The sequence below is a fragment of the Herbivorax alkaliphila genome (genome assembly GCF_030848475.1).
Taxonomy (GTDB): domain Bacteria; phylum Bacillota; class Clostridia; order Acetivibrionales; family Acetivibrionaceae; genus Herbivorax.
On sequence record NZ_JAVDDS010000015.1, the window covers coordinates 1 to 57,671 of the forward strand.

48 protein-coding genes and 1 pseudogene (1 of these 49 running past the window's edge) are annotated in these 57,671 nt (G+C 31.5%); 19 read left to right on the top strand and 30 right to left on the bottom strand.

All coding sequences use genetic code 11. The features are described 5' to 3' along the window. Positions 1-338 precede the first annotated feature (338 nt). From RBH29_RS07175 to RBH29_RS07185, 3 genes are all read right to left on the bottom strand, one after another. Complete coding sequence (locus RBH29_RS07175; protein ID WP_306696093.1) at positions 339-1,520, bottom strand: oxygen-binding di-iron domain-containing protein; 1,182 nt, start codon at positions 1,518-1,520, stop codon at positions 339-341. A gap of 95 nt (positions 1,521-1,615) precedes the next feature. After that, entirely contained in the window at positions 1,616-3,709 is a 2,094-nt protein-coding gene (locus RBH29_RS07180; protein WP_306696094.1) for an ATP-dependent helicase, read from the bottom strand. Positions 3,710-3,884: 175 nt separating this feature from the next. Continuing rightward, positions 3,885-4,652: a YdcF family protein gene (locus RBH29_RS07185; protein WP_459076764.1), complete on the bottom strand. Its 768-nt coding sequence runs from the start codon at positions 4,650-4,652 to the stop codon at positions 3,885-3,887. Positions 4,653-4,794: 142 nt separating this feature from the next. Here RBH29_RS07185 and RBH29_RS07190 point away from each other — a divergent pair, with 142 nt between their 5' ends. Continuing rightward, a complete protein-coding gene (locus RBH29_RS07190) occupies positions 4,795-5,793 on the top strand; it encodes an SDR family oxidoreductase (RefSeq protein WP_306696096.1) in 999 nt (332 codons plus the stop codon). Positions 5,794-5,855: 62 nt separating this feature from the next. Here RBH29_RS07190 and RBH29_RS07195 read toward each other — a convergent pair whose 3' ends face one another. The 5 genes from RBH29_RS07195 to RBH29_RS07215 form a co-directional block, all read right to left on the bottom strand. After that, complete coding sequence (locus tag RBH29_RS07195; RefSeq protein WP_306696097.1) at positions 5,856-8,270, bottom strand: ATP-binding protein; 2,415 nt, start codon at positions 8,268-8,270, stop codon at positions 5,856-5,858. Positions 8,271-8,511: 241 nt separating this feature from the next. Next, entirely contained in the window at positions 8,512-8,967 is a 456-nt protein-coding gene (gene rimI, locus RBH29_RS07200; RefSeq protein WP_306696098.1) for a ribosomal protein S18-alanine N-acetyltransferase, read from the bottom strand. Positions 8,968-8,980: 13 nt separating this feature from the next. Continuing rightward, complete coding sequence (gene tsaB, locus RBH29_RS07205) at positions 8,981-9,697, bottom strand: tRNA (adenosine(37)-N6)-threonylcarbamoyltransferase complex dimerization subunit type 1 TsaB (protein WP_306696099.1); 717 nt, start codon at positions 9,695-9,697, stop codon at positions 8,981-8,983. 1 nt (position 9,698) lies between these two features. After that, complete coding sequence (tsaE, locus tag RBH29_RS07210; RefSeq protein WP_459076765.1) at positions 9,699-10,187, bottom strand: tRNA (adenosine(37)-N6)-threonylcarbamoyltransferase complex ATPase subunit type 1 TsaE; 489 nt, start codon at positions 10,185-10,187, stop codon at positions 9,699-9,701. Beyond that, positions 10,159-11,358 carry an amidohydrolase gene (locus RBH29_RS07215; RefSeq protein ID WP_306696100.1) on the bottom strand — a complete coding sequence of 400 codons (1,200 nt, stop codon included), beginning with the start codon at positions 11,356-11,358 and terminating at the stop codon, positions 10,159-10,161. The genes tsaE and RBH29_RS07215 overlap by 29 nt, the downstream gene beginning before the upstream one ends. Before the next feature lie 112 nt (positions 11,359-11,470). Between RBH29_RS07215 and RBH29_RS07220 the strand changes: the two genes are divergently transcribed. Further along, positions 11,471-11,635: a transposase gene (locus RBH29_RS07220; protein WP_373463305.1), complete on the top strand. Its 165-nt coding sequence runs from the start codon at positions 11,471-11,473 to the stop codon at positions 11,633-11,635. Positions 11,636-11,874: 239 nt separating this feature from the next. Here the strand turns inward: RBH29_RS07220 and RBH29_RS07225 are convergent, their stop codons facing one another. Continuing rightward, positions 11,875-12,483 carry a hypothetical protein gene (locus tag RBH29_RS07225; RefSeq protein ID WP_306696101.1) on the bottom strand — a complete coding sequence of 203 codons (609 nt, stop codon included), beginning with the start codon at positions 12,481-12,483 and terminating at the stop codon, positions 11,875-11,877. A 242-nt stretch (positions 12,484-12,725) separates the two neighbouring features. Here RBH29_RS07225 and RBH29_RS07230 point away from each other — a divergent pair, with 242 nt between their 5' ends. The 4 genes from RBH29_RS07230 to RBH29_RS07245 all read left to right on the top strand — a co-directional run bounded on the left by RBH29_RS07230 (position 12,726) and on the right by RBH29_RS07245 (position 14,775). Further along, complete coding sequence (locus tag RBH29_RS07230) at positions 12,726-13,169, top strand: hypothetical protein (RefSeq protein ID WP_306696102.1); 444 nt, start codon at positions 12,726-12,728, stop codon at positions 13,167-13,169. Continuing rightward, complete coding sequence (locus RBH29_RS07235) at positions 13,169-13,315, top strand: hypothetical protein (RefSeq protein ID WP_306696103.1); 147 nt, start codon at positions 13,169-13,171, stop codon at positions 13,313-13,315. The genes RBH29_RS07230 and RBH29_RS07235 overlap by 1 nt, the downstream gene beginning before the upstream one ends. 132 nt (positions 13,316-13,447) lie before the next feature. After that, positions 13,448-13,891 carry a hypothetical protein gene (locus RBH29_RS07240; protein ID WP_306696104.1) on the top strand — a complete coding sequence of 148 codons (444 nt, stop codon included), beginning with the start codon at positions 13,448-13,450 and terminating at the stop codon, positions 13,889-13,891. 194 nt (positions 13,892-14,085) lie between these two features. Continuing rightward, on the top strand, positions 14,086-14,775 hold the full coding sequence (locus RBH29_RS07245; protein ID WP_306696105.1) for a hypothetical protein: 690 nt from the start codon (positions 14,086-14,088) through the stop codon (positions 14,773-14,775). A 49-nt stretch (positions 14,776-14,824) separates the two neighbouring features. On the opposite strand, the gene RBH29_RS07250 is transcribed toward RBH29_RS07245, so the two are convergent. From RBH29_RS07250 to RBH29_RS07265, 4 genes are all read right to left on the bottom strand, one after another. Beyond that, positions 14,825-15,403, bottom strand: a complete 579-nt coding sequence (locus tag RBH29_RS07250) for a hypothetical protein (protein ID WP_306696106.1) — start codon at positions 15,401-15,403, stop codon at positions 14,825-14,827. After that, entirely contained in the window at positions 15,390-16,181 is a 792-nt protein-coding gene (locus tag RBH29_RS07255) for a hypothetical protein (protein WP_306696107.1), read from the bottom strand. The genes RBH29_RS07250 and RBH29_RS07255 overlap by 14 nt, the downstream gene beginning before the upstream one ends. A 132-nt stretch (positions 16,182-16,313) precedes the next feature. Further along, positions 16,314-17,021, bottom strand: coding sequence for a DUF5131 family protein (locus RBH29_RS07260; RefSeq protein WP_306696108.1), 708 nt, complete (start codon positions 17,019-17,021; stop codon positions 16,314-16,316). A 78-nt stretch (positions 17,022-17,099) separates the two neighbouring features. Next, complete coding sequence (locus tag RBH29_RS07265; RefSeq protein ID WP_306696109.1) at positions 17,100-18,020, bottom strand: helix-turn-helix domain-containing protein; 921 nt, start codon at positions 18,018-18,020, stop codon at positions 17,100-17,102. 462 nt (positions 18,021-18,482) lie between these two features. Here RBH29_RS07265 and RBH29_RS07270 point away from each other — a divergent pair, with 462 nt between their 5' ends. Continuing rightward, positions 18,483-19,973, top strand: a complete 1,491-nt coding sequence (locus RBH29_RS07270; RefSeq protein WP_306696110.1) for a pectate lyase family protein — start codon at positions 18,483-18,485, stop codon at positions 19,971-19,973. Between the two features lie 290 nt (positions 19,974-20,263). Next, positions 20,264-21,196 (top strand): MerR family transcriptional regulator, encoded by a 933-nt coding sequence (locus RBH29_RS07275; protein ID WP_306696111.1) that lies wholly within the window; start codon positions 20,264-20,266, stop codon positions 21,194-21,196. A gap of 194 nt (positions 21,197-21,390) precedes the next feature. Here the strand turns inward: RBH29_RS07275 and rpsI are convergent, their stop codons facing one another. Beyond that, positions 21,391-21,783, bottom strand: a complete 393-nt coding sequence (rpsI, locus tag RBH29_RS07280; RefSeq protein WP_306696112.1) for a 30S ribosomal protein S9 — start codon at positions 21,781-21,783, stop codon at positions 21,391-21,393. Positions 21,784-21,806: 23 nt separating this feature from the next. Then, complete coding sequence (gene rplM / locus RBH29_RS07285) at positions 21,807-22,241, bottom strand: 50S ribosomal protein L13 (protein ID WP_306696113.1); 435 nt, start codon at positions 22,239-22,241, stop codon at positions 21,807-21,809. A 465-nt stretch (positions 22,242-22,706) separates the two neighbouring features. Here rplM and RBH29_RS07290 point away from each other — a divergent pair, with 465 nt between their 5' ends. The 3 genes from RBH29_RS07290 (at position 22,707) to RBH29_RS07300 (ending at position 27,023) form a co-directional block, all read left to right on the top strand. Further along, positions 22,707-25,145, top strand: a complete 2,439-nt coding sequence (locus RBH29_RS07290) for an ABC transporter permease (protein WP_373463306.1) — start codon at positions 22,707-22,709, stop codon at positions 25,143-25,145. Between the two features lie 118 nt (positions 25,146-25,263). Next, positions 25,264-25,938, top strand: a complete 675-nt coding sequence (locus RBH29_RS07295; RefSeq protein WP_306696115.1) for an ABC transporter ATP-binding protein — start codon at positions 25,264-25,266, stop codon at positions 25,936-25,938. Continuing rightward, a complete protein-coding gene (locus RBH29_RS07300) occupies positions 25,938-27,023 on the top strand; it encodes an HlyD family secretion protein (RefSeq protein WP_306696116.1) in 1,086 nt (361 codons plus the stop codon). The genes RBH29_RS07295 and RBH29_RS07300 overlap by 1 nt, the downstream gene beginning before the upstream one ends. 149 nt (positions 27,024-27,172) lie before the next feature. Here RBH29_RS07300 and RBH29_RS07305 read toward each other — a convergent pair whose 3' ends face one another. The 3 genes from RBH29_RS07305 to RBH29_RS07315 form a co-directional block, all read right to left on the bottom strand. Further along, positions 27,173-27,880, bottom strand: a complete 708-nt coding sequence (locus tag RBH29_RS07305; protein WP_306696117.1) for a hypothetical protein — start codon at positions 27,878-27,880, stop codon at positions 27,173-27,175. 30 nt (positions 27,881-27,910) lie between these two features. Beyond that, positions 27,911-28,744: an ATP-binding cassette domain-containing protein gene (locus RBH29_RS07310; protein WP_306696118.1), complete on the bottom strand. Its 834-nt coding sequence runs from the start codon at positions 28,742-28,744 to the stop codon at positions 27,911-27,913. 195 nt (positions 28,745-28,939) lie between these two features. After that, positions 28,940-29,695: a GTP pyrophosphokinase gene (locus RBH29_RS07315; RefSeq protein ID WP_306696119.1), complete on the bottom strand. Its 756-nt coding sequence runs from the start codon at positions 29,693-29,695 to the stop codon at positions 28,940-28,942. Between the two features lie 213 nt (positions 29,696-29,908). Between RBH29_RS07315 and RBH29_RS07320 the strand changes: the two genes are divergently transcribed. Next, positions 29,909-31,399, top strand: coding sequence for a diguanylate cyclase (locus RBH29_RS07320; RefSeq protein ID WP_306696120.1), 1,491 nt, complete (start codon positions 29,909-29,911; stop codon positions 31,397-31,399). Positions 31,400-31,528: 129 nt separating this feature from the next. Then, positions 31,529-33,769, top strand: coding sequence for a dockerin type I repeat-containing protein (locus RBH29_RS07325; RefSeq protein ID WP_306696121.1), 2,241 nt, complete (start codon positions 31,529-31,531; stop codon positions 33,767-33,769). Between the two features lie 334 nt (positions 33,770-34,103). Here the strand turns inward: RBH29_RS07325 and RBH29_RS07330 are convergent, their stop codons facing one another. The 4 genes from RBH29_RS07330 to RBH29_RS07345 all read right to left on the bottom strand — a co-directional run bounded on the left by RBH29_RS07330 (position 34,104) and on the right by RBH29_RS07345 (position 39,181). Then, positions 34,104-35,354 (bottom strand): efflux RND transporter periplasmic adaptor subunit, encoded by a 1,251-nt coding sequence (locus RBH29_RS07330; RefSeq protein WP_306696122.1) that lies wholly within the window; start codon positions 35,352-35,354, stop codon positions 34,104-34,106. Positions 35,355-35,392: 38 nt separating this feature from the next. Continuing rightward, positions 35,393-37,753, bottom strand: coding sequence for an ABC transporter permease (locus RBH29_RS07335; RefSeq protein WP_306696123.1), 2,361 nt, complete (start codon positions 37,751-37,753; stop codon positions 35,393-35,395). Further along, the gene (locus RBH29_RS07340) at positions 37,754-38,458 is read right to left on the bottom strand and encodes an ABC transporter ATP-binding protein (protein ID WP_306696124.1); all 705 of its coding nucleotides are present in this window, start codon (positions 38,456-38,458) and stop codon (positions 37,754-37,756) included. 114 nt (positions 38,459-38,572) lie between these two features. After that, positions 38,573-39,181, bottom strand: coding sequence for a TetR/AcrR family transcriptional regulator (locus tag RBH29_RS07345; protein WP_306696125.1), 609 nt, complete (start codon positions 39,179-39,181; stop codon positions 38,573-38,575). 347 nt (positions 39,182-39,528) lie between these two features. Between RBH29_RS07345 and RBH29_RS07350 the strand changes: the two genes are divergently transcribed. Continuing rightward, the gene (locus RBH29_RS07350) at positions 39,529-40,284 is read left to right on the top strand and encodes a hypothetical protein (RefSeq protein WP_306696126.1); all 756 of its coding nucleotides are present in this window, start codon (positions 39,529-39,531) and stop codon (positions 40,282-40,284) included. Between the two features lie 179 nt (positions 40,285-40,463). Here the strand turns inward: RBH29_RS07350 and uvsE are convergent, their stop codons facing one another. Together uvsE and alaS are read right to left on the bottom strand one after the other, a co-directional pair. Beyond that, positions 40,464-41,729: a UV DNA damage repair endonuclease UvsE gene (gene uvsE / locus RBH29_RS07355; protein WP_306696127.1), complete on the bottom strand. Its 1,266-nt coding sequence runs from the start codon at positions 41,727-41,729 to the stop codon at positions 40,464-40,466. Between the two features lie 133 nt (positions 41,730-41,862). Further along, positions 41,863-44,487 carry an alanine--tRNA ligase gene (gene alaS / locus RBH29_RS07360; protein ID WP_306696128.1) on the bottom strand — a complete coding sequence of 875 codons (2,625 nt, stop codon included), beginning with the start codon at positions 44,485-44,487 and terminating at the stop codon, positions 41,863-41,865. A gap of 306 nt (positions 44,488-44,793) precedes the next feature. On the opposite strand from alaS, the gene RBH29_RS07365 reads away from it, so the two are divergent. Both RBH29_RS07365 and RBH29_RS07370 read left to right on the top strand, forming a co-directional pair. Then, positions 44,794-45,471: a phosphoribosylaminoimidazolesuccinocarboxamide synthase gene (locus tag RBH29_RS07365; protein WP_306696129.1), complete on the top strand. Its 678-nt coding sequence runs from the start codon at positions 44,794-44,796 to the stop codon at positions 45,469-45,471. 199 nt (positions 45,472-45,670) lie between these two features. After that, positions 45,671-46,264 (top strand): hypothetical protein, encoded by a 594-nt coding sequence (locus RBH29_RS07370; protein ID WP_306696130.1) that lies wholly within the window; start codon positions 45,671-45,673, stop codon positions 46,262-46,264. A gap of 74 nt (positions 46,265-46,338) precedes the next feature. Here the strand turns inward: RBH29_RS07370 and RBH29_RS07375 are convergent, their stop codons facing one another. From RBH29_RS07375 to RBH29_RS07390, 3 genes are all read right to left on the bottom strand, one after another. After that, a complete protein-coding gene (locus RBH29_RS07375; protein WP_306696131.1) occupies positions 46,339-47,085 on the bottom strand; it encodes a ZIP family metal transporter in 747 nt (248 codons plus the stop codon). A 209-nt stretch (positions 47,086-47,294) separates the two neighbouring features. Further along, entirely contained in the window at positions 47,295-49,313 is a 2,019-nt protein-coding gene (locus RBH29_RS17840) for a glycosyl hydrolase family 8 (protein WP_373463302.1), read from the bottom strand. 355 nt (positions 49,314-49,668) lie between these two features. Continuing rightward, positions 49,669-51,516: a glycoside hydrolase family 9 protein gene (locus RBH29_RS07390; RefSeq protein WP_459076766.1), complete on the bottom strand. Its 1,848-nt coding sequence runs from the start codon at positions 51,514-51,516 to the stop codon at positions 49,669-49,671. A 389-nt stretch (positions 51,517-51,905) separates the two neighbouring features. Here RBH29_RS07390 and RBH29_RS07395 point away from each other — a divergent pair, with 389 nt between their 5' ends. After that, entirely contained in the window at positions 51,906-52,454 is a 549-nt protein-coding gene (locus RBH29_RS07395) for a cupin domain-containing protein (protein ID WP_306696132.1), read from the top strand. Positions 52,455-52,533: 79 nt separating this feature from the next. Here the strand turns inward: RBH29_RS07395 and RBH29_RS07400 are convergent, their stop codons facing one another. Together RBH29_RS07400 and RBH29_RS07405 are read right to left on the bottom strand one after the other, a co-directional pair. Further along, complete coding sequence (locus tag RBH29_RS07400; protein WP_306696133.1) at positions 52,534-52,944, bottom strand: acyl-CoA thioesterase; 411 nt, start codon at positions 52,942-52,944, stop codon at positions 52,534-52,536. Positions 52,945-53,034: 90 nt separating this feature from the next. Next, positions 53,035-53,127: pseudogene (locus tag RBH29_RS07405) on the bottom strand (DUF134 domain-containing protein); the annotation flags it as partial. Between the two features lie 269 nt (positions 53,128-53,396). Here RBH29_RS07405 and RBH29_RS07410 point away from each other — a divergent pair. Beyond that, positions 53,397-55,628 carry an inorganic phosphate transporter gene (locus tag RBH29_RS07410; protein WP_306696134.1) on the top strand — a complete coding sequence of 744 codons (2,232 nt, stop codon included), beginning with the start codon at positions 53,397-53,399 and terminating at the stop codon, positions 55,626-55,628. Between the two features lie 111 nt (positions 55,629-55,739). On the opposite strand, the gene RBH29_RS07415 is transcribed toward RBH29_RS07410, so the two are convergent. Beyond that, positions 55,740-56,153 (bottom strand): hypothetical protein, encoded by a 414-nt coding sequence (locus RBH29_RS07415; RefSeq protein WP_306696135.1) that lies wholly within the window; start codon positions 56,151-56,153, stop codon positions 55,740-55,742. 286 nt (positions 56,154-56,439) lie between these two features. Between RBH29_RS07415 and RBH29_RS07420 the strand changes: the two genes are divergently transcribed. Next, a protein-coding gene (locus tag RBH29_RS07420) for a copper amine oxidase N-terminal domain-containing protein (protein ID WP_306696136.1) crosses the window boundary here: on the top strand, positions 56,440-57,671 show its 5' portion. 127 nt of this gene lie beyond the right edge of the window; 1,232 of the gene's 1,359 nt are visible here — the first part of the coding sequence; the start codon lies at positions 56,440-56,442; its stop codon lies off the right edge, out of view.

The following is a 57,671-nucleotide window of genomic DNA, read 5'->3' on the forward strand; positions in this document are numbered from 1 at the left end:
TTGAAAAATGCTTACCTATTGGCAAGAGCGTCTTTCATCCCACGGCTAAAGCCGGCAAGTAAGGATGGGTTTTCAGACGCTGTTTTTTATAACATATTCAATCCGCAAATCTCCATAGGATGCATATATCTTTAATTAAAAATATGTAGGAAACAACAAGTTGTAGAACCGTTAATACGACAATGTAAGTAAGAGAAATCTTCTTAAACAAAGTAGATTATTAAAAACAAAAAAGTGAACTCGTTTAGCTAAAGCTAAACATCGAAACTTCAGGTGGAGACTCAACTCCACCTGAAGTTTTATAATAAAAATGAGACAAGAGAACCGTCCCCCTGTCTTTATAGATTATTAGCAAATTTTTCTCCAAAAGCAATACACTCTTCAAAATCTTCTTTTCGTGGTTGATATTTAAACTTGACAGGCTCTAAGTCAACTTTTAACCCGATTTTTTTCAAACCTTCAGTAATATGCCCAGGTGCTTCTCCACTCCAGCCATAACTTCCAAAACCTGCAGCTGGTTTATTTTTAAATTTCAAAAGCTTCATTTCTTCTAAAATCATTGATATAGATGATAAAGAACCATTATTTACAGTACAGCTTCCCAAAATAATCCCCTTTGCCTTAAATAACTCGGTTATTAAATCGCTTTTATCTGTAATAGAGGAATTAAATACTTTGTACTTTATATCTTTGCTTCGAAGACCTTCCGCTATTGATAAAGCCAAATTTTTTGTAGCATCATACATTGTATCGTATATGATTACAACATAGTCCTCACTATAGCTATTTTGAGACCACTCATAATACTTTTCAACAATCTGCATAGGATTGTCCCTCCATATTACTCCATGGCTTGGTGCAATCACATCTATATCAAGATTTAATGCTTTAATCTCTTCTATTTTTTTCTTTATAAGAGGCTTGAATGGATTTAAAATATTTGCAAAATATTTTATAGCTTCTTGATACAATTCACACTCATCAACCTGATCATTAAAAAGTGCCGGGGCTGAATAATGCTGCCCAAAAGCATCATTAGATAAAACAACATTTGCCCCTTTAACATAAGTTAACATGCTATCTGGCCAATGCATCATAGTCATCTCAACAAAAACAAGCTCATTTTCTCCAATCTTTATTGTATCCCCTGTCTTCACCACATTTATGTTCCAATCCTTATGAAAATACCCTTTAATGCTTTCTTCTCCTTTTTTAGAGCAATATATAGGAGTATTCGGTATTTTTTCCATTAAATAACCTAGACTTCCTGAATGATCTGGTTCACAGTGATTAATTATAATCATGTCTATATTTTCCAAACCAACTTCTCTTTCAAGGTTTTCAACAAATTCTTCCTTATATGGATTCCAAACAGTATCTACAAGAACAGTTTTTTCATCTTTAATTAAATAAGAATTATAAGTAGAACCTCTGTGAGTTGACAGTTCATGTCCATGAAACTTTCTCAATTCCCAATCTTTTATACCAGTCCAGTATACATTATTTTTTACCTGTATCATATCTAAGCTCCTTTCACTTCAAATAAGTTATAATATATATTCCCTGCCCTTTTTACATTAAACTCTTTTTTATTATATACGTTTTTATCTTTTATTTAAAGCTTTAGCAACTCTTTTTCTAAACATGTAACTAAATCCAATTTACGTCTTATACCGTTAAAATCAATTTCTACAATTATACTATCCTTTTTTTCTTCTAAAATTGCTGCTATTACACCTTTACCAAAATGCTTGTGAGTTACTATTACTCCTTCTGTAATGTCATTTAGATTTTTCTTTTTTACACAATCTAATATTTCATCTATAAACATTGTCCTTTCTTCCATAAATCCATTTCTCAAATTTGGATATATTAAATACAAATGCTCCTTAGCTCTTGTGATTCCAACATAAAACAACCTTCTTTCCTCTTCAAGAACATCTTTATTATTCTCCTCTTTTGAAAGATCTATAGCACTTTCCCCTGGCAATTCGCTATTCACCATATCCACCATTATAACACAATCATATTCTAATCCCTTACTTGAGTGTATTGTAGACATTGTTAACCTAGCACCTGATGTTGTGTTTTCAAGTAGTTTTTTTATTTCTTCAATTCGCTGTAAATAGTCAGTAATTTTTTTATATTTTAGGGAAATTACTTTTAAAACTCCGAAAAGACTATATAAATAATCATAAAAAAGCCCTGTGTTTTCACAATACTCCTTTACATAGTCAAAATAATTAAAATCTTTTTCAATATATTTTAAAGCATCATAAGGTCTTTTTTTAGAGAGCTTTTTAAATTCACTTTTAACGTTTAAAAGCTTCATCTTTTTATATGATTTTATATCTCTATCCTTTAAGATACCATCAATAATTGAGTCTTTGTAACCAACGTTTAATGCATATTCCAACATTGCTTTTGAAATATAACGATTCATTCTGTAATATATTCTCCAAAAGGAATCTGCATCTGTCTGATCCAATGAGAATTTTAAAAAAGATAGTATGTCCTGCACAACCCAGTGATTAAAGAAAAACAGCCTGTTTTGCTTTACATTAAAATCTATTTTATTTCTATCAAGAGCTTCTGCCAATGGAATTGAAGAAATATTGTTTCTATAAAGAATTGCAATTGTAGAATTCTTTTTTTTACTCAAATATTCCTCTACCTTGTCCACAACAAACTTATATTGGGAACTCTGATCCTTTGCTTTTACAATAAAAGGGTCATGTCTGTACTCATTAAATGTACAGTGTTTTTTGTCATACCTTCTAGTATTATTTTTGATAAATCTGCTACTTATATTTACTATATTTGCTGTTGACCTATAGTTATTGCTAAGATAATAAAAACTGCACCCTCTAAACTGTTCCTTCATACTCAATATGTATTCTGGTTCTGCTCCTCTAAATCTATAAATTGATTGATCATCATCTGCAACTAAAAATATATTCTTTTCTTTAGAACTTACCAAAAGCTTTAATATTTCAAACTGTATTTTTGACAAATCCTGTCCTTCGTCAACCTGAATAAAATTATACTTATCGATATACTTTTTTAAGATGCCGGGGAATTTTTCCAATATTTTGTATGCAAAAGTTAGCATATCATCAAAATCCATCAATAAATTCGTCTTTTTATGCTCTTCATAGTATTTGTATATATTGGGGAAATTTTTAATGCTTGTATCAACTTTTTCTAAATCTTTTATCATTTTATTTTTCACAAGACCAATTTCATTTATAAGCTCTTCAAGTTCATCTTCATTTATTTTGGTACCATTAACATTTTTGTATATATCCTTTATAATTATCCTTTTATTATTCTTTGTCTCCTCCTTTCCTTCAATTCTCTCTAGATATTTTCTTCGTATATTTTCATAGTCACGCACCACTAAATTACAAAAGCTATGAAGAGTAGAAAAATGAACTCTTCTAGGTGAGATATCTTTAAATATATTATTGAATCTTTTTTCCATTTCAATTTTTGCAGCTCTATTAAAAGTCATAGTGAGTATGTTTTCTGGCTTAATTTTAAGCTCGCTTATAAGATAAGCAGTTCTTGAAGTAATTACAGTAGTTTTTCCAGATCCTGGACCAGCCAACACAAGGGCTGGTCCTCTGGTATGTGTAACTGCTTCTTTTTGCTGATCATTAAGACTTATTTTATAGTTTTTTTCTAATATATCAAAAAAGTTTTCCAAATAATCACCTTTAAATATTTCGTTTATAAAACCACTTTAATAATTATATCAAAAGATAATTTTTTTGTTCTATAACTGTCAAACCAGTTCTTTAGTATACTATGTTAAACTGCAACTTATAGAGATATTAAATATAAGAATTGACAAATCTATACCTAATTCTAATTAAGAAAATTTACCTATCAAAAATAAAAGACTTAATCACTGCAAAATACTCTCTTAAATAACAGTTAACTAAAACAGATGGATTTGTTTTTGCTGGCAGCCTATAAGCTTCAAATCCATTTCTTTCTGCAATCATTTGACTTCTAAAAATGTGAAACCCATTTGTAACAATAATTACACTATAGCTTCCAGTTCCATCTACTTGGTCTAATATTTCTTTTGAAAACTTAAAATTTTCAAAGGTATTGGTTGCTCTTTCTTCTTTAATAATTCTCTTTTTGTCTATTCCATTATTTATTAGATATTTTTCCATAGCATAAGCCTCCGTTACTGTCTCACCTGGTCCCTGTCCTCCAGTGACAACTACTTTCAAATCAGGATTTTCCTCAAGATACTCTATTCCCTTGTCCAACCTATATTGCAAGGTAGGAGGAACAAAATCACCTATAAGACCAGCACCAAGTATAATCATGTAATCTGGCTCTACACCTTCATCTGCCTGAGCTGAAAAAATAATAACTCCTTGAACTAGCACAAAAGAAATCACAAATAATGCCATTAGCAAAATAAAAACTCTCCTAATTATTTTATTTTTAATCTTAAGCAAATGACCTCTGCCCTTTATTCTTACAAGTGCAATTATTAATAAAAAAACACCTATAAAAAAGATTATAAATACACCAAAATTAAAAACTGGATTTACCATCATGAGAACTAAGAAGTTTAACACTCCTAAAATGCCAAGTAACAAAATGGCATAATCCACCAACTTTTTCACCCTCATCAAAACCCCTTTTATCTTATATATTTTTTACCTGTTCAATTAATCACAATTATATTACAATGAATTGTAGAAATCAATAATTAGGAATGGTCAAATTTTATTATTGGCTTGTTCTTTATAAAAGGGGGAGAAAAAAATGAAAGTATTATTTATTGGTGGTACAGGTATTATAAGTGAAGCTGTGACAAAGCTTGCAGCAAAAAATGGAATAGATTTATACCTTTTAAATAGAGGCAATCGCAAAGAATTTATTCCTCCTAATGTCAAAACAATCAAATGTAATATAAGAGATCTAAAATCTGCCTCTGAAATTCTTAAATCTTATTTTTTTGATGTTGTGGTAAACTGGACAGCCTTTACTCCAGAACATATTAAAACGGATTTAGAACTTTTTGAAGGCAAAGTGAATCAGTACATATTTATAAGTTCTGCTTCGGCTTATCAAAAGCCTCTTTCTCATTATCTTGTTACAGAATCAACTCCTCTATGTAATCCTTACTGGCAATATTCTAGGGATAAAATTGCATGTGAAGAGCTTTTAATGGATAAGTATCGTAATAGTGGATTTCCCATTACAATAGTCAGACCATCTTTCACCTATGGAGTATCGATGATACCTGCCGCTTTAAACAGCTGGAATCACCCTTGGTCACTTATTGACCGTATGAAAAAAAACAAGGAAATAATTGTACACGGTGACGGAACTTCTCTTTGGACAATGACTCATAATAGAGACTTTGCAAAGGGGTTTGTTGGGCTTATTGGAAATATGCAATCTATAGGTCATGCCTTTCATATAACATCTGACGAAGTACTCACATGGAATCAAATATATAACTATATTGGAATGGCTGCTGGAGTAAAACCAAACTTAATACATATTCCGTCAGACTTTATTTCTCGCTATTTCCCTGAAGCTGTAGGCAGTCTCTTAGGTGATAAAGCCGTAAGTGCAGTTTTCGACAATTCAAAAATCAAAAGATTTGTACCAGATTTCTTGCCTTCTATACCTTTTGCTTTAGGTATTAAAGAAACTGTCAGGTGGTTTGAACAAAACTCCCACCGTTGCACTGTAGATGAGGATTGGAATAATTCCATGGATAATATAATTTCACAGTATAAAAAGGAATCTTAAAAGATTCCTTTTTATTTAATCATTCTACATTTCCCGGGAAATTATTTATATAATTTGTCGAATTACTTTGTCAAACTATTAGATTTTCCTGCTCCCGATGCTGTTTTTGAGAATTTTTTAAGTTTTTCATACACAAGATAGTTTATTGTTCCAACAGGATATTTTCCATTTTCCGTTTTATTGCCTGCTTTTTTACCTGTTAATATTTCAATTCCCTCATCTATATTTTTAACAGCATATACACTGAACTTTCCTTCTTTACATGCTTTTGCAACTTCATCATTCAAAACCAGATTTTTTATGTTCTGATAAGGTATAATTACTCCATGCTCACCGTTTAATCCTCTTAGCTTGCACAGTTCAAAAAATCCTTCTATTTTTTCTGTAACTCCACCTATAGGTTGAATCTCTCCCTTTTGGTTTACAGAACCAGTTACTGCAATGCTTTGATTTATAGAAACCTCCGCTAAGCTTGAAAGCACGGCATAAAGTTCTGAACTAGATGCACTATCTCCATCAACACCCCCATACAATTGTTCAAAACAAAGACTTGCAGTCAATGAAAGAGGCATATCCTGAGCATATTTTTGACCAATATATCCACTTAAAATCATAACACCTTTTGAATGAGAAGTTCCACTCATTTCTATCTCTCTTTCTATGTTTACTATTCCTCTCTCTCCCATAAAAGTATTTGCAGTAATTCTAGTCGGCTTTCCAAATGAATAGTCCCCTGTATCAAGTATTGTAAGACTATTTATCTGACCTACTACTCCTCCTTCAGTATCTACCATTATCGTCCCATCTTCTAAGAGTTTTAAAAGTTTTTTGTCATATTTATTGGATCTGTATATTTTTTCCTGTATTGCTTTTTTCACATGTTCAGCACTAACTAAAGAACACCCATCTATTTCAGCCCAAGCTGAAGATTCAGAAAGTATTTCCACAATATCATTAAATCTTGTAGAAAGTTTACTTTGATTTTCTACTAGCCTTGAACTATATTCAACAACTTTTGCAACTCCACTTTTGTCAAAGTGGGAAGATTCTTCACGGTTGCAAAACGAACCTATAAATTGAGCCAATTTCCTTGTATTTGCACTGTTTCTGTCCATCTCTGCATCAAAATCTACCTTTATCTTAAAAAGCTTTTTAAATTCTTCATCATATTCATAAAGTATCTGGAAAATATATTCACTTCCAACTAAAATAACTTTCACATCCACAGGTATTGGCTCAGGTTTTAATGTGGAAACAGCAATAAGACCCATTTGATCCTTCATATTTTCAATGGCTATTTCCTTTGTCCTTAAAACCCTTTTTAGAGCTTCCCAAGATTGAATATTATTTAAAATATCTTTTGCTTGAAGTATCAGATATCCTCCATTAGCCTGATGAAACATCCCAGCCTTTATCATGGTAAAGTCAGTTGTCATAGTTCCAAATTCATTTTCATACTCTACTTTTCCAAGAATATTGTAATAAGTTGGATTGTAATCAGTTACCACAGGTGCACCTTTAAGTTCACTGTTATCAACCAAAAGATTAACTTTATATTTATCTGTATGAGATTCCTCAGACCCTTTAAACCATGGAAGAATAAGCTGCTGCTCTTCGGAAAGTTCATCTTCTCTAAATTCATCAAGATTTTTCAATATGTCTTCCTGTACTTTCTCAAGATAATCTAATATTTTTTCATAATCTCTATACTTTTCTTTCAAATCATTTATCTGTATTCCAACAGCAAATAATGCTATTTTGTTTTCCCACTCCGATACTCTTTCTTCTGCTTCTTTTTCTATATTTTTAATTTGTCTTATTATATCCAATGTTTCCAACTGTACTACATTAGATTTTTCATTTATCTCATGCTTTATTTTTTCGTCTAAGTCCCCATACTCTTCCTCTGTTATTGCCTTTCCTTCAACAACCGGTAAAAAATATATTCCTGCATTAGTAGTCTTTACTTTAAACCCCTGTTTTTCAGCATCTTCATTTAGTCTTTCCATTAATTCTGATTTCTTAGTTTGATATTCCTTTGCTATAGAAGTTTTTTCTCTTTCATAGTCCTCACTATCAAAAGCTTTAGTTATTTCAATTCTTAGGACTTTGACAAAGTCTCCCATGTCTTTTTGAAGCACTTTACCCAATCCTGCAGGCAAATTAATAGCTTTAGGCTTATTAGGATTATCAAAATTGTATACATAACACCAATCATCCGGTGTTTTAAATTTCTTTGACATCTTTTTTACAATATTTTGAGCATAACTTGTTTTTCCCGTTCCAGTCATTCCGCTCATAAAAATATTGTATCCTCTGGTTTTTATTTTAAGCCCAAACTCCATTGCTTTTACTGCTCGTTCCTGACCAATAATGTCATCAGAAAAAGTCAATTGCGAAGTATCTTGAAACTTAAATGAACCTGGTTTACATTCTTTTCTAAGCTTATTATAGGATAATTTCTTTGTGCGTGGCATATACTTTCCCCCTTTAAACCAGCTTACATAAGGATTTATAATAGACAACGATAAATTTTAAGACATCCAAACTACTTTGGAAAATTAAAATTGTAATTATAATGTAAAACTTACCTTTTAAAAATACATTAAACCAATTTAATAATATATTCTACTAAAATATAATAAAATCCTTTTTATTGTACAATAATTTATATTTAATTCACATAAACTGTTGTGTTTTTTAACCTGCCAAAATACATTATATATTATTTTTCCACATAATAACTGCGTCCTCTCCATTATCAGAATAATACTCTTTTCTAACACCATCAACTTTAAAACCATATCGGGTGTACAATTTTTGAGCAATAACATTACTCTTTCTTACTTCTAGAGTTATTCTGCTTATCTTCTCATTTTTTGCAATATTTATAAGATGCTGAACTAATCTACCTCCAATTCCATTCCTTCTATACTGAGGATGAACTGCTATATTAGTAATGTGTCCCTCATCACAAATTCTCCACATTCCTGCATATGCTATTGCTATTTTTTCTACCCTTGCACAAATATATATTGCTAGATTTTTATTTGATAATTCCTGCATAAAAGATTCTTTTGACCAGGGAACAGTAAAACATGAATTTTCTACAGCTAAAATATCTTCAACATCTTCAATTTTCATGTAAGAGATATCAACACAATTTGCACTCATAATCTTCCACCTTTTAAGAGTCATCATTCACTGACAGTTTTTTTTCGTACATTCTTTCAGCCTGAGATTTTCTAAGATAGAAAGGTACCATTTCAAAAGAAGACTCAATATTTCCCTCTTTAGCCTTCAAATATGCAATTCCTGCAACCGCCGATGCCCTTTGAAGTCTCATGTTTCCTAGAGCAAATTCACAATTATCTTTTAGTCTCTTTTTAAAAAAATCTTTATGAATATCAACTCCGTCACCAACAAAAACAACTTTCTTATCTTTTTTTTCAATGATATCTGCCAATTCATCAACAGGAAGTGCAAGATAGTCACTTATTCTTTCCTGTCTATCATCATTCCACTCATATAATGCAGTATATACTTGATTATTTCTTGCATCCATTATAGGACAAATAATGAAACTTCTCATTAAGATATTATATGCTAAAGAATCTAATGTTGGCACACCAACTAAAGACTTAGAAACTGCATAAGCCATAGTCTTTATGGTAGTAACCCCTATTCTTAATCCAGTAAAAGAACCAGGACCTGTTGATGCGGCAAAAATATCTATATCCGTTGGTTTTAGTTCCAACTCATCTAAAAGTCCCTTTATCATAGGCATTAATCTTTGAGAATGAGTCTTTTTGTGATTTACAATATATTCTCCCAACAGTCTCTCATCTTCCATAACAGAAACGGCAGCAACAAGCGTTGATGTATCCACTGCTAATATCTTCATACTATTTATCCCTCACTATCAATCTGTTTTTATAATCACAATATCTAGATCCTATAAATTCAATTTCAATAATCCTTACATCCACTCCACTGTCAAGGTCTTTTTTCATAATTATACGAATAATCTCTTTAGGAAGTATATCTTCTATTATATCCCCCCACTCTATTACAACAATTCCTTCACCATAGAGATATTCTTCAAATCCAATTTCAAACATCTCTTCTGAATCAGCAATCCTGTATACGTCAAAATGGTAAAGAGGCACCTTCTCATTGTATTCGTTGACAATTGTAAATGTAGGGCTTGGTATATATTCTTTTATACCAAGGGAATGAGCAATTCCATTTGTAATAACTGTCTTTCCTGTTCCCAAATCCCCTGTAATACATACAACATCTCCTTTATTTAAAAGTCTGCCCAAGGCTTTTCCAACTTCAATTGTTTCATTTTCGGAAAACGTCTTAAATTTTTTCATTATTTTTTCTCTCATACACTACCTTCCCATTAATAATTGTAGCCATAGTTTTAGATTTAAACTCAAAAGGATGTCCATCAAATATAGTTATGTCTCCATCTTTTCCAGCTTCAATACTTCCAACTCTGTCTTCAATCCCATTTAGCAAAGCTGCATTAATTGTTATAGCCTTTAAAGCTTCTTCTTCATCCATTCCCTCTCTCACTGCCATTGCAGCACATACAGTCAAATACTGTACAGGTGTACATGGATGATCTGTCATTATAGCCACTTTAATACCAGCCTTAGACAAAATTCCTGGAGTCTTTATAGTTAAATTTCTAAGTTCCACTTTAGACCTATCCGAAATAGATGGACCTATTATAGTTCCCACACCTTCTTCACATAGTATGTCCGTTATTAAATGTCCCTCAGTGCAATGTTCAATTGTTAAATCAACATCAAACTCTCTAGCAATTCTTATAGCAGTCAGTATATCATCTGCTCTATGAGCATGAGCTTTAAAGGGAATCTCCCTGTTTAATACTTTAAGTAATGCTTCAAGTTTCATGTCGTAGTCAGGCTTATCGTTGTTTTCCATATCGTCATTATGCTTTTGAATCAATTCTTTATACTCTTTAGCTGAAATTAAATTTTCCCTAAGTAGTGCCGCAGTCGCCATACGTGTTGATGGAGATTGTTTTTTTTCTGCATATACAGTTTTAGGATTTTCTCCAAAAGCTATTTTTACAGCAACAGGATCCTTTACAACCATTTCTTCAACTCGTCTTCCATAGGTTTTTAGAGCTGCAAACTGACCACCTATAACATTTGCACTTCCAGGGCCTGTTACAACTGTTGTAACACCATTTTCCCTAGCTTCAACAAAAGCTTTGTCCATATGAAAAACTCCATCTATAGCTCTCAAATGAGGTGTTACAGGATCTGTCATTTCATTTGTGTCATCTCCTTCAAATCCAACAGAATCCTCACATATTCCTACATGGCAGTGAGCATCAATAAAACCAGGAAGTACATATTTCCCTTTCGCATCAATAACAGTAATATCACTGTCTTTAAACTCACTTTCATCTAATTCTGTCATGTCTCCTACCTTAATTATTTTTTTCTCTTTTATTAAAATATATCCTTTATTATAATTAGCTCCTGCCATCGTCAGTATTTTGCCATTTTTTATAAGTAACATAGTCCCCTCCACAAATATTATTAAATATATTTATCTGTTTTAATTAATTTCTTTACTTTTAAATGTCTATACCATTTTATTATATTACAATACTAATTACAATGATTAAAATATAACGTTATCACACACGGTATGGAAATGTAAATATCATGTTGTGTGGGTGCCAAACTATAGAAGAAAAATCATATACGATAGATTAAGAAGGGAAACAGGACATATTTTAAGAAAATTATGTGAATACAAGGGAGGCAAAATAATAGAGGCAAAAGCAAGCTAAGAAAAAAACAAAAAATAATAGGCAGTGTTCGTAAAAAATATTGCCTTTAGGCATGCTTGTATACAGCCCTTTTAGGGCTTAATCAAGCCACCGGCTAAGCCGCTGGACATGACTTGTTATAAGACTTTAGAGGCTTTTTTTATATACTTTTTAAGCCTAAAGAAAAAATTAAACAAAGAGGTATCTAAATTTAAAACTAAAGGATGTCAAGTATTTACATATTAATGGCGTTTGTTTTATTAATCTTCACTTCTACCATTTCGTTGAGTCCACAAATCCTTCGCTTCTTTGAAGTTCCAATTTTCTATCAAATCTTTCCAGTGTTTGTCGACAGTACTTGACGATAGAAGGATAGTTGTTTCGTTTAAGAAATTAACATTTTGAAGTAATTCCAGATACTTTTCTAATTCCAAAGTTATGTCATGCCAATTTTCAAACAATACAGAGTTATTATAATAATAAAATGGTTTTTCAGTGTTTAAAAATGCTATTACTCGCTGTATAAAAGAACATAAAATATCATATGTGTACTCTATGGAACCAATAACACTTGATTCTTTGGAATCCCAATATTTAAAATTAAAATGTTGCATCCTTTCGTCACATATTGATGATATTTTTAGTAAATCTCTTTGTACAGCTAAAAAATAGCTTCTAGAATCTTCATCAAAAGGATCACTCCTATCTAAAACATTTTCAATTGTTTTAGATAGAAAATAAATATCACTAATAATAGATTCTTGAATTATTGAGGAGTAAGTTTTTTTGAGACTATAATAATTATATGCGTAAAATGAAGATATAATTATCATTAATGTGGTTAAGAATATTAATATTTTTTGTTTCACTTTTTCTCCTCCTCGTATTAATATAATCCTCTCGAAAACTCTAAACACTTTCGTGGTAAGTCTTTTGAGGTGTGAGTTTTTTCTCATGCCTCTAACATTTTCAAAATATTCACTTTAAATTTTCCAACGGTTTTTACCATGTCCGACCATATATGGGTACTATCTACCTTGACAAAGGTCAAGAAAGACTTCTATTGAATCTGATTTTTTACTGTAAAACTGAGAGGAGAAGGATGGTCTATATGGAAAAATCCCTATCCAAACTTTACCTTCTAGACCTTAATAACCTGCTCCCCATAATAAAGCATTTATACTCTGATACTGGCCGACCCGCCAAAAATCAGCAAGGAATTATTAGATTCCTTGTATTAATGCTTGACTCCAATGAACATTCTATCACAAAATGGGCTAAAAAGGTAGCTTGTGACAGACTCTTTTGTGCTACATGTGGATTTAAATACGGCAAAGCACCTTCTTTCCCTTCCTATTACGACTTTATTAAGCGTATTTGGATACAATCACATGTAGAACATATCAAGCGTAAACTTAAGCCTAAGTCCTTCTATTCCAAGCCACGTCTTAAATTAAAAGCAGGGCAAAAGCTTCCACCAAAGCACTCAGGTGTTGTTAAAAAGCTCGTTTCCCTTGCAATTAAGGGAAAACTTAGAGAAGAACGAGCACGATAATGGCGAGCCTATCTGTATGGGAGGTATACCCTGTAAAAACTGTAGGTACTCATATCCAAAAGGAATCAAGTACAGATGCTGGTTTGATTACTATGGAATTGACAAGCCTTGTACCTGCTCCAATAGTGACTAAGGAGTTCATATGATTTTTGCAAGCAAAAATTATATGCCTAATATACACTTACCCAATTATTGCATGTCCATAATTTACTGGTTAAAACTATTGAGAACTCTTCCGATAACTAAAAACAGAATACACAATTAGGGGGTAAAAATTTATGAAAAAGAAAAGTATAGTTTTAATAATTGTCGGTGTTTTTATATTACAAATCATAGTAGTAAATGCTTTTGATTTTAATTTGACTCATCTGCTAAAACAAAATACCGAATCTTTAGCTTCAGAAACAACTCAAAATATTGACAGTATATTAGAAGAGAAACGTCAAAATACATTATCAGATACATCGGATTATATCGACAATTATATTGCAGGTATCCGCCAAGAATTTGATGATTATGCCCAACTAGAAATTGAAGAGGCCAAAAATCAAATAAACGAAAAGTCTCAAAATATCAAGGATGCTTTGCAATCCCAAAGGCAGGGAAATGTAAATCAGGGCAAAAACCAGATTAAAAAAGCCATTAATGACAAAGTAGATGAGCATCTTTTAGAACTAGAAAATGAACTGTCAATGCTGTTACTAGATAAGTTCGACAACTAAATCTAGCGCATGGTATTTCTGAATTTATAAGTATTTCTCCATATTTTATTTATATTAACATTACCTTAGTGAGTGTTTTCACATTTAATATATACATCCAAATTAGAATTTACTATTGACAATTTCAAACTACTATTGTAGTCTATATACTATATAGACTACAATTACATGTTTTTGAGAAAAAGGCGGTATTTATGAAATTGAAATTTTTATCAATAATTATTTTTTTGCTTATTACAACATTTTTAACTCCTGTATTTGCTGGTGATTTACCTGAATCAGCAATGATGTTTGCAGATTACGGTTTTATTGGAACAGTTCAAGAAGTCGATGATACAAAAGTTACACTTGATATTTCAGAAGTACTTTTCGGAAATTATGATGAAAAATCTATACAAATATCTAAATTCGAATATGTTAAAGGGTACCATGAAAAAGCAGAAGTAAAAGTTGGTGATTATTGTGCTGCCATCGTTATGAAAACAGATGACTCTTATGACATTTGGGAATTTCTCGTAGCAAAAGCTGACTCTCTTGAAAAAGAAACTTTAAAATTAGACAGCAACAACCAATTCATTATTAGAATGAATACTTATATAAATGATGGCTTTTATTCAAATGAAAATTTTTACAAGATGAACCCTAACGCTCATTTGCAGCATCTTGATGATAATGTTAATGAAGAAAATTCTTCCGATGAAAAAACCTCTGACAATGAAGAAAATTTAGTTTTAGAATCTCAAATAGATTCTTCTGAAAATAACTTCAATCATTTTAAAACACTGCGTTATGCTCTAATTACAATTATTATAGTATTGCTGCTAGTTGTCACTGTTGTGCTAATTTCTAATGAAAAAAAGACAAAGAAAATGTTAGAAGATTAAATTTCTCCTCTTAACTTTAACCAATAACTATACACCCTTTTCAAATCAACTATAAACTTTTTAATACATCAAATTCACTAAACACTTTTTGCATAATGTTATTTGAATTTAATATCTTTAAATCATAATTAGTATAAACGGATCTCTTAATACCCCAGTAGCTGTTTTTGACATTATTATTTTTAGGTACAGAAACAAAATATTTATCTTGTTTATTTAAGTTCTTTTCCTCAAATTCATTATCAGTACAATCTATTAAATCTGAAAATACCCAATAGGATGCTGGAGAAATTGCACCCCTAGACCAAGTAGTAATATCTTCATATTCAAATTTGGATATATAAACTATTGGCATGTCCTCAAAGTTTAATTCCACAGCATATATTGGTCCATCTCTCCAATCATTTTCTAATACTTTATCTGCTTTTTGTTGATACAATTTAACAAAACGATCAATAAACCACCCTTCGTAATCTGAATCAGACTTATATCTTAAAAACTTATTAGTTACAATATCATAACCACACTCATTAGATATTGAATCACAATACTTCATTAATTTATCTGCATTTTCATATGTTTTTCTTACCACATTAAATGCATTCTTAATATTTTCACTTAAATTCATAATATCCCCTCTCCATTATAATTTCCTGGTTAAACATAAAATCTATATTTATATCATTTTTACAATCAAACACAAAATGCAAATTTAAATCTATATTTGGGCACTCAAAGTTAAAAGCCCTAAACCTTTCTAGCCCCTTTCTTTCAAGCAATGCAATAGAATCCTTTACTACTAATTCTTCATATTTATTTAATTTCTCTATGTCAATTAACTTTTCTAGAGTAGACAATACTTCTTCCCATGATAGGTACCCAAGAACAATACCTTTTTCAATAATATTTCTATCATAGGCCTCCTTACAAATAGGGTAGCAAGTATGTTCTGATGCAATAAATATTAAAAAAGCCTGCTTATTAGTTCCTAATATTTTCCTCTTTAATATTCTTGACTCTCTGGATAATTGATGGTTGCTCTGTATTTTATAATCATAAGATGAATTATCAACACCATCATCAGAAGACAAGCCACTGTGCAATTTGACTTCAATACCAATTATTATTTCTTCAAATTCAAGTAGTAAATCTATTTCCCCTAAAGGGTCATATGGCCAAAAGTGAATATTATTAGCCCAATAATCAATATCTAATCTTTTAATAGTCTCAAGTATGTGTAGAGAATCCTCGTTTAAAACTTTAGTCTTTGATAAAATGCTCCCTGCTCCTTTATTAAATGGGATATATCTTAAAGAACCAAAGAAGTCACCTGTCAGTTTATCTTCTAACCTTTCACTAAGGTTTGAGCCTGTTGAGCTTATCTTTCCTTTTATTTCTGCAATCAATAATATCACCTACAAATCAAAAAATATTTTTCAACACATCAAAACTCTATCTCTTATATTACTAAAATATGAGTAGCTTTTTTATTAATTTAAATTTAGTCAGATAATAAATGGTCAAATCTCTACTAAAATTCAGTAATCTATTCCAGCTTTTTTTGCTTGACTGCACAATTCTCTCACATTTAAACAATATGTTTTTCCATCTTTTACGAAGTGAGTTCCACATTGTCTAAATTGAAAATGAACATTTTTCTCAATGCATTGTTCTCTAATTGCCAAAACCCATTCATAGTCAAGGAGTCTCGCATTATAATCTGATTCCCCACCAACTACTACTAATTCAACATTATCTAAATAAGTGGATATATCCACCTTCTCAATAAGTGGCTGACAAATAATATTTTTATGTTTAATTGGTAACCTATTAAATATAGAAAGTCTGAAATCAGCTCTATCCTGATTTTCAATAGTACAGCCTACTACCACATTGTCATATCCATCCTTCCAATCACTAGGAATACAATCTAAAAATCTTTCAATTCTTTTTGTTAAAAATATAAATGTTAAATCAGAGCGCTCTTTTATCATTTTCCAACATTCATCACGCCATAAATCTGCATCTTCAAGTAAAAAATCTGTTGAAAAGCAAATATATACAATTTGTCCAGATTTCATCCTGTACTCACCTTTTTTATTTTTTAAAATGGGAGCATCAAATTTTTCTAATTTCACGATTTTGTTGGTGTCTATTCCTCTTTTACTGTCACCTTTATGAATGTAACAGAATTTACAACCTTCACTATATTTATGACATCCACGCCACGGATTCCACATTGCCATTTAATTACCACCTTAAACATTATCTTTTTTGCAAATACATTCCACATCATCAACTGCTATTTTAATATCTCATATACTTTAACTGCTAAAGTTTTTGCTATTAGCTACAACACGGTCTTGTTGAACATTGGCAAATACTAATAAAACAGTGGAAATCAGTAAAAGAATAGAAATAATACAACCAATCATAGTCACATATCTCATACCCAAAAAAACACCTGATATATGGGCTAATAAAGTGGCTATAGTACTACATGTAAGTAAGGCATTTTGGATTTTAACTGCTGAAAATTTTTTAATCACATTTATAACAGACAGTAAAATTATTAAGATAGTCATTACACCTGTTAAAAAGGGTGGAAAATATCCATATCCTATATGTCCAATACTAAAGTATGAGCTTGTTACTATAAAATGATCCGGAATTCCAAAAAAGCCACTCTTAAAAGCAGAGGGAAGTAGCTCTAAAATTAAAGCTGTAACCTGACATGCTAATGCACCAATATACATTGTTTTTTTACTAACATTTAATTTTTTACCACGATTCTCATAAACAATTTGTTGAATTGCCTTAGTAATAAACACCATCCCAAATGGTATTAAAAAAAACATATGTGTAAATGATAACATATTTAAAAATAATTTTGACCTTGTAAAAAGAGGACCTATTAATAAAATTATACCAACTGCTATATATATGCCATTTATCATATTAGAACGCATTTTATTTGATTTGTCTAAAGTATCCAAAATTATTCTATCAGTTTTTTCTACTCTATTCTCTTTTTCCATTCGCTCTCCAGAAAGTATTTCACTTACAGACACATCAAATATTTTGCTTAAGTTCTCTAAAACCAAAACATTAATCACATCTTTTCCCTTTTCCAAACGTGATACAGCCTTATCTGTAACCTTTAATTTTTCTGCAAGATTTTTTTGTGTATAACCTTTTTCTTTACGAAGCTCAAAAATAAATCTTCCAATTTTCTTTACATCCATTTTAATCCCCCTTTTCTTACATTGATATTTTCCGCTCCCTTTCGTCTTAGGCTTTTAATAGTATCCTTAGTCGAATTAGTCATATTCTTTATTTTTAAATCTTTAAGTAGAATTAGTGCCTTGTTTTTGCAAAACTTTGTGCTTGTTTTATGTGAAAAATCATTTCTTGTATTAAAAATCTTATTATGTGATTTAATTGTTTTTTTCATTATATAATAGGGATATGGAAAAATCAAGTGAAATTAGAATGTGTAAACATTGTGTTTTTATGATATATGTCTTTCATAAACAACAAAACACTTTTTTCCTTCGAACTTATATAATAGCGAAATAAAATCATATTATGAAGGGTATAAAAATGTGTTTTATAGTGTTAAGGGTGATGGAGTAACCCTAGGTATCGGTTTGTTCTGCAACACTCTGACAGTTTCGCTAAAAATAAATTTAAGGGGGAAAAATTTTATGAAAAAAGTTTTAACCAAAAAAACAAGGAAACTACTTTTGTTGATACTTATTTCAGTATTAACATCTACCCTAATGCTATCCATTGCATATGGAACAGCTTATGAAAATTTTTCTATTAAAGGAGCAAGTTTAGAGTATGGTGACTTGAATGGTGACGGAATGATAGATTCTAGTGACCTTTCTTTATTAAGAAGGTATATTTTAAGCATTACAGATACTTTCCCTAATGAAACTCCAATTTCATCTGCAGATTTAAATGGGGATGGTGTGATTGATTCTACCGACTATACTTTATTGACAAGATACGTTTTGGAAATAATTGATGCTTTTCCTGTTCAAGATCAACCAAGCCCAGATCCAACTGATCCATCTGAAACTGTTGATTTTAGTTTGGTTGGATACGCTGACATGGAAGGCGATCCAAGTAATAGAGATAGAAGTAATAATAGTGTTCATAGTACTGTAACTGGAGGAGAAGGAACCAATCCTCAGGTAGTTACATATGGCGAAGATATAGAAGATGCTTTAGAGACTGGGAATTATGATGGTGGTATGATTTTATATATTGATTGTTCACAACATTTTCAAGCTGCTTTGCTTGGACTTATGAGATATCACCGTAGTAGTGATAATCACCCTCCCCATCCACCAGTAACTTTCTATATTGTTGACGAACTTACTCCAGATGGAGTTAATGAATTTAGAGTCGAAGATGTAGAAAATGTATCAATCATTGGTGATGGTGCAAATGGAGAATTAAATGGAATTGGTATTAGATTAATTCGTGCAAGTAATATAATTATTCGCAATTTAAGAATATATAATGTGAGAGCAGGAGAAGCAACTGGTTTGGAATTAAATTATAGCAATAATGTTTGGATTGATCGTAATCACTTTCACAGTGAAGGTGTAATTCCTGAAATCCATAGAGATTATTATGATGAATTATTGACAATAAAACATACTTCTCATAATGTAACTGTATCATGGAACATATTTGAAGATCATTATAAAGCAATTTTGGTTGGTCATAGTGATAGCGACAGTGCGGCTCCTGATAATGTTACCTTTCATCATAATTGGTTTCGTGAGCTTAACACCCGAGTTCCTTTAAATAGGTATGCTACTACTCATATGTTTAATAATTTATTTGAAGACATTCATAGCTCCGGTATTAATAGTCGCCAAGGTGCTAAAATGAGAATTGAAAATAATGTATTCAGAAATGTTGGCTCTGGTAATAATGACAGTCAAGGCGATTATATACAGGGACCAATTGGATGGTGGTATGGCAGCAGCACAGGACATTGGCATATGATTGATAACATTATTGAAGACAGCGTGGTAGATCAGAAAGTGTGGGATAATGATCTAAGTAGTTCTAATGTACCATATGCTTATGAACATCTATTACATCCAGTAACCGAAGTCGAAAATATTGTTAAAGAATATGCTGGAAGGTCATTTGAACCTGTGCCTCAATATTAAAATGTTTTTACAAAACAATCCCCCGAAGAGTTTTCTTCGGGGGATTATTCTATCAATGTAATGTATCAAGAGTATCTAGCTCTTTTAATATAGTTCCATCATATGAATTTATAAATAAAGCAAATGTATGTTATTTGGGATAATTTTTTTGATTTTAGATTAAAAAACAGGATTTGATATGATATTATAAAAAAAAGCAAGTACCTATTTATTACGAACTAAAAACAATTATTTATCTCTTGACTGTTCCCCTAGGGAATATAATAAAGTGTTATCAGGAGGTGTTAATTATGAAAATAAGCGAAGTTATGGAACTTACAGGGTTAACTAAAAAAGCTATCAATTATTATGAACAACAAGGACTAGTAAAACCTGATGTAAATGAGGACAACAATTATAGGGACTACTCAGTGGAAGATGTAAACAGGCTTATTCAGATATCAATTTTTAGAAGGCTGGATGTGCCTGTAAAGGAAATAGCGAGATTATTTGAGAAACCTGATTACTTAAAGACAATGCTTCAAATGCACAAAGAGAAACTAGAAGAGGACATGGATAGAATTAAAAAAAATAAGAATGTAGTAGATACTTGTCTAAAAGAGTATGAGAAATATGGTGCTGGTTCAGTAACAACTTTAAAAAGACTTTCCGTACTTGATGAAGTACTAGAGCTTAATGAAAAAAGACAATGTAATTTTATGAAAAAGGAACTAGGAAGAATATTTCCAGGTATTTTTGGCAAAATAATGGCTTTAATGTATGGTAAGCTTTTAAACGAACCTATAGATACTCCACAAAAGGAAGAAGCATGGAGAGAAATAGTAAAATTTTTAGATGATGCAAATCCTATTGAATATTCAGAAACTATAAATGAAATGTTTTTATCTGGTAGTGATGGCAGGCTTGAAGAAATGGAAGAAGAATTTAATGAAATGTTTAATTCCCTTATATCTTCAGAAACGGATATGATAGAAAACTACAGGGAAAAGATGTCAGAAGAAGTTGATAAGGCTTATTTGAATTTAAGTGAAGAGATGAAGGAAAGAATTAAAGTACTTGGCAGCTTTAAAAGAAGCATTCAGGATATTGGATTTAACGATAATTTTCACAAAAACATGACTATTTTAAGCAGTAATTACAAAAAATATTTTGAAAACTTTGAAAAAATGATAGAACCTATGGCTAATAAGCTTAAAGATATTAAAAACAAAGCAATAACTTAAGAAGTGACATTTTCATCTAATTCTAAAACTCCACCTATCTCATAAGGTGGAGTTTTTTTGATGCAAGAAAGCAATGCACTTTCTTTGCCATCAAAAAAGGATATTTCTCAGACAGATAAATCTATCTAAAAAACATCCTCTGACATTTTTCTCAATACAAAGAAAAACCTTTCCAAATTTCCAAAACACACAAATTATCTCTTTGAAAACTGTGGAGATCTTCTTGCTTTTTTAAGACCATATTTCTTTCTTTCCTTCATTCTTGGGTCTCTTGTAAGGAATCCAGCTTTCTTTAAGGCCGGTCTTAATTCTTCATCTGCCTTTAACAAAGCTCTTGAAATTCCATGTCTAATAGCACCAGCTTGACCTGTAAAGCCTCCACCCATTACTTTGCAAAGCACATCAAACTTGCTTGATGTATCAGTAAGTAACAAAGGTTGCTTAACTATAACCTTCAATGTTTCCAAACCAAAGTAATCATCAACACTTCTGTCATTTATAAGAACTTTTCCATCTCCAGGAACAAGTCTAACTCTAGCAATTGATTTCTTTCTTCTTCCAGTTCCATAATACTGTACCTTTGACATAAAAAATTATACCTCCCTTCTAATTAAATATTGATTTCTAGTTTCTCGGGTTGCTGAGCCTCATGTGGGTGCTCCGCTCCTCTATAAACCTTAAGCTTCTTAGACATCGCCCTGCCAAGGCTATTCTTAGGAAGCATACCTTTTACTGCTATCTCAACAGCTCTTTCAGGTTTGTCAGCTAAAAATTGTTTGTACTGTATTTCCTTTAATCCACCTGGATACAAAGAGTGCCTTCTGTAGAATTTCTGCTCCATCTTTTTACCTGTAAGAACAACCTTTTCTGCATTTAGTACTACCACATAATCACCTGTATCTACATGTGGAGTATATTCTGGTTTATTCTTTCCTCTTAAAACTTTTGCCACTTCACTAGCTAGTCTTCCTAAAGTCTTTCCTTCGGCATCAACAACATACCATTTTCTCTTAACTTCGTTGGCCTTAGCCATAAAAGTTTTCATTAAACTTCTTACCTCCTTAATCAAAACCATATTTATAGATAAATTTATATTAGTTCAAATCATATAGAACCAATTTAACCATACTCAAATATTTTAATATAGTAACATCAGTGTGTCAAGTGATTTTTTAAATAATTTAATTTATCTTTCAATTCCTTTCTTTTTTGGGCTGATAATTCTCCATTCTCCTGTATAATCCTTCGCCATTTCTTTTTTCAAACTTTTTCAGACTATTTAAAAACATTATCGTACTAGTTATTGTGCATGCATTATTTTTGTTTTATTATATAATAAAGGTGCTCAGTATACGAAGCATCCGTCGAGTAGAACCATAGAGTTTTATATCGAACAAGAAAGTTCCCGAGCGTTGGCGAATTTTCTTAAAAAGGGGAGGGAATAACAATAGGTATAATACTAAAATTTATAATTAAAAACATATGGGAGAAAAAATTCAGAACTTTTCTTATAGTATTTTCAATAATGGTATCATCGGCACTGTTTTTTTCATCAATTGCAATGTCAGGAAGTATGATAAAAATATATGAAGAGAGTATGAAACAATATTTTGGTGATTCAGATATTATAATACGCCAAAACGAAAAATCTCCTTCACCATTTTTTAGAACATCTGGTGCACAAAATCACAGAGATAAATTTGATTATATTATTGGTGCTCTTAGTGGCTCTGCTAGCTACAGACCTAATCAAGCAGAATCTTTGAATTTTTCACTAATGGGAATGGATTATGACAATATGCAAAAAATGAATCCCTTTTCCATATATAAAGGTGCTGATAAAGAATCATTTGAAGGGTATCAAATAATTATAAGTAAAGCAACTGCAGATGATTATAATTTATCTTTAGGTGAATACATTGACCTAGAAATCATGGGCAATATGTACAAATTTATGATTCATTCAATTGCTCATCCTTCAGGAATTTTTGCCGATGATGGTTCTTCAAATTATGCTCTTTTACCTGAAGAGTCGTTAGGCTCTATTTATAATGCACAGGGAAGATTTAATACAGTATATTTAAAACTTAAAAATCCTGAAAACATAGAAGCAGCTTTAGATATATTGTCAGGTGAATATCCACAATACACTGTAAGAGAACCTTTTTCAACAGAAGAAATAAACGATCAGATTGCTCCATTGACAACAACTTTTATGTTAATGACTTTAATAGTATTTATTATGAGTGTGTTTATTATATACTCATCTTTTAAGGTACTCACTAAAGAAAGGCTACCTGTAATAGGTACTTTTAGAAGTATAGGTGCAACAAGGAAAAGAACTGATTTCGTTTTAATTTTAGAAAGTTTTTCATACGGAATAATTGGTGGGGTTTCAGGTTGTGGACTGGGAATCGGAATTTTATATATTATGTCATACCTTTCAAAACCTGCTTGGATGACTGGAATTGGAACACAAATTGAATTTTCTTTCTCAATGCTTTTTACTTCATTTTTGGTTGCTGTTCTAATTGGTTTTGTTAGTTCTATTATTCCAATAATAAAGGTATCAAAAATACCAGTTAAAGATATTGTTTTAAATTCTGTAGAGCAAAAACATAAAAAAAAGAACTGGAAATTTATTTTTTCTATTCTTGTTTTTACTCTTGCAATTTTTTTGCCACCATTTATCCCTCAAAGTTTGGGATCAGCTTCAATGTTCATTTATACTAGCTGTATGATTTTATCCATAATATCAATTGTTCTCATTGTACCTTATATTACAAACTTAATAGTATTTATATTTGGAAAATTATATTCTTGGATATTTGGTAATGAAGGTATTATAGCTACTAAAAACCTAAAAGACAACAAAAGTATTTTTAATAATATTTCACTACTGGGTATAGGTATTTCTAGCCTTCTTATGATTAATATAATTAGCTTTAGTGTCGGTATAGAAGTTATAAATGCATATAGTTCCATGAACTTTGATATCAGGGTTGAAAAATATAATTCTAACCAAAATTTCCATGCACTTCTCAATACTGTTGAAGGAGTTGACTCAGTATATGGAACTTATGAATTACGTAATGTGGAGGTTTATGAAAAAAACACAAGGTTAATGTCTTTATGTGGAATTGATACTTCTAGATATTTAGATTTTATGAACGTACATATAGAGGGAAATCCCAAGGAAGTCCTTGATAACCTTGACTCTGGACGCAATATCCTTATAACAAACTCTTTAAAAGACAGCATGGGAGTAAATAAGGGGGACGTTATCGACTTAGAACTGTCAGGAGAAGTTAAACAATACACTATTACAGGCTTTATCGACACAATTTTGTCTAATGGAAGCTATGCAATTGTAAGTGAAAGATTTTTAAAAACAGATGCAAATTTAAATTACTATCCTTTCTTTTATGTTAAAACCAATTTATCTCCTCATGAAGTGGAAAAAAGCATAAAAGAAAGATTTCCCCAAAGTGGTATATGGACCAGCACAATGATTGATATGGAAGAAAGAAATGAGCAATCTAACAGTCAAATGTTCTCTATATTAAAAGGGTTTTCTATTTTGGCTATGATAATAGGAATTTTTGGTGTGCTAAATAATTTTGTAATAAACTTTATTGAAAGAAAACACTCTTTTGCTGTTCTTCGCTCGGTGGGAATGGAAAGGGGACAGATTATTAAAATGCTGTTTATAGAATCGCTGACAGGTGGTATTATTGGCGGTCTTGCTGGTATATCTGCAGGCTCTATTCTAATTTTCAATGCCTCTTATGTACTAAAAGTAATAAGCTTGCCGATACCCCTGCACTATTCCTTTGGTATATTTTTGTACTCATTTTTAGGAGGTGTTTTTATAACACTTGCAGCAAGTATTAGCCCTGCATTAAAGTCATCAAAGCTAAATATTATTGAAGCTATAAAATATGAGTGAACTCCTTTGGCTTGAACTAAAAACAAAGTGCCACTCCTTATAAAAAGTAGTGGTTTTAAATATAAAATATAAGCTCATTTATAAAGTTTAAAATAATAATGAAAGGAAGATTTTATTTATGGAAGTGGCAGTTAAAGCAACTAATTTATATAAAACATTTAAAATGGGAAATTTAGATGTAGAGGTACTAAAGGATATAAACTTATCAATTCATAACGGTGAATTTGTTTCCATCATGGGTCCCTCTGGTTCAGGAAAGAGCACCCTTCTTTATTTAATAGGGGCTCTTGACAAGCCTACCTCTGGAAATATAAAAATAAAGGGGAAAGAACTTTCGGTTATGAAGGATAAGGACGAGAGCCTTATGAGAAGACAGGATATAGGTTTTGTATTTCAGTTTTACAATCTTATTCCCAACTTAAATGTTGAAGAAAATATTATGCTACCTATTTTGCTAGATAGGAAAAAAACTAAAAACTACAAACACAGGCTGGATGAACTTCTTGAAGTAGTAGGACTATCAGACAGAAGAAATCATACACCCAGAGAACTTTCAGGAGGTCAGCAGCAAAGAGTTGCAATTGCAAGAGCTCTAATTAATGAGCCGGACATTATACTTGCCGACGAACCTATTGGAAACTTAGACAGTAAATCTGGAACTGAAATTATGAAACTTTTAAAAAAAATTAATATTGAAAAGGGCAAAACCATCATTCAGGTAACCCACTCACAGGAAGCCTCTGAATATGGTGAAAAAATAATTAATCTTAAAGATGGGAGAGTGGATGAATAATGAAAAAATTAATTATTGGGATAGTGGCAGGTGCTTTGCTGCTTGGGTCAGGATGTCAATCTAATAGCGAAGAATCTTCCACACCTGAATCTTCTATAGAATTAACGCAAACTATAGATGCTTTTGGTGTTGTTAAATCTAAAAAAATTGAAGATATAAGAATTGATTTTCCTGCTGTAATAGAAAAAGTTCATGTAAAAGAAGGTGAAAACGTAAACAAAGGCGACTTGCTATTCACAATAAACTATGATAAATACAAAGAAGAAATAAGTGCTAAAAAACTTGAGTTACATAGACTTAAGTCAAATTTGCAAAACGATAAATTGGAATTGGACAAATTGGAACAAGACTTATCTAAGCTTCAAAGCCATCTTGCAAATAAAAGCTACCCAGAAATAAAAAAGTTGTCAAATGAACTTTTAGTTGCAGAAGAAAATTATACTAAAGCATTAGAGGAATTCAATGCAAAAAAATCTCTGTTCGAAAGTGGTACAATATCAAAATCTGAACTAAACACTCTTGAAAGAAATGTTCAAAGCTACAAAAATAACATAAGTATAATTGAGAATAATATTTCTACACTTGAATACAACCTGCAAAAAGAAATTGAACAGCTACAACTATCAATTAATTTAAAATCATCTTCTAAAACACTTAATGATGAAAATCTCAGCTCTTTAAAAAATACAATTAATTTAATGAAAGAAAAACTAAACAAAGACTATATAGATGAAAACAAAATAATCTCAAGTATAGACAACGCAATAGCTTACGAATTGACATACGTTGAAGGAGAATCTATATCCCCTTCCCAAAAACTAATAAGCTTAATGAATCATGAAGAAATTATAGTTGAAACTAATATACCAGAAGAATTTATAAAAGACATAACATTAGGATCTGAATTGACAATATCGCCTCAAGCAGATAGATCAAAAACATACACAGGAAAAATTACATATATAGCAAGCAATGCTGTTAGGAGAAATGGAGAGACCACCATTTTTGTTGAGACCAGCATTGACAATGACGATGGGTTTTTAATGCCTGGTTTTAATGTAAACTTACAAATTGACATGGATTAGATAGGCTTTTGGTATAACAATTTAATTGCAGTCATAAAAAAGTGACCTTTAGTGACTTTAGTCACTTTTATTTAGACTTGATAAAGATATAACCAGAGGAGAAATAACTAAAATATGGTTGTCTGTACTTAAGCAGATAACCATATTTTTTAAAAGATTTTTACTTTCATTAATTTTATAAATAGGACTAAAATAATAAAAGAATACGCTATAGAACTGGCAAATGCTAAAAGTAAGAATCCTAAATCTGCTAACCCTTCAAAGTTAGTCATTTTATCAACAACAAAAGAAACAGGCGGTAAAACATAGAGCCCCCACCTAGAAGCTGGATATTTTGTAATTATTGCCTTTTGAACAACAGAGATTAGTACAACGATTATTAAAGTTAAAATAGCAAACTGTCGATTTTTAAACAGTCTTGAGTTAAACAAAGCCGAAACACAAACTCCTAAGAGTGCTAAAAAAATGTGCCCTACCATAGCTACTATAAAATCACTTACCTTTACACTTCTATCAAAAAAACCAAATATACTTGGATATAACACCACTACAAAGCTCATTATAGAAATAATAATCCAGACAAAAAGAACTTTACTAAAATAATACATATTGTCATTTCTAAGACTCAATAAAGCAATTTGTTGTTGGACTGGGTCTTCTATTTCCATAAAACTATAAGCAACCAATACAGCAATTATAAAAGTCATCATTGAAGTCATGGCATATGTACTCATTACCCCAAGAGGCTTAATAGAATATAAAACTGCAAACATAGCCAAGTAAATTACCAGAGGTACAATAAATTTATGAGATCTGCTATAGTATCGCAGATTATAAAACAAAAGTTGCTTAATCATTCTAAAAATTCCTTTCTAAAATTTCTAATATCAATCACCATATTCCATAACACTATTTACAGACATAATGTAGCAATCTCTATCTAATAATTTTTTTAGCAATTGATTACTACAATGCGACTTAACATACACATGAACCTGATCTTTCAATACATCACTTTTAATAACACCTTCCATTTGATCTAAAGTATTCATTAATATAGGATCATCTTCACACTTAAATTGAATAACTTTAGTTGTAAACTCTTTACTTCCGTGTATAACTTTATTAGATATAACAAGAACCCTATCTGCTAATTTTTCAATAATATGGTTTTCGTGACAGGCTATTGCAATAGAAACCCCATCTTCTTTAAAGTTTTGTACTGCTTGTATAAACCTTTCCTGAGAATCTAAATCCTGCCCTGAAAGGGGTTCATCTAAAAGTAAAACATCCGGCTTTGTCATCAGTGACTGTATAACAGCCACCTTTTGCATAGAACCTTTAGAAAGATATTTAATCATTGTGTGTTTCATAAGCTTCATGTTAAATCTATCAAATAAATCTTCAATATGCTGATCTATTTCAGACTTTGACAGACCTTGAAATGATCCTAAATGATGAAGATATTCAACTGGTGTAAAATTCATCTTTGGAAAGTGTTCTGGAACATAATTTATTTTTATATTATCTTTTTGTAACCTTTTTCCATTGGATACTTTAGTAAGACCTGCAATAACCCTTAAAAGAGTACTTTTTCCTGTGCCATTTGCACCAATAACACCAATAGTTTGTCCTTTTCTAATAGATAGATTGACCTCTTTCACCACAATATTACCATCATAATCTTTGGACACATTTTCAAGTTTAATTAAATCTTCCATATGTTCCCCTTACCAAGGAATAACCATAATAAATTCCCATTTTTGAACAGAGCTTTATTATTGACTTACTCCTAAAAAAAATATTCGTTATAATTATAATTATAAATAGAATATCTTAGTAAGTCAAGAACATATAAACGTATGGACTCACCACCAAATAGGGATATATTTTATAAGTATGTACAAAAATACTTGCTATTTTTCTGTTTTAAAATTCTCTGTTAAAAAATCATACGGAAGATAAAAACGTTGGTTGTTAATAAAAATTTCCTGAGTTCCATCGTCAAAATCAATCTCTGGCTCTAATTGATCAGTCTGTTTTAACTGATTAATTTCTTTATGAATACCCTCCATTTTCCTATCTAGCTCTGCTACCGAATCTGCCGCTTCTTTAAGCTCCCCTTTTAATCTTTCTGGAATACCTTTGTCATATTTGTAATAAATTTTGTGCTCTAAACTAGCCCAAAAATCCATAGCTATTGTTCTAATTTGCACTTCAACATAAGTTTCTTCATTTCTATCTGATATAAAAACAGGCACCTTTAATATTAGGTGTAAACTTTTATAGCCGTTGGGCTTTGGACTTTTTATGTAATCTTTGCATTTAACCAACTTTATATCTTTTTGAGCTTGCAACATTTCACTTAACTCATATATATCTGAAATAAATGAACAGGTAATTCGAACTCCTGCAATGTCCTGAATATTTTCTCTTATTGAAGGAAGTGAAATTTCACACCCCTTCCTTCTAAGTTTTTTCATAATACTCTCTGGAGTTTTTAATCTCGATTTAACATGTTCAATAGGATTGTAATCGTGAATATAGCAAAATTCCTGTTTCAAGATATCTATTTTTGTATTAAACTCATCTAATGCAAATTTATACATCATCATAAATCTAATTAACTCTGTTTTTATTTGTTTAAAATCTTTATTTTGTTTAAAACTCACTTACAATTCAACCCCCATTACCTTCTAAGTTTTAAAATTCAGCTAATTTTATTACATATTCCAACTTGATGTATATACTATTATTTTAAATGTTAATTATGAACTGGGTATGAACTAAATAATTTTTATTTAATCTAATTTACATTCAAATAAAAATCAAATTATACCGATATAATTTATGCATTATATTATCTATATCGGGAGGAATCATCTATGACTAAACTAAAAAATATGACTTCACTAAGTAAAAGACGAATTTTGCTGCTGGATAATGAAAAAGAACACAGAACCTATATAGCATCGCTATTAGGTAATGAAACTCATGAAGTAATTACAACTACAAGCAGTTCTGAAGCTTTATATTTATTACAAAAACAGTATTTTGATTTATTAATAATAGATTATTTTTTGCCTGACAAACCAACTAGTGAAGCTATAGTTACTGAGCTTCGAAAATCAAATAAATATATACAAGTTATCTTTCAGACAAATAACGCAGGTGAAAAACTCTCTCGTGAAATGATGCACAAACTTGATGTACAAGGATATTATAGCAAATTTAATCAATCTGAAGAAGTACTATTATGGGTTGACGCAGCATTAAGAGCTTCTAGTATATCTCAGATGCTATATAAAAGTCGCAATGGATTGAAGTATATTCTTGATGCGACACCAGAATTGCATAAAATTCAATCTCTTGACAGCTTATTAAAGGGTATTCTTATTCAAATAACAGGTCTTCTTGGGGCGGTTAATTCTTTTCTAGCAATACTGCCAGAGGAGCACAGTATTAAAATAAATAAAGCTGTATCCGATTCTTTTTTGGCAATGCTAAAAGAAGAAACAAATCTAGAGATTCACGTTGCTACAGGGAAATTTAGTCACCATAAAAGTCTAGAAAGCTGTCTTGAACCTTCAAAAATAAATACACTTTACGATATATTAAGAAAGGCAAACATAAATATTTCTGATGATTATACAGCAATACCATTGGTTTTAGGTGATAATGTACTGGGGATTGTTTATCTTGATCAGTACATTAGTACAAAGCAGGACATGGAGATACTTCAGGTTTTTTCTAACCAAGCTTCTGTTGCAATTCAGAATATGAGATTATTTTCAACAGCCACAAATGATAAGTTAACCGGAGTTTATGTTAGAAGTTTCTTTGAACAATGGCTGCTACGGGAACTGCGTACATCATTTCGCCAACGATTACCCTTAAGCTTAATTATGCTAGATATGGATAAACTTAAATACATAAACGATAATGCAGGTCATCTTGCAGGTGACCAAGCACTTTCTATAATGGGTTCGGTACTTAAACAATCTACAAGAGTTACCGACTTTGTAGGACGTTATGGTGGAGATGAATTTGCAATTCTCATGCCAAATACCCCATTAGAAAACTTACATATAGTTATTGAACGAATACAAAAAAATTTAAAAAAAAAAAAAGTTAAAGGATCTTTAGAAAACATTCCAGTGGAATGCAGTATAGGTGCTTGCGGAATAGAAATTCATAATTTGAAAGATCAAGACATTCCCCGTCCAATTCCTCAATCTTATTTTGATAACATGGCAAAATTACTAATTAGCAAAGCCGATAAAATGTTGTATAAATCCAAGCAAAACGGTGGCTCCTGCTACTTTACAGGAGACCCCCTTAAATGGCCTTGCATAAAAGACACTTTTGGAAAATAATGCAAACACCCTCAATAAACTTTCATTGTACATACTTAACACAAACTTAATTTCCTAAATTACTGCCCATCCCCCCTCATTCTATGATATAATAACATTAAATTATTTTTTTTGGGAGGAGCGGATTTTATGTTAACAAAAAAATGTCTTTTTTCACTGTTTTTGTGTGTTGTGCTGCTTAGTTCTTCATTTATCAGTTTTGGAGGACCTGCAGATCCAACACCTTTTGAAGTGGAACAGCCATCAGGTGAAACTTTTATGGCAAGAATGTTCGGTGATGAATTTTTCAATGGTGTTTTATCAGTAGAAACAGACAAAGCGATAAGAACACAAGATGACTCTTTTTGGTACTATTTAGAAGCTATAGGTGGAAGTACGCTTATGAGAGCCAAGTATGCAATTGATGATAAACCACCTTATGCGGTAGATTTTTCTGAGCTTAATCAATTTGTCAACAATTTACCTATATATAAATTATATTTGTCTGGACAAATTGGAGAACCAATAGTTGACCACTCTAAAGAACGCATTATTTCCCTAATGCCACAAGATTATGATTTGTCTTCTTTAACACCAACATTTGAAAGAACACTAAATAACCCTAGTGGAGTTTTTTTAACTATCGAAGGATATAACTACAGCTCACCGGAATCACAGGATTTTTCTGATCCTGAAAACCCTGTTCAATATACTGTAAATTTTGAGACAAGGTTTGGTGAATTAGTAGAAACACAAGATTTTACCATTGAATGCCTTACACTGGATGAGGATTATTCTCCTTTTGAAGTCACTCTCCCTGGACAAATTGGAGAGCCTGTAATTGATTTTACTGAAAATACAATTGATATTGAAGTGGAATACATTGATTCTTTTGAAGATATTAAGCCTTCAATAATTGGTGGTTCTGACTCTATGGGATATACATATCATATTTTACCTTTAGATGAGGGAAGCGAAGAAGATTTAGTTAATGGAAAAGAGTATTGTATATTTGCTAAAAACAAAGATAACCAGGTTGTTTATTCGGATTTTTGGACTATAACCTGTAATGTTTCTGAGTCACCATATTATAGACAACTTATAAAAGGTGATTTTAATTATGACGGTAAAATTGATTCATCAGATTATGTTCTAGCTAAAAGAACTCTTTTAAACGCTACCTCTTCAAACCCTCTAACTCCAGAACAACTTATGATTGCTGACATAAACGGTGATGGGGTTTTTGATTCTACTGATCTTGCATTAATGCAAAGATATACATTGGAAATCATTGATAAATTCCCTTCTAATGATGTTGAATATATCCTTGGAGATTTAACAGGTGATGAACAACATACCTATAAAGATATAGAAATTTTAGAGGACTTTCTTTCAGGAGAAGTAGAAACTCTTTCTCCACTTAAAATGATTATTGCAGATATTAATGAAGATGGGATTGTTGATGAAAATGACTTAGACTTACTCAAACAAATTGTTAATGACGAAGGTATAATAATTGACAAGGAACATTGGTATTTAGAAACACAGGGTTCTGAATTTGGAGAAGCTGGAGTCATAAAACTATATCTTGAAGGTCATGCAAGTGGAAATCGTGCAACTGTAACTACATCCATTGAAGATTTAGAAGAAAAGGAACTTTTATTAGATGAAGATAATAGATTTAGTCAAACTGTTGAAATAGCATCTTTCTCAAATCTAGATAGTTTTAATGGTGTTTCTGCTGATACAACTGTTACTTCATATATTGGGGATTTTCAAACTACTGCTAAATTAGAATTAAGTGAGTTTACAGACCTTTCAGATGAAGAAGCAGAATCTAAGTATTTAGCTTCACTTCTTTGCGATGAAATTATTCCTTCTGAAAATTTGATATATGAAATTGAGGACGAGCTTTCTCTTATAAGATCTACTTTTAGCGAGGAATTTCCTAAAATTTCAAATGTCTCACCTCAACACAATTATCGTTTTAATAAAAGCAATTTTACTATAAAATTTGATGAAGAAACATTAGAAAAAATAAAAGTTGGACAATATGATGAATGGAATGAATTAAATGAAAAGTATGGATTAGAACTAATCAGTATAAATGATGCAGAAGTCACATTGATATTTGATGACCTTTTAAACAATAGAAAACTTAAAGAACTTTACGAAGATCTTCTAGGTGTTGAACAAGTTCGTTTTCAATTTGTACCCCTTGAAACACCATCACTTATAATATTTGTGGACCCAATTTTATCTACTGATGATAGAATCTATACCTTGATGTACGAAAACCCAGATTCATCTTCATATTCTGAGGTAATGTATATGTTTGAATTTAAAGATGGTTCTCCGAAGCTTATAGATAAATCAGTTGTGATTCCATAATCTGTATCCACTAGATAATTTAAGATCCCATTATTTGTTTCAATACCCCAAAAAATAATGGGATCTTAAAAGATACTCTTTTTCGTATTTGTCAGCAAGTTTATATAAATATTTCTTCTAATTAGAAAATTAGAATTTAGAAAGTAAACTTTAATTAAACTAAGAATAAGGGTGTTTTTTAATGAAAAAAAGTTAGATATCGATTTAGAAAGCAGTATAAGTTAAAAGTTTTAATTTGTTTATTTTTAACTATGTTATCATTTTAATACAGTCGTGAACTTTGTAGCATTACAACAGTTTTGTAAATATTAACACCATAAATATCTTCATTGTCTTATTTTATTTCAACAACAGATTTTCCAACACTTAATCCGTCTATATTTGGATTTTTTATTATATATTCACCTTCAACAATACCTTCAGTTATAACTGTATCCACATCAGTACTAATACCTTTTTCAACATATCTCATTACTGCTTTACCGTCTTCTACAATCCATAGGGTATCTTTCCCATCTGACTTAAATAAGCTAGTTTTAGGAACTGTAATTAAATTGTCTTCTCTAAATGTTGTAAACTCTACATCAACAGAAAATCCCGGTGATAAGACTGCACCCTTTTGCTCTACTAATTTAATGTGCATTTTTACTCGCTGTTCTTTTAAACCTAATGAAGATAAACTTTCAGTTGCCGCTGGAGCTATATAGCCTATTTCCCCTGTAAACTGGATATCTCCTCCTGATAATTTCTGCGTTAAGTCTACAATCATTCCTTTCTTAAGATTTACAGCATCCTCTGATAAAACCATAACTTCAATACGATAATCATCTGGCTGATACAATGTACAAAGTGGTAACTGAGGACTAATTATTCCACCTTTTCTATAATTTAAATCAACTATAATTCCACTTATAGGTGCTTTTATAATACTATCCTTAAGTTGACTTTCTAATTGTCTTATCTGGGAAGCAACTGTATCTACATTGGAACTGTGGTACCCCACCGTTTCACTTTTAGGATTGTTATATTGTGTTTGCATCTGCAAAAGTGCTAAATTTTGCTTCTCTAGCGTTCCTTCAAGAAGATTAACCTGATTTTCTACAGTTTCCACCTCTACACTGCTTGCAGAATTATTTTCAAAAAGGCTTTTTATTCTTTCAAGTTCCTTTTTACTGGTATCAATTTGTCTGGCTGTTTCCTGAACCATAAGTTGCTGCTGCTCTATCTGATTTTTTAGTTCCTTCAATGTCATATTTTTAAGTTGTATCATATTGTCTCTTTGTACTTCCAGTATATTTATCTGTTTTTCTATAGCCTCATTGTCAAGACATGCAATTATGCTTCCCTCTTCTACAAACTGCCCCTCTTCTATATTAAGTTCAACAATTTTTTGTGTCAAAATAGTGTATATATCTCTTTTTAATACTGGCTCAACTTTCCCCTCCTCTTTAAATGACAGAACAACTTCACCAGATTGGACATTTAACAATTCTACTTCAACTGGTTTTATCATTTCATATACTACATATGCCCCTATCATTATTATAATTATTACGCCTATTGTCCATTTTACTGCTTTTTTCATAACATCACCCTCACTTATACAATGATTTTAAAATTATATTATTCTCGTTCTTTTAGCACCTCAACCATGCTAAGATTTTTCACCCTCTTTCGTATAGAAAGATAAGCAAAAAAAGTCGCTAACACCGTACCTAAAAGTGCATATAAAAACACTTCTGGTTTAACTACCATTGGAAAATTATAAAAATCCGTCTCAAAACTCTCTACTAGTAGGTAATTATAAAAATAAGTAAGTGGAATACCTACTACAATTCCAACAATCCCTAGAAAAATCTGTTCAAACGAAAGAACTTCCATAACTTCTCCGTTGCTCATTCCCATTACTCTCAAAGATGCTAACTCTCTTTCTCTTTCTGAAAAAGATATTAATCCAGAATTGTATATTATGGCAAATCCTGTTAATATAGCCATTAAAGCCATTACATAAAGCATTATAAATGCCTGTTCCATTAATTCTGCATACTTTTCTCTAGTCTGATCTATTTCTTCAATAGATGTAACAATTTTAGATTCATTTAGTCTGTTTTTTATTTCTCCCGTTGATTCTTGTGGAAGTCTTAATAATACTGAATTACCAGCATCTCTATGTCCTAAAAGAGCATTAAGATCTTCTAATATCATAAATCCATTAGTTCCTATATATTGTGGAACAATATTTGCTACACCAATTTGCAAATTTTCTTTTTGGGTAAATGGAGTCTCTACATCTAAAATATCACCTATTTTTGCGTCAAGCTTTTTAGCAAGTGGTTCTGCTAACATTATGCCACCTTCTAAAATTGTCACTCTATGTTTTTTCTCATCTACAACATGATACAATTCCGAATTACTTTTTAACCCTAAAATTATTGTATCGTTTTTTCTATGCTCATTTGTCAGTGTTACAGGAACTTCCCACATAGGTTCTGCCAAATCCACATCACTTATTGCTTCCAATTCCCTTATAATAGGTGTTACATTCTGTAGTGGATAAAAAGTAACTTTCATATCATATTTTTGCACATACTCAAAGGTATCCATAATTATTACATCAAACATATTTACAAAAGAAAAAAGGGCTGCCATTAAGCTAAAGGCAAATGCAATCCCCATACAGGTAAATAAGCTCCTACCCTTACTTCTAAAAATATTTCTAACTGCCATTTTACCCTGTACTGTTAGAGCCTCCCAGAATATATTTACATTTTCTAGCAATATTTTCTTACCTGAGACAGGTGCTGGTGGGCACATAGATTCAGCAGGTTCAAGTTTTAGCACTCCTCTAGCTCCTAATACCCCAGCAATACTGCTAAAAATAACAGAAATAATTATACCCATTAAAAAATAGACCACAGAAATTTCACTTTCTAAATTAGGCAATGAGTATATGTCCTGGTACATCATTATCATTACATCAGAAATAATAAAGCCAAAAACGCCACCTACAATACCTCCAATTATTCCAATTACAACGCTATATGAAACATAGTGCATAAGTATTTGAAAAGATGAATATCCTGATGCCTTTAATGTGCCTATTTGCATTCTTTGATGTTCTACCATCCTTTTTAACATTATCCATAATATTATAGCTGCTACTATTAAAAATAATATAGGTATGCTTGAAGACATTTTTTCTATTTGTTTCATTTCTTCTGCTAGCATAAAATTACTTAACTGGTCTTTTCTTTCTACGATATTTGAAACATTATATTTTTTAAGTCGGCTTTCTAACTGGCTTTTAATATCTTCAAAGGAATGTGAAGAATCTACTTTAAATGATATTTCGTTAATAGTTCCATTAAAATCAAAGAGAGTTTCCATGACATCATATGGGATATATGCTACTCCAAACTCTTTATCAGAAGGATAAAAATCTGTTATATCTTTCATAACATATACATGTTCAGGACTTTGTGCTTTTCCTATAACATTTAACTCTGTAACTTTTCCGTTTATTATAACTTCTATATCATCTCCATAATTTAACTCATTAGCATCATAAAATTTTATCCCTGTCCATATATTTCTCTTGCTCTTTTCTAACTCAGTTCCCTCCATAAGCCATATATCATTTAATCTTTCATTTTCCTCTAAGTCCACCGATACAAGTCTAAGATACACATTATCCTCTCTATCTGAAAATAAAACCCTTACATCTTTTACAAGCTTGCCTGATACTTGTTCAATCCCTGGAATATCTGTTATTCCTCTTAAATGGTTTAATGGCATTGATTCAACAGTTGCAAAAGCATCTGCAAAGTTATATTCATTGTAAAAGTAATTCATGGATTTATTTAAATTAATATATGTATTTTCCATTGAAACAAATATCATAAGACCTATAGCTATAATAACTGAACATGCTAAATAGGCTACTTTATTTTTGAGAAGATCTCGCAGCATTTTTTTATGTAGCACTTACCATTCCACCTCCTCTGGTGGCATAGGAGTATCAATAATTTCTATTTTATCTATTTTCCCGTCATGCATATGAAAAACCCTGTCTGCCATTTTTGCTATAGACGAATTATGGGTGATAATGATTACTGTTTTTCTGTGTTTTTGATTAAAGCTTTGCAACACTTTTAAAACCTGAACTCCAGTAGATGTATCTAATGCTCCTGTAGGCTCGTCGCATAGCAAAATGTCAGGATTTTTTGCAACCGCCCTTGCAATAGCAACTCTTTGCTGTTGTCCACCTGATAGCTGGGACGGAAAGTGATTCCTCCTATCTAAAAGCCCCACTTCTTCCATTACCATATCAGCATCTAAAGCATTATTTGCTATCTCAACAGAAAGTTTGATATTTTCTAGTGATGTTAGATTTGGCATAAGGTTATAAAACTGAAAAACAAAGCCTACTGCATTTCTGCGATATTGAGTCAACTGCTTTTCTGTTGCATTATGTAGAGGGTTCCCTTTATAAAATATTTCTCCTCTAGTAGCCTTATCCATGCCTCCAATCATATTTAACATGGTACTCTTTCCAGAACCACTAGGCCCTAAAACAACAACAAATTCACCCTGATAGATTTCAAAATCTACCTCATTTAGTGCTTTAACCTGAACCTCACCCATTTGATAAAACTTAGAAAGATTAGTCGCTTTTAGTATTATACTCATTATTCTTCACCTGCTTTCAGATGTTAAGGAATACTCAAAAAATAATTATAATCCTTAGACATAGTAGAATCCCCACCTACAGCTCCGATGTTTAGCTATAGCTAAAAGAGTCTACTATTTTGCTGTTCCTAGTATTAACTTCACTTTTCGTCTAATATTTTCTTTTATTTCATCTATATCTTTATCATCCTCAAATAAGTATATAAAAAACTCATATGCCATGGCACTATATATCAGTTCAACTACATCTTTTGTATTAACCTCATGGGACAAAATGTTTTTGTCTTTCAAACTGTTTATCATCAAAGCAAATTTATCCATCATTTTATAATCCATATCAATCAATTTTCTAAAAAGCTTAGGATTTTTCTTGTACATTCCAAATGCTGCTACCACCAAATCCTTTAATATATTTTTATTAAAATTCATAACCTTTTTTATATGAATCATACCATAGGATAAAATTATATCTGAAATGCATTCAATGCTATATTCTTTTATTTCTATTATGTTTTCATCATCCTCAAATTCTTCTGCAAATACCTCTATGAATATATCAGCTTTTGATTTAAAGTAATTATAGAGAGTTCCTACACCTATTCCTGCTTTTTCAGCAATTTGATCTGTAGTTGTATTCTCATAACCATTTATCAAAAGAAGTTCACTGGCAGCTTTTAAAATCTTTTCACGTATAACTTTCTTTTTTTCACTTCTTAATCCCATATAATCATCCTTTTTATAAAATATGAACACGCTCATTTATGAACGCACTCATATTTTATCATGAATAATATATACTTGCAATAGCCTTTTAGCTTTTTTATCCATTAACTAACATACTTCTCATCACATTTACCAAATCAGAGGATAAAAAAGCCTTAATAGAAGTCAAAGTTTTTTAAAAAATACTAAGATAAGAATCATAAAAACCTCCCTTATACTTTCAAAAACAAAATAGTGACTCAAGTCACTATTTTGTCTTTATTTTATATGATAATATATAAACAATATTATGGGCTCGTAATAATAAACTAAACTTGTAATTTAAAATACGATTGGAGGAATTTATAATGTCAAAAGCAAAAAAAATAGTTTTATTAACTTTGATGTTAGGTATCATGATGACGTCGTTATTAGGAAATATTTCGTTTGCAAATGCAACGGAGGGAATTCTAGCACCTGTGCAGGCAACTCACGTATATTATACAAATAATCAAATCCATACTATATATACCGATTCAAAATATTTATCTTTCTTGTCAGCTGATCCATCTGTTGATTCTTATAATGTTTGGATTACTGGTAACCAGGTTGCTCCTACAATGGGCGAATATTTTCAAGAGAGAATGCATTTTTCATTTCAATCAGAAGGAACATATGAATTAAACATAATTACATATAGCCCAATAAATGGATGGAAGCAACAAGCAGTAACAGTTGTTTATAATGAAAATATAGATACAGATATAATAACTGTTACCGAGGCAGATATAAGTGATTTTACGTATGTGAATGACGAAGCAATAGCAACTTTTAGTGCAAGAGTACAGGATCTTAGCTGGCAAGGTATTTCTGAAAGCGACTTTAGAATTGAATTTATTAATCCAGAAATAATGAAGCTGAGCCGTGGACGTGCAGTAACTTATAAACCAAATATTCAAATAACTAGGGTTTCATCCAATTCAAACGAATATATTGTATCTGGTACTGTTAATGCAGGATTTTATCACAATAGATCTGGCGAATACTATTTAAAATTCCAAACCCTAGAAAGATTCAGGTTTGTGAATTGGAGTGATATGTTTCCAAAATTGTACTTAGACTGATTAAGTCATAAACTTACATAACTCTATCTTAATATTAAGATAGAGTTATGTTCAAAATCTCAGCAACAAGAAAACCAAACAGTTATTGATAAATAGATATGCTACAGTTTATATACTGTCAATAATTTTAGAAAAGGGTGTAATTGTAAGGTAATTGCGTCCTTTTTATAATATTTGTTTCAATACCCCAAAAAATAATGGGATCTTAAAAGATACTCTTTTTCGTATTTGTCAGCAAGTTTATATAAATATTTCTTTATAAGTTTTATATCCTCATCTTCACTTTTAGTTTTTTCAAGCTTTTCAAAAAATAATTTCTTCTCCTTTTCCAATGCAAATTTCTTAAAGTAACCCCATATATGTAAAGCTGTATTTTCCTCATCAGATTTAGAATAATTTGTACACTGAGCCTTTTCAATAAGTCTGTAAAATTTTAGCGATAAATCTTTAGCATTTTTTTCATCCTTAAATAATTTGCTAACTTCTCTATATAATGCATAAGATTTGCTCATAACCAGATATTTATATCTAGCCCATTCCTTTTCAATATACTTTCTCGGTATGCTTTCTTGGGTGGAATATATACATTTTAAGCAAGATAAATTCTTATCTTTTGTCTCTAACATAATATCAATGTCTAAATCTTTAACTTTATTGTAAAAACTTAAGAATTCATTAATGCTTACAGTACTTGAATGTGCCCCAATCCTACCAGTTTTAGATTGTTCTGAATAATGAACTTTTTGCTTTCCATCAAAACCATTCCATGTTTTACTGGAAAGTTTTATCCAATCAACATAATTTAAATCTTTCTTTGGTAAATTTACTTGATGATGTAAAATGTCAAACACTACAGGAATATTCTTCTTTACCCCTATATTTAAAACATCCTCTATATTATAGCATCGTTCGTCATTTTCAATTATTAATCTTTGTTTGATTTTTTCGTCAAGACAGTCGTAATGGTTACAAAACCTTTCTAATGCTTCTTGTTTATTGCCATAAACGCCCCCAACATGTAAGACTATCTTGCAAGATTTATCGACATTTAATTTATCTAATAATCTATTGTGGTACTCTAAATCCTTTATTGCATTTGAAACAACTTCTGAATTATTAGAATTTAATACACTATACTGTCCTGGATGCATTGAAACCCTTATATTACCCTTCTTTATCCTTTCTCCAATCCTTAATAACTTATCTTCATAATCTTCCCACCATTTAATTTGATTAATAGGATGAGATGCAAAAGGTATAATATCTGAGCTTATTCTAAAAAGCTTAACACCATTTTTAATATTATAATTTATAATACTTTCAAGTGCAGAAAGGTTTGAATCAATAACATCTCTTAATTTGTCCTCACTGGCTTTATTTAAAATGCAACGTTTTAACTTCCCTTCTCTAACACCTAATGCAATACATGCATAACCTATTGACAAATATATTACCTCATTTCATTTTTGATAAATTTTATTAAACTATTTATACCCAATAATTCTTATCTTTATTTATTAACTTTTTCTAAAAAAAGGGGCAAAAGCGTAGCTTCTGCCCCTTTTTGAATTATTAACTTTATATACTATCAATAATTTTATCAAACTCTTCAACAATCTTTTTATAATTTTCTGTATTGGCACCTCCACCTAAAGCTAAGTGTGGCTTGCCTCCACCTTTTCCGTCAATATATTTTAAAGCATTTTTAATTACTAAATTGGCATTATACTTTTTGGAAATAGGTTTATCCACTGCAACAATAACTCTTAATTTGTCTTCAACTTTACATATAAAGCATACTATTCCCTGAATAACTTCTGAAATCCTTATTGCTTCATCACGAATCTCATTAGAAAACTCGTCAAAAACCTTTACAAAGTATTTTTGAGAATTTTCAGATGTCTTTGTGTTTTCTTGAATTTCCGTCTTGTCCAGAGGCTTAAATTCCGAACTCTCCTTCTTCTTAGGTGCTTTTAATAAAGACTCTAACTTAGATAAAACATTCTCAGGTGAAACCTTTAGTTTTGATGCAACTTCTTTTAATATTTTAATTTGATTTTGAGTATATTCTATGGCAGTATTACCAGTAACTGCTGTAATCCTCCTTGTTCCTCTTCCAACACTACCTTCTGAAAGGATTTTGAAACAGCCAATTTTTCCAGTTTCACTAATATGGGTACCTCCACATAATTCCTTTGATATGTCTCCAAACTGTACAACTTTTACACTATCCCCATACTTGTCACCAAAAAAAGCCAAAACACCTTTTTTCATTGCATCATTTAATGTTGTAACCTCAGTTGTAAGAGGAATATTCATTTGTATATATTCATTAACCTGCTTTTCGACAATGTCAATTTCTTCATCTGTTAATTTGTCATCATATTGAAAGTCAAACCTCAGTTTATCTTCTTCAACTAAAGATCCAGCCTGATTTATACTATCACCAAGTATCTTTCTCAATGCACTTTGCAAAAGATGCACACTAGAGTGATTTGCCTGTATCTTTAATCTTCTTTCACTGTCTATTTTCATATTTACATTTGAGTCTGCATTCAAATCTCCATCTTTTACAACAGCTAAATGTGCAAAGGTATCATTATCATTTTTTTGAACATCAATAATATTTGCTTTTCCAGCAGATGTTATAAGCTCTCCAACATCTGGAACTTGTCCTCCACCTTCAGCATAAAAAGGAGTTTTATCAGTTATTATCAATACCTTGTCTCCACTTTTTGCATTACTTACCTTTTCACCATCTTTAATAATACTTAATATAGTACCTTCACAGTCATAAACTTCATAACCTAAAAATTCAGTTTCAGAAATATCACTTAAAGCATCTTCTAATTTGTTCAAGCTTAATGCTCCGTCTTCACTATCACTTCCTGATGAAGGACTCTTTGAAATTTCCTGATGTTTTTTGAATTCTTTTTTAAATTCATCTATATTTACACTTCCACCTTTTTCATCAGCATATTCCTGTATCAGGTCAATTGGTATTCCAAATGTAGAAACCAATATAAATGCGTCTTTTCCACTTATTTTGAAATTTTGTTTACCTGTTATTTTCTCCAATCTTTTGAATCCATCTTTTAGTACTTGCTGAAAATGTGTTCTTTCATTCTCAAAAGTGGATATTATATCTTCTTTGTTTTCTTTAAACTGTGCATAAAAATCAGAATACTGTTCAATTATCTTATTTAAAACTGAAACAAAGTCAAAGTCTTCAATTTTAGCCTTTAATGCTAAAGCAGCACATTTTCTTATCAGGCGTCTTGGTATGTATCCTCTGCCATCATTAGACGGTTTTATACCTTCTGAAAGAATAAATGCAGTTGTCCTAAGATGATCTGTAATAGTCCTCATAACTTTTGGGCTTAAAGAATCCTTAACTTTTGCCTGTAAAGCAACCTGATCTATAACAGGCTTTAATAAATCCGTTTCATAAACAGATTTCAAACCATTTAACACCATTGTAAGTCTTTCAAGACCTGCTCCGGTATCAACACTTTTAAATTTTAAATTGCTATAAGTCCCATCTGAGTTTTTATTAAACTGCATGAAAACCCCTGCATTCCAAATCTCAATATACCTGCTTTCAGTGTCAAAATGACCACCTTCCACGTATTCATCTCCATATTCATCACCAGTATCATAAAATACCTCTGTACAAGGCCCACACGGTCCTGTTTCAGCAGCCGGGCCCCAAAAGTTATCTTCAAATGGCTGATATACAATATGACTTTTTGGAATTCCAAGCTCTTCCCACACCTTAGCTGATTCATTATCAGGAGAAAGATTTAGCTCCTTACAACCTTCAAATACAGTTACATAAAGTTTTTCTTTAGGAATTTTAAGTCCGTTTACTAAAAGTTGAAAAGCTAAAGATATCGCCTTTTCTTTAAAATAGTTATTTATTGACCAACTACCTAGCATTTCGAAACTAGTTAAATGGTGTCTGTCACCTACTTCATCAATATCAATTGTTCTAATACAAGGCTGAATATTACATAAATCTGGATTCGGTGGCTGAGCTTCCCCTGTAAAATATTTTTTTAAAGGAGCCATCCCTGAATTTATGAATAATAATGTCGGGTCATTTGATGGAATTATTGATGATCCCGAAATTCTTAAATGATTTTTATCTTCAAAAAATTTCAAAAAAATTTCTCTTATTTCTCTGCTTGTAATCTTAAGCATTTCTAATTCCTCCATCCAATCATAATAATAAATATAATATCATATTCAAGCGGCAGCTGTAAACAGAGTGTTGATTAATGTATGTGCCACACTTAATTCACCATTGCCAGCGATACCATATTATTGTATACTATTTTTGTGTGTTATACTATTCTTCTTAAAAAAGTTTAATAAACCTTTGTATTAAGAGCTACAAGACACTTTTTAAGAAGTTATAGTTTATATGTTTATTACAGCAAAACTTACTTATTTGATTATAATCTTTAGCTGAAATAACAATAATATTAATAGAGAGGATGAGAAAGAATGAAACTGATTTATAAAGGCAAAACCAAAGATGTATATGAATTAGAAAGCGGAAATTATATTTTAAAATTTAAAGACGATGTTACTGGTGAGGACGGGAAATTTGATCCAGGAGCTAATACTGTAGGTTTAACTATAGATGGAGCTGGAAAAGCCGGTCTTAGGCTGACAAAAATGTTTTTTGAAAAGCTAAATGAAAAGAATATACCAACTCACTTCATTGATGCAAACATTGATGAGTCAACAATGACAGTAAAACCTGCAACTATGTTTGGGAAGGGTTTAGAAGTTATCTGTCGCTATAGAGCTGTGGGAAGTTTCCTGCGTCGATATGGAATGTATGCAGAAGAAGGTCAACCTTTAGATGCATTTGTAGAAATAACCCTTAAAGATGATGAAAGAGGAGATCCTCCTATAAGTGAAGATGCTCTCAACATGCTTAATATATTAACTACAGACGAATATGCACAGCTAAAAGATTTAACTAAAAGAATTTCTAATGTAATTAAAGACGAATTGGCAAAAAAGAATTTAGAATTGTATGATATTAAGCTAGAATTTGGTCGAGTAAATAATCAAATTGTCCTAATTGATGAAATATCAGGTGGAAATATGAGAGCATATAAGGACGGTAAATATATTGAGCCTTTGATGTTAGAAAAATTAATGCTACAGTAATGTTTTCTAACATTTTATTCATCATAAATATAAGACATTTTACAATTAGTAAACTGGTTTAGATTTAGTTAAAAATCAAACTTATAAGCTTTTTTTATTCACTTTTCTACTTGCAAAGATTGTACTAAAATTTGACTATAAATATTGGGGATTATGTGCTAAAATAGAGAGGGAGATTTTTTTGGAGGTGAGCCCTTCCTTGTTTCAATTCTTAAAACAAAAAGTAGTTAAAACAGTTAAAAAATTTATTAAAATTTTCACCACTCTTTACAACATGATTCTTCACAATAGTACTCTACAGGAAAAAATTGAAACAGCTATGATTGTACTTGTACTACTTGTGTTAGGACTTGCTCTTGCAGATGTTTGGCTTGTTGATAACCTTCAATTCAGTCGATTTGTTGAAATTTTTGATTTTGTTGTTTGTGCAATTTTTGCAGTAGACTTATGGTTTCGATACAAAAGGTGGAAAGGCTCTACTATCTCTTTTTTTAAAACTTCTTGGATTGAAATAATTGCTATCATACCTTTAGATATTGTCTTTAGATTTTTTAGAATTGCAAGACTTTTTCGTCTTGTTCGATTGTCTCGCCTATCTAAATTGGGTAGATTCGGAAATACTTTTATGAAACTTATAAGGATGGCTGAAATGTCTTTTACAAAAGGGGGAAGTTATTTTAGATTTAAACGCTTTAAAAAACTTCTTTTTGGATATGGGAAAAGTAAATCTTCTGAAGAGACTCCAAAAGAAAAAACTTTAACTAAAGAAAAAGATATAGATTCTACTAAATGAATTCTCCTCGCAACAAGCAGCGGGTATCAAAATTTGTCTACGCCCCAAGGGGCGAGGAATTCACCCCTAAGAGATTAAAAAATGGCAAGTCCAAGTAAAAGTCCTGATATTAGTCCTGCATTTGCAAGGTGGCTGTGCATTCCATTTGCCTGTGGTATAAGCTCATCATTAACAATATAAATCATTGCTCCTGCTGCAAATGCCAGCGAACCTCCAACAAAAATAGGTGATATTGCTAAAAACAACATTCCAATTGCAGTTCCAACAGGTGTCATCAACCCTGCTATAAGTACAAATAAAAATATTTTACCTATTGAAACTCCCCCTGCTTTTAAAGGACCTGAAATAGCTAATCCCTCTGGTATATTGTGAAGTGCAATTGCTAAAGCAATAAAAAATCCTAATTCTGGACTTGCTTCCAGCCCCGCCCCAATGGCTAGGCCTTCTGGCAAGTTATGAAGTGCAATTCCAAACAAAATAAGATAACCTGTTCTTTTCATTGGATTATCTATTTGTTTGAGTTTTTCAGAATTTTCTACAACTACATTATCACCACTGGACATATGTGAATGCGGAATAATCTTATCTAATGAAAACATCATGCCCGCACCTAGTAGAACTCCTATAATTGCACTTGTCATTGAACCTATTTCAACCGACTCTGGAACTAACTCAAAAAGAGAAATAGCCAGCATTATACCGCCAGCAAACCCTAGAAATGTAGCCAATAGCTTATTTCCCGGCTTTCCTAATATCAATAACACAACTACTCCTAAAGTAGTGGATATACCTGCTAAAAAGCTATAAATCAAACCTTCCATAATTATCTTCAGCCCCTTTTATTTTTATCTGAAATTAAACCATAAACTTACTAATAATTATATACCAATTTTATTTTTATCTAAACAAATTAATTTTAAAAGGATATATTTAATAAAAATAAAGGAGCCAGTCCTTTGAACCAGCTCCTTTGTTATACTAACTTACGCCACATTAATTCATGACTAAAATCACGAGAATGTGCGTTTTCTTATTCAACTGGAAATGCATCTATAATTTCCAATAAATATCTACTTAAAAGAGTTGCATCAGTAGAATCTATTGTTCCATCTCCATTTAAATCTGCATTGTCAAGATTTATATTTGATACAGGTATTTCTAATATATACCTGCTCATTAGTGCATAGTCTGTAGAATCAATTATTCCATCTCCATTTAAATCACCATATGATGGTTCTGATGGCTCCGGTGTTGGTTCCGGTGTTGGTTCCGGTGTCGGTTCCGGTGTTGGTTCCGGTGTTGGTTCTGCTTCTGGAAGACCTGTAAACTTCACATTATCCACTGTAAATGAACCTGCATTTGCATTCATTCCAGAAAAATGTAAGGATATGATTTTATCCAAATCTAATCTATTGTTGCCATCCGCAGCAGGTGGCTGCCAATCTTCTCTTGGTGAAAGGTCACTCATGGATATCTCTAAAGTAGTCCAGCTACTGCTAGGACTTACTATGTATTCCCACTGCTCTCCATCTTCACCAGCTTCAGTTCCTTCCTCAACCAACATAAACCTTACTTCATTACTTGTTCCTTTAATATCAAATGAAATCCCTGTTGCTTCTGTGATATCTGTGCCTACCATTGATTCTAATACGCCCCAATAACCAGATGCAGAACCGCTGTAGTTTACTTCCATTGCACTTCCACCATCATCTCTTGGTACTATTTCTGCCTCAACTGATGCACCTTCTCCATCATAAGTTACCCAAGCAGAAGAACCTGTAAAACTATCAATAATAAGCTCTCCAGGTTGTGCTGGTGGAGGTGTTGGACGTGGCGTTGCTGCTGGTCCATCACTGTCTTCTAAAAGATTAGGGAAATTACCAGTTAAGTGTAATAAAGTCATAAGTCTTACACTGTTTCCATAGTAGTGATAATCTCCACCATCTTTAACCTCTACTGTTTCGTTGTAAAGTTCTTTAGCAAAATCAAGATCTAAACCTGTCATTGCACCTGAAGCTATCGGTCCAATAAAAGTAGCATTGTGATACTCACCTGTTGGAGTTCCATCTATCTCATATCCATCAACAATACCTTCAGCTCCCTGTGTCTGGAAAAATGCAGTTATTAAATCACAATTTTCTTTTGCTCTTGGCTCACCAAACCAGGAATAGTCAATTGCTGTTCTCCAAGGATAACGTGCTGCATCATAGGAATACTCATACCCCATAGAACCAGCCCTTGTACCATCTGCTGTACACCAATCAGGTACAAGACCTGTTCCAGCATTATAATTGTGAACATTATCAACTATGTCATAACACTTGTCAGCAACACTTAACCATCTGTCGTCACCTGTAAATTCAGCAAATACTCTGTACCATGCTGGAGCAAAGTAAGAAGGATTAGTTATGTCTGAACCACCCCAAGTATCTCCAGCTTTCAATACATATGTACCTTGCTCTACACAGTGATCATATAAATTATAAATTAAATCTAATGCTTCCTGTTGATAATCATGGCCACCTGTTGATCCCCACTTGCTATCAGCAAATACAAGGGATACAGCAATATCTTCATCCGCATCTGTCGCACAATCTCCACCACCAGGTTCTACTATATTTCCACTGCTGTCAATTTGCCATCCCATAAGTCCGTTACTGTTGTAATACAACTTAACATATGAGAATAAATCATCAAAAAGATCTTGATCACCAAAGTATACAGCCAGTATCATACCATATCCTAAACCTTCTGATACAGTATCAAAGTCCGTGCCTGCATCTCTTTGTACCCTTCTGTATCCACCTGCACCACTTGATGTTACGTAAGTGGCTTTCCAGTCTTCCCACTCCTCTTGAAGCATTGCATTAGCTGCTGCCTGATCATCAGCTAATGAACTAAAACCATAATCATAAGTTACATTGTAAGGAAATGTAGATGATGATGCTCCCACCTTAGTGAAATCATTCCCAGTAAACACTATCAATGATGTTAATAGCACTGATAGTACCACCAAAACTACACCTGTCCTTTTCATTTTTTTTACCAATTTTTCTTCCTCCTTAAATAAATTTATTTTCTACTCACATTTCAATAGTATGTAAGTGATAACACTTTTAATCTATTGAAATAGCAAGTTGAAATCATATTTTTTAAAATTGATGAAAATATAATTACATTGAAAGCAAATTAGAATAGGAAATCTAAAACGGAATTTATAATACTGCAACGATAAACAAGATTTTTACTTTATCATTATATCAAATTTGAAATAATTTTTCAAAGATTTTTTTTTACAAAATCATCCTTTTAAAAAGTAAAAAAATATCTCGCAATATAACATCACGAGATATTTTTATCTAAACTATAAACATAATAAAAGTAACCAATATATATTTATCAAACTACTGTTCCACAGGGAACTCTGATATCATTTCAAGCAAGTATCTTCTCAAAATTATATGGTCACTAGAATCCACCACACCATCTCCATTTAAATCTGCTGCTTCAAGTGGCACGTCAAACTCATCAACTATTTCAAGAATATACCTTCCCATTAAAGTTATATCTGTAGAATCAATTAATCCATCTCCATTTAAGTCACCATATAATATTGTTGGTGGAGTGTCATCATCGTCACCTCCACTGCTGTCGCCTAGCTCTCTTCCATCAGGTGGAAAGTTTGGTGTTACACTCATAGAAGAATCTCCAAAGAATCTGTACAGACCAGCCGCTGCTCCAACAAAAGCTGTATTATAGTCTATTGTTACCTCGTTATAAATATAGTCATGTGTTACATCGATATGCTCATCATTTTCTCCCGGTCCTCCAACTAATGCACCATATAATACATGCTCATGAGTAGAAGGATCTTCTGCATTGCTTGTACGTGATGCTGCTCTATGATGTGGAAACTCAACAGAATTATCATTATATCCAACTATGTAAGAAAGATTATTTGGATTATCACCCATAAGATAATTCATCTGATCTCTTGCCCACTCACTGTATTGAGATGGACTATCCCCATTATTATGCTTGTCATAAACAAGTGCTACAAGTTGAGTAGCTGTATTGTATCTTGCAGAACCCCATCTGTTTAAAAAGGCATATCCACCTGGTGTAATAGTTACAGTTTCACCATTCATCCAGTTTTGTACTAGCAACTCTACCTGACTCCAAAAATCTATTTCAGCCCATTGATCCATACCAGAAGCCTGTCTTAATCTGTCTTCAAAATTTGAACTGTTACTATCATATTTATCATTTATTTGAGCCATAATAATTGCTGTTCCTGGCCACATATCATTCCAGCAATGTGTCCACCAAGCAGGTGCATAATAATCATAATACTTAAATACTTCGTCTAAATAAAAATCATCCTGTGTGGCTAGATAAAGCCAAACTCCTGCCCAGCAATAATCATCTTCCCACTTAGATGAGGCGTAGTAAATTTTAGGCCCATCATCATTAACTTCTTTATTATTAGAATATGCAAAGTCAAATAAGGCTTTTGCATAATCAAGACTTTTTTCTGCATATTGAGGATCTTCATCTTTAAAATTCATATAGTTTATTGCAAGAGAAGCTGCTGCTCCTGAAATACAGTCTGTTGAAGGTAATTCCTCTGTAGCAAACCATCCTCTTCTAAACATAGTATTTTCTTCAGGCGGATCCCAGTAAGCATGGTCTACATCTCCATCACCTACTTGATAACAATAAGCCACTACATCACCAGAAGAATCTCTAAAGGTAACTTTCATTAAATAATCATTAAAATATCTTAAGATTCTCTTAGTATGTACATCTTGTCCTAATTCTTCAAACTGCTCTCTAAACTCATAGAATCCCCAGCCAAGTGTAGATGCAGAATATACCTGAGGCATTCCAAACTTGACATGGTCACCTGCGTCATGAAATCCACCAGCAACATCAATTGTTCCAGTGCCGTCAGGATCAAGAACACTGCTATTTCTGCTTATAAAACCATCTGACATGTTTGTGTTTGTTGAATCAAGTGGAAGTTCTGCATCGTATACGTGACAATCACCACGCCAAGTATACCGACTGTTTTCTTCCACACCTGTGCCACACATGTTTGCATCATACATCATTAGTGAATACTGAAGTGCTCTTGCATAATCGTACTGAGCTGAGGCACTGCTTAAAGCCCCACCTGAGATAACTGTAGCTGCAAGGATAACAATACTGATAACCCAAGCGCTTGTCCTTCTTTTGCAAAATTTTTTCATTTCCATTCCCCATCCTTTCAAAAAATTTCTCTTTCTTATAATTGTAATATATTTCATCGGTTCAAGCAATGAATATATTTCTAAAATATCTAATTATATATATTTTATCGTTTTTTATCTTATTCTAAGGCTCCACCTGAAGCCTGGATGTTTATCTTTAGCTAAACGAGTTCACTTTAAATTATTATTGGCAAGCTCCCTTATCGCAAGTTTTGATGTAATATAAGATGTATATATTAAAGGTAAAGAACACTATTCTAAAAACTAAAGTTCCGCAGTTTAAAGCCTGTAAATACTCCTCTTCCATATTTTCATTCACTTAAATGACATGCACCCAATCTAACATAAAACGTATAATAATGTAGAAACCCATGAAAGGAATGAAAAATATGTATAGTCCTTATAACGTGTACCCCTATCCATACATGCCTAATATGCTAATGTATAATCCAGACTTTTGGAATCAATTTTCCAGCCCACACTTTCCCTCTCCTTATGGAGGTATGCATAATTACTTAATTGAATTGAAAGATTATGGATCTAATCCCTTTGTAGTTAATATTGAGAAAGTGACTAAACAAAACAACAATTTCCGCACTGCTTTATGGACTGGTAAATATTTGCAATTAACTTTGATGTGTATTAATGTTGGAGAAGACATAGGCTTAGAAGTTCATCCTGACCATGATCAATTTATACGCGTTGAAGAAGGTCAAGGACTTGTTAAAATGGGAGATAGTGAATGTAAACTTGATTTTCAAAGAAGAGTACATGATGATTATGTTATTATTGTACCTGCTGGAAAATGGCATAATTTAATCAACACAGGCAATAAACCAATAAAATTATACTCTATATATGCTCCTCCAGAACACCCATATGGTACTGTTCATGAAACCAAAGCAATTGCAGAAGCTGCTGAAGAAAATCACCGTTAACGTTACATCTTTTCAAAATATCAATCTTCAGGTGAAAACTCCACTTCACCTGAAGGGTAATTTTAAAATTTCCATTTTTTTAATTACTCACTTTTTTACGCAGTATTGAATATATTTCCGGAATATTTTTTTCAGCATTTAATGGTTTTAAATTTTTATTTGTAAAGGCATGCATAGTTTCACCTTTTGCTAAAAGTCTGTTGCTTATAGAATTAAAAACCTGATATGAAAAAATAATACGTACACGAGATACTTTTTTTAATGTTGTTTCAATCACTACTTCATCTTCATATCTAGCTGGCGAAATAAATTTACACTTCATTTCATACAAAGGTAGTAATAGACCCTTCTTTTCAATACTTGAGTTTGATACGTCAATATTTTTTAAAAAATCTGTCCTTCCAGCTTCAAACCATATGGCATAATTTGAATGGTGAACAATCCCCATTTGATCTGTTTCAGCATATCTTACAGTAAGATTAGTTTTCATACATACATTTGTCCTTTCATTAAAGATTATCGTTCCTTTTTGATTTCATAAATTATCTATACCACATCATCAGCAAATTCTACATACAAAAATTTCCCCCTCAACCAATGACTCTGCAAGTTTTTTTCTTGCATTATTATATATTCGCTGAACTGTTGTACGAGCTATACTCATTTGTTTTGCAATCATTATAACACGTTTAGAACATATGTCAATAATTATAAAATTTACCCTGATTGAAAACAAATTTTTATTTTTTTCAACACAAATATATTAATTAATGTTATTATAATATGTGGTAGTTTTATTTGTCCTAAAACTATAAAATTAAGTGGCTTACTTAGCGTAAAAATAAACTTAACCAAAGTTGCCACAATATAATAAAAACTTATATTTATGGGGGGATTATTATTTTTGGAATTGATGTATTTTTTCTAGCAGTTCTAGTTTTAATGGCTTTTTCTGTATTCGGTCTTGTTGTGGGTGTAAGTAATGACGCAGTTAACTTTTTGAATTCTTCAATAGGTTCAAGAGTTGCACCTCGTAAAGTAATTATATTCATAGCAAGTATTGGTATAATTTTAGGTGTTATTTTCTCAAGTGGTATGATGGAAATTGCACAAAAGGGGATTTTTAATCCAGAGTACCTTACAATGCCCGAAATAATGATAATTTTTCTGGCTGTTGCATTTACAAATGTTGTCTTGTTAGATTTGTTTAACACATTTGGACTGCCTACATCAACCACTGTAGCTGTTATTTTTGGTCTTCTTGGAGGTTCTTTCGCAGTATCTTGGCTAAAGATAGCACAAATCAATGAATCATTTTTTGCTATAACCGAATATATCGACACTACAAATGCTCTTGTAATTGTATTTGGTATATTTTTATCAGTTGTTCTCGCTTTTCTCTCAGGCTCTATAATACAATTTATTTCAAGATTAATTTTTACTTTTGATTATAAAAAAAGACTTAAAAGATATGGAGCTCTCTGGGGTGCGGTAGCATTAACTTCTATATTATATTTTATTTTTATAAAAGGTGCATCAAGTGCTTCTTTTATATCAAAAAGCCAACTTGAATGGATTTTATCACACCAACAAATCTGCTTATTGATTATTTTTATAGTTTCAGCTGTTACACTGCAAACACTGCTATTCTTAAAAATAAATATCTTCAAGCCGATTATACTTGCTGGAACATTTGCCTTAGCAATGTCTTTTGCAGCTAATGACCTTGTAAACTTTATAGGAGTTAGTGTTTCAGGTTTAAATGCATATAATTTAGCTCCCACAGGCGATGCAAGATTTACAACTAATATGACAGCCCTTAGTGAATCTGTTCAAACTAATCCTCTTTTGCTTTTAGGAGCGGGGCTTATTATGGCAATGACTTTATGGTTTTCTAAAAAGGCTCGCACTGTATCAGAAACAGAACTTAAGCTCGTTAATCAAAGTGAAGGGGACGAAAAATATGATTCTACTCTCCTGTCACGTATTATTGTATATATAAGTATATCTATTATTTCTTTTGTAAAATCATTTACTCCAAGATCACTAAAAAAGTGGATGTCTGGCAGACTTGATACTTCAAAATATACAGCCCAAATTACTTCAGATAATCGACCTTCTTTCGACCTTTTAAGAGCTACTGTAAACTTAATGGTTGCAAGTGCACTTATATCATACGGAACATCCTTCCAGCTCCCTCTATCAACAACCTATGTAACTTTCATGGTTTCTATGGGAACCTCATTTTCTGACAGAGCTTGGGGAAGAGAAAGTGCAGTTTATCGCATCACCGGGGTGCTTACAGTAATCGGCGGATGGTTTTTCACTGCATTAATGGCTTTTCTCATTGCCAGCATAATGGCAGTAGTCATGTTTTACGCAAAGGTTGTTGGAGTTATAGCACTATTGGCAATAATACTATGTATTGTTTGGAAAAGTCATCGTAAACACGGCGAAATACAAAAAAACACATCTCAAGACGAGGTTTATAATTTAAAAAAAGTTACAAACTTTAATGAAGCTGTTGAAGTAAGTTTATCCCACATGGGATTATTGATTAAAGATATACGCCAATCACTCAACAAAACTCTTGAAGGTCTTTATCTTCAAAATGGATATACATTGCGCGAAGAAAGAAAAAACTTAAAACACATCCAAAAAAGTGCTAATATCATTAATGCTAATATTTTTAAAACTTTGAGATTGATGGAAAAAAGCGATCCTAACGCTTTCTCAAAATATTATTCTCAGACAACCAGAAGACTTCAAAAATTGATTGATGGACATTCTGATATTACTTACAGATCATGCGAACATGTTTTAAATCACCATAAAGGACTGTTACCAATTCAAGTAGAAGAACTTAAAAATATGCAAAGTTTACTATCAGAAATATTAACAGATGTAGAAAACTCTTTTTGTAATAAAAATATGAATATGCATGATAAGATTAAAGAAAGACATAAGCAATTAAAAGCTATCGTTAAAAAACTAAATGATACACAGTTAGATAGAATAGTTTGTGGTACTTCTAAAACCCGACTAAGTATTTTGTTCTACTCTATACTCGGAAATTCAATGATGTTATCAAAACAAAGTTTAAAACTAATGGAACTTCTTTCATTTACATTAAAAAATGATTCTTCAGCCGATTCAGATTTTGATATGGATTAATAAATGGCCCCCACCTTATTATAAGATGGGGGCCTATTTAAATTCATTAAAAGTGTTGTTAAATAACAAACCATACTGTTTTAACACGGATGTGTTTGTGTTTTACACCTCTTAATCAAAATTAGATGTTTGCACATCTTCTAAACTTTTAACTTCCATCCAAGCTAAAGCTATTTTCTCTGCATCATTTATTGCTTTAGCATCATCAAATCTAATTTCATACTTTCCTGGTGCTGCAGGATAAAGCTTAACAATTTCTACATTACTTTTTGGAAAACTGGAAAAACAAAAAACTCGCACATTTGAATCTAGCACTGCTAAATTAAGTTTTGCATATTTTTTTGTAAGATTATCATATGCAACTTTTTCGTTTACTTCTACCTCTCCTGTATCATTTTTTGATACATTACTGTTCTCAATCTGCTGATTTTCAGTTCCAATCACCTCCATTAAAAACGGACTGCCTAAAATTAAAACAACATACAACACAAACATCGACAAACTAGGTAATAATTTTTTTACCATAAAACTCCTCCCTTAAAATTTTTTTATATTTTAATATTTTAAAATATTAACTTGACTTTTGTTTTTTTGCACATGAAAATATTGTATAATAAAAATAATATTTTGTCAAACTCACCTTACTTTTAAAGTAAGTTTTGAAATACTATGTTATGTAAATGTGTTATTGGGTAGATAAATAAGTAAATAATTCAAGCCTGCCCCCAAGGTCATTGAAAATAAGCTTCAAATTATGATACTATAATGGTATAAGAAAATATTAGTAAAAAACTAGGGAGAGGGTATAAAAATGAAAAAGAAATTGTTTATTTACTTAGTAACTATGGTGCTTTTGGTTTTAACAGTGAATATTTATGCAAATGATACTAATTTAGGGAGAACTCCAGAAGGTGTCTTCCCGCTTTCAGGAAGTGACATTCAAATGGTTTCGGAAAGCATCATTGTTTATCCTGTTCAAGGTAATGCAGAGTGTACCTTTGTTTTTAAAAATCACGGGGAAGCAACAGAGGTTTTAATGGGATTCCCTAATATGCCTGATATGTCAGAACGTCCTCATGCACTTTACATAGAAGATAACATAAAAATAAAAGATTTTAGAACATTCATAGATGGAAAAGAATTAGATGTGAAAAGAGAAAAAAGTATTGTACCAGACGATTATGAAGTTACACCAGGTCTTGTGAAGTATGATGAATGGTTTACATTTAAAGTCAATTTTGAAGAAGGTGAAACAAAAATAATAGAAAATACTTATAAGTTTAATAATACAATTGATTCTATGGGATATATAACAACTGGATATATTATCGAAACAGGTTCTGTTTGGAAAAATAATATTGAGCATGCAAAAATTAAATTTGTGATGGATGATGTAAAACCATATCGAGTTAATAGAATATCACCAGAAGGATTTAAATACAAAGGCAATAATTTAATCTGGGAAGCAACAGATTTTGTTCCGCATGAAAATTTACAGGTTACGTTTAACAATGAAGATTATTTCCCTCATACTCATAAAGGTAATATTGAAAAACATAAAGAAATTGAAGAAATATATGAACTTATAATCAAAAATATTGATCAACTAGATATAGAACAAATAATTTATTATCTTGTAAAGATATCTAAATTAGAAGATGATAGTTCAAGAATTTGGAATCAAAATGATGGAGTTTTTACATATGTAGCCAGTCATAAAGATATAAGTACAGATAAACTTAAGGAAAAAATACGTTCTAATATTGAAGATACTCTTGAAACTAAAGAATTAGATACTACTGATGAAAAATCTTACCAAGTAGAAATTAATGTGGGTGGAGAAGAAGTGCATTTTCCTGATGCTAAACCTTTCATAGATGTAGATTCTGCAAGAACAATGGTGCCCGTTCGTTTTATAGCTGAAAATTTAGGAAGTGAAGTTACATGGGATGATAAGGCTAGAGGAGTAGGTATATATAGTAATGATAATAGTATAGAACTTACAATTGATACTATAAAAGCAACAGTAAACGGCGAATTGAC

Bases quoted from the DNA above. Each gene is read 5' to 3' on its own strand.
- RBH29_RS07395 (WP_306696132.1), top strand. From the start codon at position 51,906: ATGTATAGTCCTTATAACGTGTACCCCTATCCATACATGCCTAATATG.
- RBH29_RS07345 (WP_306696125.1), bottom strand. From the start codon at position 39,181: ATGGGATTAAGAAGTGAAAAAAAGAAAGTTATACGTGAAAAGATTTTA.
- RBH29_RS07245 (WP_306696105.1), top strand. From the start codon at position 14,086: ATGAAATTGAAATTTTTATCAATAATTATTTTTTTGCTTATTACAACA.
- RBH29_RS07300 (WP_306696116.1), top strand. From the start codon at position 25,938: ATGAAAAAATTAATTATTGGGATAGTGGCAGGTGCTTTGCTGCTTGGG.
- RBH29_RS07350 (WP_306696126.1), top strand. From the start codon at position 39,529: ATGTCAAAAGCAAAAAAAATAGTTTTATTAACTTTGATGTTAGGTATC.
- RBH29_RS07250 (WP_306696106.1), bottom strand. From the start codon at position 15,403: ATGAATTTAAGTGAAAATATTAAGAATGCATTTAATGTGGTAAGAAAA.
- RBH29_RS07260 (WP_306696108.1), bottom strand. From the start codon at position 17,021: ATGGCAATGTGGAATCCGTGGCGTGGATGTCATAAATATAGTGAAGGT.
- RBH29_RS07235 (WP_306696103.1), top strand. From the start codon at position 13,169: ATGGCGAGCCTATCTGTATGGGAGGTATACCCTGTAAAAACTGTAGGT.
- rplM (WP_306696113.1), bottom strand. From the start codon at position 22,241: ATGAAAACTTTTATGGCTAAGGCCAACGAAGTTAAGAGAAAATGGTAT.
- RBH29_RS07330 (WP_306696122.1), bottom strand. From the start codon at position 35,354: ATGAAAAAAGCAGTAAAATGGACAATAGGCGTAATAATTATAATAATG.
- RBH29_RS07375 (WP_306696131.1), bottom strand. From the start codon at position 47,085: ATGGAAGGTTTGATTTATAGCTTTTTAGCAGGTATATCCACTACTTTA.
- RBH29_RS07340 (WP_306696124.1), bottom strand. From the start codon at position 38,458: ATGAGTATAATACTAAAAGCGACTAATCTTTCTAAGTTTTATCAAATG.
- RBH29_RS07215 (WP_306696100.1), bottom strand. From the start codon at position 11,358: ATGTTACTTATAAAAAATGGCAAAATACTGACGATGGCAGGAGCTAAT.
- RBH29_RS07400 (WP_306696133.1), bottom strand. From the start codon at position 52,944: ATGAAAACTAATCTTACTGTAAGATATGCTGAAACAGATCAAATGGGG.
- tsaE (WP_459076765.1), bottom strand. From the start codon at position 10,187: ATGAGAGAAAAAATAATGAAAAAATTTAAGACGTTTTCCGAAAATGAA.
- rpsI (WP_306696112.1), bottom strand. From the start codon at position 21,783: ATGTCAAAGGTACAGTATTATGGAACTGGAAGAAGAAAGAAATCAATT.
- RBH29_RS07265 (WP_306696109.1), bottom strand. From the start codon at position 18,020: ATGGATGTAAAGAAAATTGGAAGATTTATTTTTGAGCTTCGTAAAGAA.
- RBH29_RS07365 (WP_306696129.1), top strand. From the start codon at position 44,794: ATGAAACTGATTTATAAAGGCAAAACCAAAGATGTATATGAATTAGAA.
- RBH29_RS07390 (WP_459076766.1), bottom strand. From the start codon at position 51,516: ATGAAAAAATTTTGCAAAAGAAGGACAAGCGCTTGGGTTATCAGTATT.
- RBH29_RS07190 (WP_306696096.1), top strand. From the start codon at position 4,795: ATGAAAGTATTATTTATTGGTGGTACAGGTATTATAAGTGAAGCTGTG.
- RBH29_RS07295 (WP_306696115.1), top strand. From the start codon at position 25,264: ATGGAAGTGGCAGTTAAAGCAACTAATTTATATAAAACATTTAAAATG.
- tsaB (WP_306696099.1), bottom strand. From the start codon at position 9,697: ATGAAGATATTAGCAGTGGATACATCAACGCTTGTTGCTGCCGTTTCT.
- RBH29_RS07325 (WP_306696121.1), top strand. From the start codon at position 31,529: ATGTTAACAAAAAAATGTCTTTTTTCACTGTTTTTGTGTGTTGTGCTG.
- RBH29_RS07410 (WP_306696134.1), top strand. From the start codon at position 53,397: ATGGCTTTTTCTGTATTCGGTCTTGTTGTGGGTGTAAGTAATGACGCA.
- RBH29_RS07415 (WP_306696135.1), bottom strand. From the start codon at position 56,153: ATGGTAAAAAAATTATTACCTAGTTTGTCGATGTTTGTGTTGTATGTT.
- RBH29_RS07305 (WP_306696117.1), bottom strand. From the start codon at position 27,880: ATGATTAAGCAACTTTTGTTTTATAATCTGCGATACTATAGCAGATCT.
- RBH29_RS07175 (WP_306696093.1), bottom strand. From the start codon at position 1,520: ATGATACAGGTAAAAAATAATGTATACTGGACTGGTATAAAAGATTGG.
- RBH29_RS07195 (WP_306696097.1), bottom strand. From the start codon at position 8,270: ATGCCACGCACAAAGAAATTATCCTATAATAAGCTTAGAAAAGAATGT.
- alaS (WP_306696128.1), bottom strand. From the start codon at position 44,487: ATGCTTAAGATTACAAGCAGAGAAATAAGAGAAATTTTTTTGAAATTT.
- RBH29_RS07230 (WP_306696102.1), top strand. From the start codon at position 12,726: ATGGAAAAATCCCTATCCAAACTTTACCTTCTAGACCTTAATAACCTG.
- RBH29_RS07310 (WP_306696118.1), bottom strand. From the start codon at position 28,744: ATGGAAGATTTAATTAAACTTGAAAATGTGTCCAAAGATTATGATGGT.
- RBH29_RS07275 (WP_306696111.1), top strand. From the start codon at position 20,264: ATGAAAATAAGCGAAGTTATGGAACTTACAGGGTTAACTAAAAAAGCT.
- RBH29_RS07270 (WP_306696110.1), top strand. From the start codon at position 18,483: ATGAAAAAAGTTTTAACCAAAAAAACAAGGAAACTACTTTTGTTGATA.
- RBH29_RS07320 (WP_306696120.1), top strand. From the start codon at position 29,909: ATGACTAAACTAAAAAATATGACTTCACTAAGTAAAAGACGAATTTTG.
- RBH29_RS07240 (WP_306696104.1), top strand. From the start codon at position 13,448: ATGAAAAAGAAAAGTATAGTTTTAATAATTGTCGGTGTTTTTATATTA.
- rimI (WP_306696098.1), bottom strand. From the start codon at position 8,967: ATGAGTGCAAATTGTGTTGATATCTCTTACATGAAAATTGAAGATGTT.